Consider the following 47,628-nt stretch of genomic DNA (forward strand, 5'->3'; position numbering starts at 1 on the left):
TAGGTGTCGCAATATTATTTGCAATTCATCATAATCAAAAGAATCTGCTATATCGTCTACTATAAATAGGATTTCATTGCTTTCTTTTCTTATTTTTTCTATGTCAAATATTATATTTAACAAATATAAAGATCTTTTTTCTCCTTGACTTAACACGTCTAATTTTTCTAAATTTGATCTATCTAAGCTTGCTTGATTTTCACCCTTCTCAAATATAAACTCCACACGTGGGAGATTTTCTCCTATTATCGCTCCCTTTAAATTTGATATTTTCATCTTATATGGAACAGTAAACCTATCTTCAAATATTTCTAAAGAACGATTCCACAATGTATTGTCTATATTGAGATTTTTAACATTCTCCTCTAATTCTTTATATATCTCTAATAAATCATCAAAAGATTTCTTTTCTTTCTTTATATAGGAAGTCCATAATTCTTTTTTTAAATTGTCTAAATTTTCTATTTTTAAAAACTCTATTAGCTCAGGATTATTTTCTATTGTATCTCTTAATAATATGCCTTTTGTATCACTTAGTAACTTTTCTATCTGTTGAAACTCTGGAATATCTTTAATTTTCCCTTCTATTTCATATAATTTCTCTTGTAGTTCATCATTATTACCAATTACTATGCTATTATTTAAATTAAGTTTATTATCTCTTACAAAAAAATTATCTGAATCTAAATTTTTTGCAACGTTTTTCAATTTTGGAAATGTGAACTTACCTTTTTCAAAAAAAAGTATAACTACTGTATATAGTTTCAGCAGCTTCACAAAACTCTTTTATTTTATTTTGAAAACTACTGTCCTTTATTTTTTTAATTACACTATTATCAAAAATTGTCGAGTATTTAACATTAGGTAAATACGTTTTATTTTCAACTTCACCTAATTCTTTCAAGCTTAATAAAAAGCTTTTTTCACTTAAATTCATGTCAGAAACTATTGTAGGCTCTAATTCATAAATTTTTCTTCCTTGTTGTGTTTTTTCAATTTTTAGTCCTGAATATTGCACTAACTTTTTTAAAAAATTATTTTTTTGCTTTAATAAAGTTGTGATAGATTTTTTTGTTTTTTCGTCTACTAATAAATCCGCTACACTACTAGATTCATAATAATTTTCAAAGCTTTTTATTACAAACACTTGCTCTTTTCTTATATCTTGTCCATCTACGCTAACATTAACTTCTGCTTTTATATCGAATATTTCATCACGTATTTCGTCAGCTTTACCATCTTGAATTTTCTTAAAAGTTTTTGCAAAAGAAGTTTTCATTAATCCATTTTTTGCATATACTGTAATCACATTTGTATTTGTAAAATCGAATTCATGGTTAAACTCATCTATTCCATAACAATTCTTTAATTTACATTCTAGAATATCCATATCATGCCCTCCAGTCTTTTATTTTATTATATCATTTACAATAATAAGTTTACACTAACATGCATTATTGAACTAATAATGCACATTAAAATATCAACCACAATAGAATTGCCGGCCTGCTTATATAGCTTGCTTGAAGTACAATTTTTTCTTCTTGGATGCACTTTTTCTAGTTTGTCAATATCACTATCATCAAAACCCATGAGTCTTAAACATTCTCTTTCTGTTAAATACCTATACCTACCATTTCCAATATCTATTATTCCAGAATTAGGTACTCTCATCTGTTTTGTAGAAATAGTATAAGAAAAATCTTTAATCACTTTTAGTCGCCCTCTAAAACTATTATCTATGCCTTTATTTAAAAATTTCAGCATATAAGGTTGAGTCATGGTATAAAGTTCACTTACATTCTTTTCTAAAAATTCACTTAGTGGTCTAGTTTCTTTCCTCTCCAATTTATTAAAAGAAAAATTATTTGCTCCAAAACATGAAACAACAAATATCCTTTCCCTTTTTTGAGGTATCCCAAAGTCCATTGCATTTAAGATTTCATATTTGCTTTCATATCCAAGGTTTTCTAGTTCTTTTAGATAAATAAAAAAGGAGTCCCTCATATTTCTATCAAGGACTCCCTTTACATTCTCCCAAATTATCCATTTAGGTTTATCTTTCAATTCTTTAATTATTCTAATTGTTTCAAATAGTAAGCTTGATCTAGTTCCTGAGTTTTTTACACCTCCCTGCTTTTTGCCTATTCTTGAAAAGTCTTGGCAAGGACTTCCATGCATAACTAAGTCTATCTTCTCATTAGGTGCTTTATATCCTACTACTGATTTTGGTTTATAATTTTCTCCATAAAGTTCATTGTATGATTTAACACAAGCCTTATCTATTTCTACATAATCAACTACTTCATAAGGTATCTTTAAATTAATAAAAGCCTTTCTAATAGCACCTATGCCACCGAAAAGCTCTAATATTTTTACCTTATTCATTTAGATTATTCTTGTACCTATCTACAAGCTCCCTTATACTATCTTCTATTTCTCTTAAAAAATCTTCTTTATCTACTTCACCAGAGCTAATCTTTGCAAGTTTCATTTCCCATTCAGAAGTTGTTTCTGCTGATTTAAACTTATCCTCTACAATCGATACAAGTCTATTGCCTTTTTCTGTTACAAGTAGATTTTTCTTATCTCTTCTTATAAGATCCTTATGGATAAGATTTTCAATAATTCCTGCTCTTGTAGCTGGTGTTCCTAAGCCTTTTCTTTCTACTTCTATGTTTTTATCCAGTGATTCAATCCCTGCATTCTCCATAGCCTTTAAAAGTGTATCTTCATTATAATGGCTTGGAGCTTTGGTGAATTTCTCAGATATATTTTTAGAAGTTAGCTTAATTTTATCTCCAGTCTTTACATCTGGTAATTCATTTTCTTGTCTTTCCTTCCCATAAGCCTTTAGATACTTGGTATAACCTTCATCGATTATAGTCTTGCCACTTGCATTAAAGTTAAACTTGTCATATTCATATCTGATTTTTCTGCTAGATTCCTTTAAGTTATCCGAACATGAAGCAAGTAATTTATTCTTAATTAGATTATAGATTTTGCTTTCTTTATCAGATAAATCTTTGGCTTTTCCAATACCTGATATAGTAGGAATAATCGCATAGTGGTCTGTAACCTTAGATGAATTAAAAATAGACTTAAAGTTTGACTCATTTATCTTGAAATCTTCTTCAAGTCCTTTTAATAATTCTTTCATAGTAGTAACCATGTCATCGGTTAAATACCTGCTATCTGTTCTTGGATATGTGATTAGCTTTTTTTCATACAAACCTTGTGCTATATTTAAAGTATCATTTGCTGAATATCCAAAATATTTATTTGCTTTTCTTTGTAAGGTAGTAAGATCATAAGGCTTATCTGGTTTTGTGCTTATTTCTTTATCTTCTACCTCTGTAATAACTATTTCATCTTCTAATAGATTTAATAGTTGCTCTGCAACTTCAATTCTATCAATCCTATCTGATACAAGTTTCAATTCTTTATAAGATAGGTCAACTGTATAATATTTTTGCTTCTTAAATAGGTTTATTTCACTATCCCTTTTAGCTATTAAATATAGAGTTGGTGTTTGTACTCTACCAACTGAATATGTTTCCTTGTAAATGCAAGAATAAAGCCTACTTAGATTCATTCCTACAAGCCAATCAGAGGTGGCTCTTGCACTTGCTGATCTATATAAGTCTTCATAGTTTTCCCCGTCTTTAAGATTTCTAAAGCCATCTTCAATAGCTTTATTTTCCATTGAAGATATCCAAAGCCTTTGAATCTTCTTCTTACATTTAGCTTGATTATATACAAGTCTAAAAATAAGTTCTCCCTCTCTTCCAGCATCACAAGCATTTATAACTGTGTCGATGTTCTTATCGTTTAAAAGTTTTTTCAAAACTCCATATTGTTTCTTAGTGCTTTTAGATACTTCATAAATATATTCTTCTGGGATTATAGGAAGATTTTCTATTGTCCACTTCTTCTGTTTTTCATCGTGTCTTTCTGGACTTGCCATTTGAATTAAATGACCTACACACCAAGAAACAATGTATCCATTCCCCTCATAATATCCGTTTTTTCTTGTTCTTGCTCCAATTACTTTTGCAATTGTAACTGCTACACTTGGCTTTTCTGCTATTACTAACTTCATTAATACCTCCATAAATAAAAAAAGAGCGAAAGATTTCTCTCTCGCTCAAAGTATTTCTCTCGAATATTATATTATTTTCGGGAGAATTCTACTTACTTATTAATTTCTTTTTCTAGTTCTTGAAGAACTTTTATAATCTCTTCAAAGTTTGGATAGTCTCCATAAATCATTTCTGCCATAGCCTTATAATCTCTTTCTATTTCAGAAAATCGAAACTCTCTTGGAACTAACTTCAATCTACCACTTAATGCATCTTCATACCTTGCCCACTTTCTAGGGTAGAATTTCATTTTAAATTCAGTCACTTTCTTTAGTAATTCTTTATCCTCTAAGGCTTTGTTTTTAAAATTTGAATTCGCTATTTTATATAGGTCATAAAAGTGTCTTGCATACCTATGTGGCATAGAAGAAGATTCCGGTCTATTCGCTTCATGATGAAGTATAGTTGCTTTTTCCCAAAAGGTTCTCTCTGCCGATACTGTTCTTATATTAGTTTTCTCTTTAAATACATTTGGATAGGCTTCGCTAATTATCGGCAAAACTTCAACATCAATTGCAGGTGTCCATGCTGCAAGGCTTCCTATTTCAAGTCTTATATTTTGTGTCAAATAATTAGATTCAAAGATTTTAGGATATTTACATAGAATTGTTTGTGGATCTATTGTATCTATTGAAAATTCAAAGTCTACACTCTTTAAATCTTCTTCTAAAACTTTCAAAAATTTATCACTTAAAAAGAGTTCTGTTTTTTCGTTAACTTCTTTATTGAATTTATCCTGTTTGGTATTTGACCTTTCAATCCATGGTTCTTTTTCTTCATAGCCTAATACTCGCCAATCTAAGATTAAATCTATATCTTCAGAAAATCTTTCTATAAGTCCAAAACACTTTGAAAGTGATGTGCCACCTTTAAAAGTAAAATATTCTTTCCATTTATTTTCATTAAATAGATAGTCTAAGATAAAAGTAACCCAATAGTCTTTTTCAATGACTGCTTCAGATATATTTTTCTTTCTTGCAGTATTGACTATTAAAACTCTTAAGTCTTCTTTGTCTTCTATATAAAACTTATTCATTTTCACCCTCAGAAATTTCTCTTATTACTTCATATATCCATGATGGAACTGATTTTGATTCGTTCATTAAGTCTACTCTTTCTTTTTCACTTAAATTTTTTCTTATCTTTTGTATAACTTCGCTGGTTATATCTTCTTTACCTAAAGACTTAATTGCTTGAATAACTGTTGCAGTCTTTAGTGACATATTGGCAATTTCTCCTGGATTTACTTTTTTAAATTCTAAAACCGTATCCCCAATTTTATATTTCTTATATCTGCCACTAGATATATATTTATAGTGAGTTGGAACTTGTGTGGATAGTCCTAATAAGTTTAAGGCTGTGCTACTATATGGTGCAATATTCCAATTGTATTTTCTTGCTATGGCAAGTGCTAATTCGTGAATTGATACTTCTTCGTACTCTCCAATTAATTCACTGTATCTTGGATTGTAATAAAATCCATCAATTACACGTTTAATTTTTTTTTCATTTACCATCCTATTTAATGTTTTCCTAGCAGTATCATAAGATGTAATATCTAAAAAGTCGTTTGCAAAAAATACTTTATGTGAGTCAAAATCATTTATTTTATCTGATATTTTTTCTGTATATGAAATCATTACAATCCTCCTTTGTCCCAAATATCATATCATATCTGGGACAAAAGTTCAATTGTACTTAAATTTAATATCCTTATAATAGTTCATCGTCTTCATCTAAAGATTCTTCATGACTTTCTTCATTGTCAGACTCATCTTCTGACTCACTAATATAATCCTCATCATCTTCTTCAAAGTCTTCCAACATTTTATCTTCTTTTGCTTTAACTACCTTAAAATAGTATCCTGCTCCTACAACTCCTCCAATTACAAGTGCAACAATTAGAAATGAACCTATCCCGCTTTTCTTTTCTTATTTTACTGGAACAGTCTTAGGCTCTTCTTTTTTTACTTCTTCTTTCTTAGCTTCTTCAACCTTTATAGTATTTTTATCCTCTGATTCAATCATATTAAGTAGGTCTTGCTCTCCTACTTCTGTTAATAATCTTACATTATCTTGATTTGATGAGTGATCCACTATTAGGTGCATAGTTTTTCCACTTTTGGTTTGAAATGTTAAAAATTGTCTTACATCTACTGGATTTTCTTTATCTTTTTCTGTATCTCCACTTGGTGTAATATCTTTTCCATTCCTATCTACATTCTCAATTACTGAACCTCTTGCCTTATTTTCTTGTGTCGCAAGATTATTTACTGCCTTAGTATTACCACCTTTTACGAGTGGTGTTTTCTTAGGAAGATTATTTGAAGGCTTATTTGATTCACTTGTATTTCCTGGTATTCTTGGAACATCTTGATAAGGAATCTCTTCTTTTGATGGTGTAAAAACATCATCTTTCAACATTTTTTCAAATTCTTCTTTTTGTGGTTCATAGATTGATTCGTTTTGACTTTCTATTTGCCCTTCATTTGTCATTGCAAATGTAGTTGCTGGTACTGTAAATGTAAAAAGGAGTAACGCTATGGCTACTCCTCGTTTAATACTCTTATTCATTTTTCTATCCTTTCTTATTTTACATTTTTAAATACATAGACTGCTTTTTTAGCATTGTCCCATTCTATTGTTTGGTTTTTACCATCTTTAATATCTCCATGACTTGCTCCAAAAGCTTTAGCAATGTTTGAAATTGAAGCATGGATTCTTCCATTTATAATAACTGGCTTAACATCTGAATTGTAGACTTTACCATCTGAATCTTTCATAACACCAGTATCAATATTTAGTCTTAATGTCTTTTTAGCTAGGATATTATTCTCTTTATTGGAGAAAATAGCTTCACGAGTAGAGTTGTCATACTCAACATTAAAACCTAGAGTATAAGCGATATATCTTACTGGAATCATAGTTCTTCCTTGATCCACATAAGTTTTTACATCCATATAGACTGTTGTCTTACCATCTTTGTTGATAATGTTATAAAAGTTTTTGTCAACTTGGAAAACTGCAAATTCTTTTTCATCTTTAACTTGTTTTTTGTATTGTTGTTCCTCTTGCTTTTTCATCTTGTTAAGATCAAATTGATTTAGGATGTTCTTGTCATCAGCTTTCAAAAGTTCATCCCACTTCTTATCTTGAGATTTCTTATCTTCTTTCTTTTCTTTGTTTTCTTTTTGGAGTTTTAGAAGTTCATCTAATTTTTTAGATAGGTCTTGGTTTAGATTTTTATCTTTTTCATCTTTAGCTTGTTTCTCAAGTTCTTCTTTTGCTTTTTTATTTGCTTCCTCGATTAACTTCTTTGCTTCTTCGATTTTCTTATCTAATTCTTCTTTTAGCTTTTTAATTTCTTCTTCAGAAGCTTTTTGTTTTTCTTCTAGTACTTTAATCTTATCTTCTAATTCTTTTTTTGTATTTTCAGAAGATACTTTTAAACTATCAATAGCCTTTTGAAGCTCTTCAATTTTCTTACAGCATTCTGACTTAGAATTTTCTGTCTCTTTCTTTTTAGACTCTAAGTCTCTTATCTTAGCATCTTTTTCATCAAGAGCTTTTTCTAAGTCCTTAATTCTATTATCTTTATCTTCAATTTCTTTAGTCTTCTTTGCAAGTTCCCCTTCTAAAGACTCAAGCTTTTCTTGCATTTCTTTGATTTTATTTTCGTTTTTATCTGTCTTTTCTTTCTCAGCTTCTAACTCCCATTTTGTAGATGAATAATCTTCTTTTAGTTTTGCATTTTCATCTTGTAATCTTTTTAATTCATCTTTAAGCTGAGTAATTTCTGCTATTAGTTCATCATTGTTAGAATTTTTAAGTTCCTCAATTTCTTTATTCAATTGAGCAATCTTATTATCTTTATCTCTAATTTCTTCTTCTAGCTTAGCTTTTTCTTGTTTTAGTTTCTCTCCATTATCTTTGCAAGATTCTAACTTTTCCTTTAATTCATCTATCTTTGTTTGGTCTTCTTGTTTCTTATCATTTAAGTCTTTGATCTGATTTTCCAAGTCCTTAATATTTTTAGTTAAATCATCAATCTTATTGTCCTTTTCATCAATATCTTGCCCTGTTAAATCTGTTTGAGTATCAATGGAATATTTATTTGGATTGTATATAGTCATCTTTCCTTGATACAAATCATTGTTATAATCAAATTCAAGTTCTACACTATCTACGTTCTTATCAAAGACAAACTCTCCATTTTCAAACCTTAATCCATTAGGAATAGATTTGAATCCTTGATTTCCGTTGAAACCAAAATGATTTTCGTAAAATGGATTTTGTTTTGGTCTATACTCAACTTCTTGATTATGGAATACTCCCTTACTGTTAATGTTTGGATTGCCTAAAACTTTTACAGTGTGCAGTTTATTTCTTGAAAAAGCATACTGTTCAATTGTCTTCACAGACTTCGGTATAGTTATTTCTTGAAGGTTATTTCTTTCAAAAGCATTATGTTCAATATTTACCAAAGTATTAGGTAAAGTTACTTCTCTAAGTCCACAATTGAAAAATGCTAAACCACCAAGATAAGTTAGACTATTTGATAGTTTTACTTCATCTATACTTGCTTCGTAAAAGGCAGCATAACCTAAATGCTTAACAGAATCAGGAATAATTACTTTATCCCAATGTTTGCCACGCCCAAATTCTCTTTTATATCTAAGTTCATCGTTTGAATGACTTAAAGAATAATTTCCATTTATAGACTTCGTTCCTTCAGGAAATACTAGAATATTTGTCTTTTCTTTCTTTTCTAAGCCCTTATCACTAAAAGCGATTATATTTCCCTCAGAGGAATACATAAAATCATCTTCCGTCCAAGTAACATCAGACTTTGCAAATGCACTTGTATGCACAGTTGATGTTAAAACTAATAAAAGAGCCATAAAAAAGGCTCTTAGTCTGTTCGTATTAAATTTCTTCATTATGAATGTTCTCCTTTTCTTTTAATTTCTCTTCTCTTTTTCTATCATTGATTTTCTCCATTAATTCTTCCAAGCTAATATTGTTCCTCCTAAGAGTTACAATTATTTCTTCATTTTCAACCTGTATTTCTTCATCGCAAATTTCCTTGTATTTTGCATTTAAATCTTTCAATTTCTCTTCTATTTTTTTCTTTTTGTTTCTAATACTTATAAGCTTCCTGTTCACATAATATCTCCCTTCTATCTAGGTCTTCCAAAACCATAAAAGTGTGATTTCCAATATTTTGAATTTATTGATGTGTATTGAATTGGATCTCCTGCGTGAATCATCATTCCATTACCTGCGTATATTCCTACGTGAGATATTGGTGTTCCACTGTTATATGTTGAATGGAAAAATATAATATCTCCAGGTTGAGCTTCACTTGGACTGACTGGGTTACAATAGTCTTTGTATATTCTCCATGCAGTTGTTCTTGGCATTCTCTTTACACCAGACTTTGTAAATGACCAACATACAAAACCTGAGCAGTCAAAGTTAGATGGTCCACTTGCTCCAAACACATATCTTTTGCCTATATGTTTTTCTGCTTCATTAAATAAGGCTTTGGCAGTAGCTGAATCAAAAGCAAGACCAGGATTTCCAAAGTTTGGATTATCTACTATTTCTCCTAAGTCCCCATTACCTGATCCAAAAACATCTCCCATATTTCCCTTAGCTTCAAGAAGAGCTTCATAATGAACTACATTGTCTGGATAATCTTTAAATATTTCCCTAACAACTTCATCCATTTCTCTTTTCTTTAAAGTTACAATTAACTTTTTATATTCGTACTCTTCTTTTTCATAGCTAGTATAGGGATTACCACGACTATCATATCTAGTTCTTTCTACTGTTCTTGTTCTAATTTCGATTTCTTCCTTAAAATCAAGCTTATACATTTTATCGAAAAGCTCTTTTAAAATTCCTTTTACTTCAGATGCTGATTTTACTTCACCACATCTTGAAGTTATATAGGATAAAAGTTCATGGGTATTATGACCAATTTCTCCATCTTTATTTATAATATATTCGTCATATCCAGGATGACTTGTTTTTACACTTTCGATTTGTGATTGTAGGTCATACTCCATTGATGAAAATTCTTGATTAACTTCACTTAGAACTGTATCTTGTGATAGGTATGTTGTTGTCATTACTGAGTTAACAGAGTTACTTAATCCACTCATACCAACACTTCCACCACCAATCATGATTGATAGCATAAGACCTAGTCCTATTACTAGAAATAGAACCATCTTACTTTTTCTTACGATTAGCTCTTTAGAAGCCTTACCTAAACTTAAAATAGCTTTTTTAACTCTATCTACCAGTCTTGTTTCGTGCTTTTTAGCTATCATGCTTTTCATTTGTTTTCTTTGGTAAAACTTCTTAAATCTATTTTTCTTTATATAGGAGTCTGACTTTTTTAAATCTTCCAAGCCACTTTTAAACTCCAACTTGCTTTTTCTATTTCTTATTTTCTTATCAAGTGTAGATAGCTTTTTTAATGACTTTTTCTTTTTGTCTAACTTATACTTCCTTATTCCATGCTGAAGTTTAGAGCTTACATTAGCGGCCTTTTCTCCAGATTCTACACCAGTATTATCAGATCCTGAACTTAAATAATCTCTCACTAACTCTGATGACTTAGCTCCAGATAATAAAACCCCAGAAGATAGACTTCCTTTAGTTTTATTCTTTAAAATATTATCCTTTAGCTTGCTTTTAGACTTTTCAAGCTCTCCAATCTTTTTATCTGATATAAAGTCTTTAACATCTTGTGCCTTCTTAGAATCTTTCGGTGTAACTTTCTTAGATTCATTTTTTAAGTCATCGATTTTCTTTCGAGTAAATTTATCACTTTCATAATTTTTTCTCTTGTAGTAAGTCTTCTTTTTATTAACTTTCTTTTGTTCTGAAGGTTTAAGGCTTGTTTCTTTTTCATCTTTTATAAATTCTTGATTATTGTCTTTAAACTCAGGATTATCAAAAGTTTTATCTGTATCAACTTCGTTTAGCTTATTTTCTTTATCTTTTTCTTTAGAAATTTTCTCCTTATCTCTAAACTTCTTTTCTTGATAAAGTTTCTGTTTTCGCTTTTTATCGATATTAGCATTACTTTCGTTCTTGCTCACTTCATCTTTAACAAGCTTATCTTTTCTATATATTCTCTTGCTTTTCTCTGCTTCGATAGGTTTATCTTCACTTGTCTGGATTCGCTTAGACTCTTTCTCGTTGATTTTGTCTTGGAATTTATCCTTACTATGGATAAGTTTATCCTCATAATTTTTAAGAACTTTTCTTTTACTTGATGCCTTCTTATTGCTTATTGGTTGAGCGTTAGCTGAAATATCATCTGTTGTTAATTTATTAGAATTAATATTTCTACTATTTTCACTTTCAAAATTTACCTTTTTGAAGTCTACATCTAACTCTTCATCAAGTTTAAAGCTTTCATCTGTCCTTATTTCAAGATTAGTTTGTTTTGTTTCTTCAACCTTATCCTTATTATCTAAAAATTCTTTTCTAATTCTTTCCTTGTTTTTAGACTTCTGAAAATCTTTTAGTTTATCTTGTTTTTGATCTTTAGCTAATACATTCTCATGAATAAGTTTAGATTCTTTTTCTGAAATTTTATCTCCGAACCTATCCTTATTCTTAATAATCTTATTGGTATAATCATCTGAATGAACAAGTTTACTATCCATATTCTTTTCAGGAGCGTCCCTATTTCGTATAATTTTCTTTTGAAAATCTTTTTTTAGTTTTTTATCCATATCACACCTACTTAGCTTCTTCTGGTTTTGTTGTCATTAGCTTATATAGCATGGTGTCTTTAGGGAATTTATCTATAAAGGGAACAATGGTATTTCCAAAGAATAATAGTCCCTCACCTGCGTTTGAATTAGTAATATAGTTTAACTGATAAGGCGATATTTTTAATTTCTTAGCAAGAATATCCCTATCTCCAGATGCTTGATTTAACATTAGAACAAAGTCTGTATTATCAAAGATATTTTCAATTTCCTGACTTGTTAAAAGGTCTTTTACGTTTTGAGTTATACCTGTTGGAATACCGCCCCATTTTCTAAATCTTTTCCAGATTTCTACTGAATATGAAGCAGTTTGTGGGTCTTTTAATAAAAGATGGAACTCATCTATATAGTATCTAGTAGACTTGCTTCCTCTGTTTAGGGAAACCTTGTTCCAAACTTGGTCTTGAATTACAAGCATACCTATTTTTTTAAGTTGTGTTCCTAGCTCTTTTATATCAAAGCAAAGCAGTTGCCTATTTAGGTCAACATTTGACCTATTATTAAAGACATTAAGACTTCCCTTAACATAAATTTCCATTTCTGTTGCGAGCTTCCTACCAACTCCCTCTTCTTGAGATAGGAGCATATCGTATAAATCTCCTAATATAGGCATATTTTCTGGTTTTGGGTCTTCAAAATACTTTTGGTATATCTTTGGTAAGCACCTATCTATAACAGATTTTTCTGCAGCAGTAAGACCAGATCCTCCTACTACAAGTTCAAGCATAGACATTATGAAGTTTGCCTTATCCTTTAAAGGTGCGTCCCCATCTCCATAGTTCATATTTATATCTAGTGGATTAAGATAGTCCTTTGACTTTGCCGAAACTTTAATAACTTCTCCATTAAATTGTTTTACAAGGTTTGAATACTCGCCTTCAGGATCACAAATAATTACATCATCGTCTGTTACAAGAATTGCATTTGCCATCTCTCTCTTTGCTGAGAAAGATTTACCAGAACCTGGTGTACCTAATATTAATCCATTAGGGTTCTTGAGTTTCTTCCTATCTGCCATAATCAAGTTTTGGCTAAGGGCATTTAAGCCATAGTACAAAGAATTTGCCGAATCAATAAATAGCTCTTCTGTTGTAAAAGGCATAAATACTGCCGTTGATGATGAAGTTAAAAATCTTTTTATCTCGACTTGATTAACTCCTAGAGGTAAGACAGAAACAAGTCCTTGCTCTTGTTGGTGAGATAATCTTTTTACCTGACAATTATGTCTATTTGCAATTGATGATATTTGAGCAATAGTATTTTCTAATTTTTGATTAGTCCTTGCAAAATTCATCATTACTATGGATACTACAAAGAGCCTTTCATCTCTATTTTGTAAGTCAGATAACATGGACTTAACATCAGCCCCAAAAGTATTTATATCTGATGGAATAATATCCATATCATATCCAGCACGAACTGCTTTCTTTTGTTCTTCGATTTTCATTCTATCCAGGTCTGTGTTTTTTCTCTTAATGAGTTTAATGGCTTCTGCTTGTTCAACTACATCTATATGAAAAGCTACATAAATATTGTCATCAATATCTAAAAACTCAGATAACATTCTGTCTGATATCTCACTTGCAAGTATTTGAAAATGACTTACTGCTCCAATGAATTTCCCAAATTTAAAATTATTTGCTGGTGCAAAATTAAAGATATTGGGAGTTATATGTGATTTTGTAGACTCTTTCTTCTTCAAATCTTTATATGAAAAATCAAAGTTTTTGTCTGGATTTAACATATCGTGAACAAGTCTTAGTCTTTCTTCGCCATCAAGGCTCTCTGCTCTTACTCCCATAGATTTAAAGTTAGATAAAATATCTACTTCAAGTCTATTTAACTTTGCTCTTGCTTGTTCTAGGTTATCGGCTTCTGTTGTAAAGGTTATATACTTCATCTTTTTAAGTCCGTTATTGCCCTTTGCAAGTTGAAGCTTTAGCATCTCCCTAAACTCTTTTCTTACATCGTCATAGAAATCTCCCTTATCAGCAATTTTATTTGCATCTTGTAAGTCCTTATTTCTTCCTAATTGATTTACATACGAAAGTTCAATGTGGACACTTGGATCGAAAGAATTTAAAAAGTTGGCAAATTGGTTAAAGATTAAATCTCTATCTTCTTCCAATGCCAACTGGTAATTTATATCTTGAAATGAAATTGTCTTTGAATAATTTTTTTCATCTAACTGGCAAATGCCCTCTGGTAATATTCTTATATATGGAATTGTATCCTCAACTGTAAATCTCTTTTTCTCTTTCTTTAAAAGTACACTTAGAAGACTATTTGTTGGATCTTTCTTTGTTTTTAGCCTTCTTACTTCCTTTCGGTCTTTTTTTAATTGTTTTTCCCTTAGATTTAAGTCGCTGATTTGCTTTTTTCTTTGCTTCAAGGTATTCCTCCTTTCTTATTCTCTTAGTTGGTTGATAAAACTTGTGAAGATAGAAAAATTTAAAATATTTTTCAAAAGTTAAGGTGTCTTTTTCATATAAGGTTATAAAAAAGATTGGCAGGGTTACTGTTAGCATTACAATGATTGAAACATCATTAGGTAGATATTTCTTCATAAATAGATAGGTTGGTATGCCAATTAGTCCTGCCACAGAAAAACCTATAAGTTGTCTTTTGGTTAAGTTAAAGGCAACCTTTGTTTTAATCTTGTCCAAATCTTTTGGTATTGGTACATATGCCATTTTAATCTCCCTCTACTTCTTTTTTGGAAAGTTCAAGTATATGGTCATAATTAGATGTTGTTTCCTCTTCTAGGTAGCTAATTCTTTCTTCTAATTCTTCTTGTTTTTCTTCATTTCTATCATTGTATTCTCCTTGATACATAACAAATTCATTGTGACATCTTCCGAGTCTGTTTATTTTTTTCTTTAAGTTTCTAATCTCTTCATTTCTTTTTTTCTCTTTTAAGATTTCATAAGTTCCTCCCAATAAAATTCCAAGTCCTAATAAAGCACAATTTTTCTTTTTTAACATTTATTCCTCCTAGTGCGTATTCATAATACTTTTTGCAACTGTTCCACTCTTAAACATCATAAGTCCAAGTAGTAGAGCATATCCTAATATACTAAACAAGCTTGCGTGAATATCTGTAATCTGTACCGTTCTAATTAAAACGGTGTAGATACCTAAACATACCATCAAAAACAAACCTTGTAGTCCCAAGGCAAAAAGTCCCTTGATATAATTTGTTCCAATCTGACCCCATTCTTTATTTCCCATAGTCGCAAATGGTATGGATGATACTGATGAATAGACATATATTTCAAACATACGCCCATATACTATTAAGGTAATAGTTAAAGATATACATTGAATTGCAATCCTCACTAGGCTTGTTTCAACTAATATCATTAAAAGCTCACCTATTTCTTTTTCTTTTAATGTATCAACCATTGCAACTATCTGATCTCCTGAAACAGTGGCAGAAGTAGTGATTACCCCTGCCGCTTTGTTTACAAGATTTTGTGCCACATCAAAGACTGCCATTGAAAATTCAAAGGCATGGCTTGCAAGGTAGACTGCTATAAACATCTTTATAATGTATTTGAAAAACTCAAAAGTATCTGTATCGTGCATATTATTCTTTTGCATAACCATATTTATGAGTTCAATACATAATACTGCTGTTATGATAAGACCTGCTATTGGAACTATCACATTATCATTAATGTTTTTTATGAAGTTATATACTTCTCCATTCCAACCCATTGGTGTCTTACCAACATCAGTTGCAATAACTCCTACCTTGTCATTTATATCTAAGAACATGGACTCAAGATTTGCTTTGATACCTCCAAGTAGCATATCCTTAAAAAATTCAGTTAGCTTGTCAAAGATACCAAACATAGACTTTCTCCTAATTTAAAGCATTTGCAAGTAGTGGAATTAATTTAATACCGATTAGTACAATTCCCCCACCAGCCATAAGCTGCTTAATACCTTGAGATTTAGCACCAGGGTTATCATTACCATAACCTTCCATTAAGTTAATAACTCCCCATGCTCCTAAACCTGCACCAATTGCAGTTACAAGTGTCTTTAAAACTCCAACTCCAGCTGTAAAAAATTCCATATTATTCCTCCTCGTTTTCTTTCTCTTTATTTTCTATTTTGTTTAGTGATTTAACTATAAAATTCTTGTAGACCTTATCTCCTTTTTTGTTTTCTTTGAAATATCCAAAGACATGGATTAGATCTCCTTTATCTAATTCTTTTGCACGTTCGCTTTTTTCTCCGTAGACTGAACAATTTATATATTCTTTTCCTTTACCATATTTTTTAATGAGAGTAAAATTTGCTACATCTACTTTTTCTCCATCTCTTTCAAATTCTGATAATTCCACTTCTTTAACTAAATTTGCATTAATATTTATCATTTCTCTATCCATTAATTTCTTCTCCTTAATCTATAAATTTCAATTAAAAAAGCGACTGAAGTTATATTTCAATCGCTAAATGTCTAATATATTAAATTGTTTTAAGTGGGACTTCTTATCCTTACCATTTTAACCTCCTAATTTTGAGTATAAAAAAACGATAGAATTTTTAATTTCTATCGCTCATTAATACCTTATTTCTAGTCTTCTAAAATTGATACTTCAAGGTCTATCGCTTTAAATGTAACAGTTATTCCTACTTGGTCCTTTACTGTTTTTTCAAATAGCTCAGCTATATCATATGGGGACATATCGTATATATCTTCATACCATTCATTACTTTCATCGTACATTGTCTCACATATTGCTTCAATATAATTTTTCTTATCCCTTGTGAGTTCTGTATCACTTTCCAAAATAAACTGCTCACTATTTATATTTAATATAATTAAAGATGATTTTTTATTTTCACACATTTTGCTTTCTCCGTAAAATCAAATGTTTAACCTATTTATTTTATAACTAGATTTTAGCTTTACCTTATCTCTATTTGTTAAATACTCTTCCACATCAAACAAGTTCTTCTTATCATAATCTTCCAATAACTTATAATTCTTATGTTTTGTAATATCGAATTTATCAGATAAGAAAGGTCTTACGCCTCTTAGCTGGTATATACACTTACCACCATCCATTACAGTTATTTCATCTTGACTCATAAGTTCCTTACCAGTCTTTTGATAATTTAGTCCAAAAGATTTTTGATTTGATCTTGTTTCTGATGTGTTATATAGGTCTATGGTTTCTTTTCCTAAGGTTTCTGATAACTCTTTTACTGTTGTTTTTTCTTTTCCTCCTAAAAAGAGTGTAGAGTCGCAGTTACCAACTATTGTATCTGCATGGTCTTTATAGATTGCTTTTAATTGAGATTGTGCTTGTAATATTATGCTTGCAGATATTTCTCTTGAACGAATTGTTGCAATTAATTTTTCAAATTTAGGAATTAAACCGATATTTGCAAACTCATCAAGTAGACACCTAACATGAACTGGAAGTCTACCACCATACACATCATCTGCCTTATCACATAGTAGATTAAATAATTGAGAATACATTATTGAGACTACAAAGTTAAAGGTATCATCTGTATCTGATATTATTACAAACAAGGCAGTTTTTCTATCTCCAATTTTATCAAGCTCTAGTTCATCTTCGCTCATTAACTCTCTAAGCTCTCTTATATCAAAAGGTGCAAGCCTTGCTCCACAAGAAATTAGAATTGACTTGGCAGTTTTTCCTGTAACAACTTGTCAAGGACTTTCTAATCATTTTTATCTCCTTTTTGATGTTTTTTCATCTCCATTTCTCTAAGCATTATCCTTTTCAATTTATCTTGCATAGTTTCAGTCGCATTTTCATTAAAATGGACAATAACCTCATAAGTTACTTTTCCAATCTTTTTTATAGTCTTTGTTCCTGTATTATGTTCATTTTTATTTTCGTGCATATTAGTTTCCCTCCTGTTAGTTGCAATCAAAAAAAGACGATAGAGTTTTATTTCTACCGCCTTTCACAAGTCTTATAGCTATTCATTTAATAACGCTTTACCATTTACATATTAAATTTTCAAATCCTTATTGTTCAGCATTCCGCCAAACATCGTATGATACATATCCTTGGAAGATTCCTCTATCTTTGTAATACTTGATATTTTATTTCCTGCATCTTTTGATGAAGCTCCGCAAAGATAAAAGGCTTCACTGTCTGTTCCATAGTCAATGGCAATATATCTATCGTGATACTTTTTACCTGCAATTTTCATCTTCAGATTGATATTAGGGTAATCTTTTCTAAAATCGTTTAGGATATTTTTTGTCAGCATATCCTTGTTTTTCACATTGTCGCTAAAGACTATAATTTCAACATTGTCTTTTGCAGCCCTTAATAATTCTAAGGTTTTCAAGCCTATATAGTTGTCTATCACATAAATACTTTTCTTTGCAGACTTATATATTTTGGTATAGGCAACATCTGCTTCAATCTTATCTCCGTTCATTAAAAGGAAATGCTTGTATGTGTCCGGATCTATAAAATTATCCATAACCTTTTTCAAATCTTCTTTTGTAGCCATTTGCGACTTTATTTCAGCTATATCCTTTGTGTTTTGATTTGTCTGTACTGCTATTTGTACCAATTCTTTTGAGCTAATAAAATCTTGATTTTCGATTATAAAGTCTTTCATCTGCTTAAATGTTCTAATTAAGGCTCTACTTTGCCTAATCGCAAGTTCACCTCTTAATACCGTCATAAGCATATAAATACCTTGTTCTGTAAAGGCATTTGGTAAGTATCTTGAACCGCCCCAACTTGAGGTGAAATTTTTGCACCTCAAGTTTTCAAATTCATTCTCGGTCAGTTGAAACATAAAATCTTCGCCTTCAAACTTCTCAATATTGTTTTTCACCTGTCTATTAAAGTTTTTTGTTTCATAACCATATATTTCAGCTAAATCTGCATCAAGCATTACTCTTTGCCCACGAATAAGATATATTTTTTCTTGTATAGTTTTATCATCTACAATAACTATCTCTTTATTCTCTTCTGCCATGAAATGCACCTCCAACATTATCTAAATTCTTTTATATTTTTCTACTCCGCCTTCAGCTTTTCCGATGTGTTCCACATTTTTTACAAGTCTCTTATTTACATTTTCATAAAACCATCTGCCAATCAATGCCGGCGGTGTTGCGATTAACTCTCTCAAAACAAATTCTTTGCCCTTCGGTAAAGAGCTAATTTTGTTTAATAAGGTAGTATATAGGTCAGCATAGCTTGTATTTTCTTGTAAACTGCTACACTTACAATATTCAGTAACGCTTGGGAAACCTCCCTCTATTGCTTTTTTAGTTAAAATTTCAAGTTCTTCATCGGTTACAGTAAATTGAATTCGCATTTATATATCCTCTCCTTATAACTGAGTTTATTACCATATCACTATCATTTTATCATAAATACGATATTTTTTCATACTGCAATTTTAAGCCCTATTTTACACTTAGCTATAGTCTGATACCTATTTTATCATTAACGCTCTAAAAACACCTTTCCACCGTCTTATACGAGGTCTACAAGTGTTCCCCCTTGTCATAATCTTCAAAGGTATATACTTTTGATTTATGGCTTTCTTTTAATTTACCTTTATCTTGCTCATACCAATGAACTAAGGTCGCATAATGATCTTTATAGTTTCTTCCCGTGCTTTGCATATAGGTTGACAGCTTCTCTATCATTTCTTCCCTATGACCTTGCATTTTATCCTTTAACTTCCCATATTCTTCATCGGTTAAGGAAACATTTTTATATTCTCCATAAAGGTTGGGGGATATTTTTTCTATCTCCCCCTCTTTTTCTAACTCTATATCTATCTCTTTATCTATCTCTATATCTCCGTTGCAGTTTTGTTGCAAAAGGTTGCAAGGTGTTGCACCAGTGTTGCATTGCAACGCTTTTTGTCCTCTCGATTTTCTTGAACGCCTTGTAGAAGCTGTTTCTGAACCTATAAGACTTGGAATTTCTGTTAAAAAATACTCGTCATTTTCTGTAATTATCTCCATCAATCCTTGTGCTACAAGATAATTTACTATAACCATTACATCATCTTCCGTTTCATCAATCGTTAAGGCAAGCTCTTTGATAAAGTCTGTTTCTACTCCATCATAATACAGCTTCCCACTATCTTTTAAGCTAAGTAAAAGCAATTTAAGATAAATGATTGTATAGGTATCTCCTCCTGATATTTTTCTTAGCCTTTTGATTCTCTTATCTGTAAAAAAATCTTCTTTCAATTTTAACCAATAGTATCTTCTGTTGTCTGCCATTTTTATCTTTCCTCCCCTTTATTTTTATAATTTTCTTTAGCCTTTTCTTTTACTTTTTGTTTGTACTGACCCTTTCTTTCCTCTTGCTCTTGAAATTTTTTCAGTTGTGCAATTACACTTGGTTTATCTCCCCTCTTAATTGCCTTGTCTATCTCTATAGATAAATCTATTCCATACTCGTCACCCACAATCTTTACTGCATATTTGATATGATCTATCTGCTTAAATTCGTCTTGAACTTTAGCTTTATCTTCAGTTAAGTCTTGTATCTCTTTTTCAAGGCTTGATATTTCTTTCTGCCAATCACTCGACTTTATAGCTGATGTTCCAGTAGATTTTTCTATACTCTTTCTTGCTTTTTTGTAGTTTTCAATTTCATCTTTATGTGAATTGTAAAATTTATCTTTAAGAAAAGTTTTATCTTTATATTCCTGATATACCGCCTTATTTTCTTTGATGATGTCTGCACAAATAAAGCAACGATTTAACTCCTTTATTCTTTGGGTTTTGCTTTGAATATCTTCACTTATCTTTTTACTTTGCTTTGCCAGTTCAAAAACTTTTTCTTGTAGGTCTGCTATGGTTTGAAGATGATTATCTTTTAGATAGTAGATTGCTTTTACAAATCTCTTTAGGTCTGCATTTCCCTTTTTTATCTGTCCATAGTAGGATAGATTTTTTGTTTTTTCTCCCTGTATTTCGTTGTAGATAGAAATATATTCATAAAGGTTAAAGAGTTCTGCTTTGTTCTCCAGTTCATCTTTCTTGGTCTGTTTATACCCATCGTATTTTGCTTGCAGATTTCCAAGTAAAGAGTCTATCCAAGAAGTGATTTCTTTTATCTTGTTCTTGATAGCTTTTACTAAAGAGTTATGTTTTTTTATTTCTCTGTTGATGTTTCCTTTGTCGGTTTCGATTCCTTTTTTCTCTAAGGCACTTGCACTTGCTCCTAAATGTATGGTTGGGATTTCTTCTATCCCTTGTCTTTTGTAGGAGCGATGATCCACTCTCTTTTCCTGATGATTTTTTTCTAAATACTGATTACAAAGGCTTGCAAAATTCTCTCGCCATTTCTCTGCATTTCCTTTATCGTTCCAATCCGTCAGTTCTATTTTCCTTGTTTTGTAGTTTCCACTTTTTAGTTTTATCTTTTCTCCGTTTTCATCAAGAACATATTCTTTTTTGCTTTTTGCCTGCCACTCTCCTTTTTCATTGATTGGTCTAAGGGTAGTCATAATATGTGCATGGATATTATTATTTTCTTCATCACTTTCATCATGAATGGCAAGATCTGCTATCATTCCTTTTGATACAAAATTTTCTTGTATGAAGTCGGTAATGAGTTTCTTGTTTTCTTCAAAGGATAATTCTTTTGGTAGAGCAATAATAAAGTTTCTTGCAAGCTGTGCGTTACTTGCTTTCTCATTTAGTTCAACGCTATTCCATAAAGTAGTTCTATCTTTTAATGCTATGGGAACATTCTCCGGCAAGAAGATTTCTGAATGTAAAAGTCCTTTTTTATTATGATAGTCATGAACTTCTCCGTCCCATTCATTTTTGATTTTCTCACAAGAGATATATGCTGCACTTGCAACTGCTGATTTACTCTTACCTCTGCTTATCATGGAAATATTAAAGTGAAATGTTTCTGCCATCGGTATAAGCTCCTTTCATTTTTTGTTTATTTTTCATATAAAGAAAAAAACAGACAGGTTATTTTTTGTATCTTTTCCTATCTGCTTTATCCGTATATTTTTATTAAGTTTTGTGTGTTTAAAGACTTGCTAAAATCCCTTAGTTTACTAAGGGCGCAATTATACACCCTAAAGAGTGCTTTGCGTTCTGCGAAGCTTTTTGCCCTTGCAGGGAGCTTCTGAAAAAACTAAAGTTTTTTTATGCTGTTCACTCAATATCTGTTTCATCTTCCATATCTTTTCCATTTATCATTTCTTCATAGGCTTGTCTGTATTCTTCTGTGTGAGTAGAGATATTTAACAGTTTTTCTATCTCCTCATTGGTAAATATTAGAGGATTTTTAATGACCCTTTCTACTATCAATCCCCTTTGTATGAGCCTGTGATTTCTTCTTTTTCGTTCCTTTTCATTTGCCAGTTTTTCTAATTTTTTGCCTTGATTTTGTAATTGTTTCAGCTTTACATCGCACTTTTCTCTTTCTTCCTGAAGTTCAGAAATTTGTTCCTGTACTTCCTGTAATGTTTTTTCTTTCTTCATTTTTAATTCCTCCGTTTTGGTATCTGCTTGTTTCCATAAAGAAAGGTTAAGCACCTTTTTTGACACTTAACCTTTCCAAGTTTTTAGATTTTATCTTCTAAAATCTTTCTCAGTTTTTCTAAAATCCTATCCCTCCTCCCACTGATTGCTTGATGTGTAACTTTCTCTCTTCTGCTGATTGACCTTAGACTTTCTTCTTTGTAGAAGATGGCTTCCATTAGTTCTCGTTCTTCTTTTGTAAGAGTATTTAATGCTTTATGAAGTTCTTCAATTCGCATTTTTACTTCTACAATTTTTTCTAAGTCTATCTTTTCATCTATGATGTTATCTACAAAGTGTCCATCATGATCCAGTGCCGAAAATGGTATTACATTATGCTTCCAATCTTTTCTTTGGAGATACTTTTCATGCTCTGTTATCTTCCAATAGGCTTTGTAGACTTCTTCACTTACAGGTACGGCTTTGCCTTTTACATAAAGGTAATATTCTTTCTTTGCCACTTAGTCATCCTCCTTTTTAAGTTCTCTGTTTTGGTTTTGAGAATAAAAAAGGAGGACTTCTACACTTTGGCGTAAAAAGTCCTCTCGGCTTAAAAACTAATGTTTTATATAATTTTCTATTTGGTCGTTTCTGGTAAAGTATTATTGCTATGTGTAAGCAATTCCAAGAATAAAAAAGGATAATTATATCGTTCTGTGAAAACCGAAACTATAAGTTTTGACATAATTATCCCTCCATTATTTTCCCTCCTAAGTAAATTTATTATTAAATCACTCCTGCTTTTTCAAAATGCTTTTTGAGTATCTTTGTTGCAACGAATGCTCCTATGCAAGCAAGAACAAATGTTATCAAGGCAAAGCCTACTGCCCATGAAACTTTGAAATAAGATAATGCTTCATTTATTTGTGCTTCACTCATTTTCCATTTTGATGCTCTTTCCACAAAAGAAGCTGTTCCGAATAAAATCACAGGAATTACTGTCCCTAAAAAATCCGCTAATGCAAATATCCCATATCCAATAATCATTCGTCCCTTGCTCTCATAATTTCCTATAATCAAATCACATATAATTCCACCGATTACAGCAAAGACTGCATGAGGCAAATGTCCTCCTGACAATGCAATTAAACCAAGAAGCGTTCCTGATATTGTAAATACGCCCTTCTTTTTAACTTTCAAAGCCATAAGGATATAAACGGTAGCAGCTACCATAAAGCTAACTCCTGAAGCAATAAATCCTCCAATCACTGTTGTTGCCATAGCAAATGCAACCGCCATGTATATGACAATTCCAATTGCATTAAAGATTCCGATTGTAATAAAATCACGACCATTTAATTTGTTTTTCATAAAAGTCCTCCTAATAAATTTTCTGTATTACTATCACAAGAGCAATCATCAAAGCTCCTAATAGTCCAATCAACAAATCCGTTGTTCTAAACCTCAATTTTGTTAATGTAACCCTGTTCTCATCACTATCAAGTCCTCTAATGAGTGCTGAAGCTGACAGTTCATCTGAAATCTTAATCATTCTCATTAAAAGCGGAACAAGCGTATATTCAATATATTTAATTGGATGTAGCAAGGGGAAAAATCTACTTGTTACGATTCCTCGAATCTTCATATTCTCTTTTAATGCCTTGAGTTCTATTTTTATAGTTGGTACAAACCTAAGCAAAACACTAAAAGGTATACCAATGCTTCTTGGTACTTTCATTCTATTTAATGCTTCAAGCATTTCACTTACACTTGTAGTCTTTGTTATATATCCACCAAACATAGCAATTAAGGTCATCCTTGATGCAAAGTAAATAAACATATATATTGCAAATACGATACTTGCTTCACAAAACTTTCCAAGCCATAACTCTATGCAGTATAAAATCACAAAAAACAAAATAAAGCGTAATGCTCTTTTCCACATACTGCTGTATACATACAGAAAAAAGGCAAAGAGAATCAGTCCGAAAAGTAGAATTGTATCGCTTATAAAAAAGCTCGTAAATCCAACAATTGGAAGTAGAGTAAGTTTTATTCTCGGATCGACTGTTTTTCTATCCATCAAGTTATCTACCTCCTCTCATCTTGTCCAATATGAGAATTTTATTACTTTCACTCATATTCAAAACACTTTCTATTTTTCCATCTCCCATTACCCAGAGCTTACTCACTGTGTTCGCTAAAAACTCAAAATCATGACTTATCACCAAAACTGTTGTTCCATTTTTTAATTGTTCTTCAATTAATTTTGCCACTGAAAGCATTGAGTCTTTATCACAACCTGATGTTGGTTCATCATAGATAAAAACTTTTGCCTGTTTCATCATTCCACAAGCTATTGTGAGTCTTTGTTTTTCTCCTCTTGATAAAGCAAACGGATGCTTATCAATGTATTTATCTAAGCCAAGTACATTCAAAATAGACTTTGCCTTTTGAGTATTTTCTTTTTTATCTTTACTTGAAATACCAAGCAGCATTTCATCAAGTACACTTTCCGAAAACAACTGATAGTCTGAATCTTGAAAGACAAAATATGACATATCCATTAAATCTTTATGATTAAGCGAATTATCTTTCCCCGTCCATATCTTCCCCTCTTTTATCTTCTCAAGTCCTGAAATCACTCTTGCAAAGGTAGTTTTTCCGGTACCATTTAAGCCGATAAGACCAATGGCTATTCCGCACTCCATATTAAAATCAAGATGATTTAAAATGTACTGTTTTTGCTTCTTTCCATCCTTAGCTACATTCGGATAGCAAAATCTCAAGCCTTTTCCGTTTATACTTTCATCATTTAATTGATATGAGTCTTTCTTCTCACTTATCCTATATTCTTCTAATTCAAGAGTTCTTAGTCCATTCTCATCCCAAAACTCCCCTTCAAGATGAATAACTTCTTCCCGACTCAAGTCCAGTGCAATTTCTCCATCTTTCACCAAAAGAAAACGGTCAAATAAAGATTTTACATAGTACAAACGATGTTCAATTAGAACAACTGTTGTTCCTTTTTTCTTTAATTTTTCCAAAATTAAAAATAGGTCAAATGTTGCTTTCATATCCAAATTTGCTGAAGGTTCATCTAAAATTAAAACTTTCGGATTCATCGCATAGATACTTGCAATAGCTATCTTTTGTTTCTGTCCGCTTGATAATTCAAAAACAGATTTTCCTTTCAGTTCCTCAATATCCAGTTCTGCATATACTTCTTCTACTCTCTGTTTTATTTCATCTCTTGATTTGCAAATGGTTTGAAGCCCAAAAGCTATTTCTTCATCTGTCGTTGTCGTAAAAAATTGACTTCTTGGATCTTGAAATACAGTCCCTACAATATGCCCTATTTCATGAAGCGATAATTTGCTTATATCTTTTCCGGACGCAAAGGCTTCCCCTTTCATTTTGCCTTTGTAATAATGTGGAATAAGACCATTCATCACACTTCCAAGAGTACTTTTACCACTTCCACTTTTCCCTGAAATTAAAACAAATTCACCTTTTCTAATTTCAAGATTGACATTTTTTAAAGCAGTTCGTCCATCTTCCCATTCATAATAAACATTTTTTAGCAAAATCATGGTTATACCTCATACTGAGCTTTCCATAATTTTGTGTAGTAACCATTTTTTGCAAGAAGTTCGCCATGCTTTCCTTTTTCAAGTAAATTTCCTTTTTGAAATACGAGAATTTGGTCAGCTTTTTGAATTGTTTTTAAATGATGAGCCACTACAAGTACAGTTCTATTCTTTGCAAGTTCTGTAATAGCATCCTGTATCAAAGATTCGTTTACAGGATCAACATTACTTGTCATTTCATCAAGAATTAAAATCGGTGCATCTTTTAGAAAAGCTCTTGCAATAGATATTCTTTGTCTTTGTCCACCTGATAAAATTCCTCCATTTTCGCCAATATCAGTTTCATAACCTTTTGGTAAGCTCATAATGAAATCATGTATCCTTGCCTTCTTTGCAGCTTTAATGATTTCCTCTTTTGTAGCTCCTTTTTTACCTACTCTAATATTTTCTTCAATCGTGTTATCGAATAGTTGAACATTTTGCATGACAATACTGATACGATCCAAAAGCTCATCATAAGGAATATCCCTTATATCAGTTCCTCCGAGTGTAATTTTCCCTTTATGCACATCATAAAATCTTAGAAGTAAGTTTGTTATAGTAGTCTTTCCACTACCTGATTCTCCAACTAAGGCTGTCATTGTTTTTTCAGCAATAGAAAAACTCAATTTTTCCATTTTAAATTCATCTTTTTCATAGGAAAAATCTATGTTTTCAAAAGCTATATCATTATCTTTCGGAACAATTCCATTCACTTTATCCGGGATTACATCTGCATATAAAATTCTTGAAAGTCTTTCGTAACTATCTACCGCCGAAACATAGTACATATAGTGTTGTTCCATAGAAGCGAACGGCTTATAAAACTCTTTTGAAATTACCGCAAAGATAATAAAATTAAGCACATCGAGATTTCCCTTTATAACAAGTATTGCTCCTGCAATTAAAAGAACTAAATATCCAATATCCAGTAAAAAACCAAATATAGATAACTGTTTTGCCTTGAATCTTGAAGCTGCTTTACTTGTTTCTCCGAACTTTTTCGTTTTGTTCATAAGCTCATTATCTAAGCTCTTATTGTTTGAAAAACTCTTTAGTACAGGTATTCCTCTAACATATTCAACAAATAAGCTAACCATATCAAGAAGTGCTGAGTTGTTCTGATTTTCTATTTTTTCAGATTGCTTAATTGTCAGATATAGAAAGATAAGTGCAATCGGAACAGATACAGCCATAATAATAGCAAGTTTGAAATCAATACTTGCAAGACCAACAAATACGACTGCACCTATCAAAAAATCACCAAACATTCTTGACCACATGTGTCCTACAACAAGGGACATATTATCAACATCTTTGTGTAAAATTGTATTGATCTCGCCCAGTCTTTCGTTGGTATAAAATCCTAAGCTGAATTTTTTTAATTTGATAATCATGCGTTCTCTTATTTGCTGAACAATATCAAAACCTGCACTATGCTTTTTCATATCTGCAACCATATTACAAATACCTTTGAACACTACAAGTAATCCAATCGCAATAAAATATTTATATAGACTTGCTAAGCTCGTTCCATCGAATATTTGGAACAGTATAGAAAATACGATCACAATCATAGCTATGGAGCTTAGTCCATAAAGGGCAAAGAATACACTCGATATAATCAAATCTCTCTTGCCAGTTTTTGTAAGTAGTTTTAACATTTCTCTAAACATTTTCTGTTACCACCTCTTTCAAATTCCATCTATCTACCTTGTTCTGTGCTTCAACCATATCCTTATAAAAATCACATCTTTTCATCAGCTCTTCATGGCTTCCTGCATCAAGAACAAGGCCTTTATCCATAACAATAATTTGATCTGAATCTCTAATCGTATTTAGATGATGAGCAATTGTAATGATGGTTTTATCCTTGCTTAAATCGTCAATTGCTTCGCCGATAAGTCTTTCATTTTCACTATCAACAGCCGCCATTGCTTCATCTAATATTAAAATCGGTGCATTTTTCAGTATCATTCTTGCTATAGAGATTCTTTGTTTTTCTCCACCGGATAACTTAACTCCCATTTCACCTACTCGTGTTTCATATCCATTTGGCAATGCTGAAATAAAATTATGGCATCTTGCTTTTTTAGCAGCTTCTATGACTTCTTCTTTTGTTGCATTTAGTTTTCCAATTGCTATATTTTCAAAAATACTTAAGTCAAAAAGGATAACTTCTTGTTGCACACTACCAATCAGCATTGAGATATTTTCTTGACTATATTCTTTTATATCTTTTCCATTTATCAGTATTTGTCCTTCATCTGCATCCCAAAATCCCATAAGCAAATTAGATACCGTACTCTTTCCACAACCGCTTGCTCCTACAAAGGCGTTCAAACTATTTTTCTTAAAATTCAAATTGATATTTTTAAGCTCAAAGCTATCTTTTCCGTATGCAAAATTCACATCTTTAAATTCTATGTTTCCAAATTCTAAACCTTGTTCTGTCTTTTTGTTTGGAAGTGGAACTGTTAATACTTTCCCTATCGCCTTTAACGCTTCCTTAAACACAATAGAAAAATGTTGCAATGTAGCTGTCTTACTTATAGAAGCAGTAAAAGCAGACGATAAAATAATGGCAAGGATAAAATTAGGCGTTGTAATATTTCCATGATAAAGAAATATGCTTCCCAAAATCATGACAATAACCACTCCAATTTCCATAAATATGTCAATGAGTCCCATTGGAATTGTAACCATCCCCATGCTCTTTTTAACCCAGTAAATATATTCTCTTGCCGTTTTTAATGTTCTTTCACTAATTTCCTCTTCTTTAGCAAAAGCCTTAATCACAGAAATATTTTTTACATATTCCATTAGCTCTTCTCTCATTCTGTTTTCATGATTGAAGTAAATCGCAAAGTTTTTATCCATTGTTTTCTGTGAAAGAACTTTTACCAAATACATGAGTGGAACTCCGGCAATCATCCCAAGAGCAAGACGCCAATCCACAAAAATCATAGCTACAAAAATAATGGTAGGCAGAAGTGTAACTGACATTATTTCAGGGAGACCATGAGCAAGATATACTTCCACTTGTTCTACATCATGTTGGACAATGTTGGTAAGCTCTCCTGTATTATGTTCTTTAAAGAATCCCAAACTTAGTTTTTTCAGATGACCGATAATATCTAACCTAAGTTCTGTTAATTTTTCGTATGCTTTCTCATGGGCAACCTTTGTTGCAAAATAATAAAACATTCCTTTTAATACAAACGATATAAAGATTCCCAAAAATATATACTTTAAATTACCTTCGTTAATATTGTTTGTAATTAAAGAACTAATCAAATATACGAGTAAGATTTGTGGTATCAAATCAAATACTATTTTTAAAGCAAGAAGTGAATTGGATAAACCGTTTTTCCCAATCACTTTTTTTCTTAATTCTTTTTCCGGCATGAACAACTCTCCTTTCAAAATTGAATAATATTGAATTTTAATTCAGTATTATGGTTTAAAGTAAGACTTTGCTGATTACGCAAAGTCTATTTTTTATGCTGATTATAGGGATTCCACTCCCTTGTAATAACACCTTGCAATAAGTTTTAGCATATCTTTTGCCCACTTTTCACTTTGATAATGCCTTGCTATTTCAAGAAGTCCCTCTGTAAAGTTACTGGCTAAAATATGGGCAAGCATTGGATCATATTCCTGTTTCGATTGTCTTTTTAAACTTACTTCAATATGAACCTGCATTTGTGATATGAGTTTTTGTTTTGCTTCTGTATGCTTTGTACCTGAGCTTTTATCCATTAAAATAATTAACTTCTTACGATCTTTTAAAAGTTCATGAATATAATTTTCTCCAACCTCATCAAACCTTTCAGAAGCAGAACCTTTTTCCAAAGATTCTTCCTCATTAAAAGCTGACTCGAAGTTTATATAAACAGAACTTACTACTGCATCAAACAAAACTTCCTTATTTTTGAAATAGGTATAAATGAGTGCCACAGGAATATCTGCTTCTTTTGCAATTTCTGTTAATTTGGCACCTCTATAATCCTTTTTATAAAATACTTTTTCTGCTGCTTCGAGTATTCTATTTCTAACTTCTTCTTTTAACACTTGTGCCATAGCACACCTCTTTCTATTACAATACTGAATATATATTTAATAATAAATCAAAATTCAATATTTGTCAAGATAGGTTTAAATATTTGTTTTTATATACTCACTCACCGGTATCCCCACTCTTTTCAAAACCTTTATTTTCTCCTGTTTCTTCTGTTCTCTCCTTGCCTTATATTTATCTTCATACTCTTTCTGTTTTCCGCTTGCTTTTCGTTTCAGGTAATTTTGATGTAGCTTGTCTTTTCTTTTCTTTATTTTTCTTTCTTCTTCCTCAAGTTTTTGTTTTTCTTCATCACTTAACTCCGCCTGTGGCAGTTCATAATTGCCTATGAAATTAAAGTAAATTTCTATCTTTTGCTTTGATGTCTGACTTCCTTTTCTATCTCTTTCATGTACGACAATCTTTTCTACAAACTCATTTATCATTGTGGTTGTAAGTTCATCAAAGTTTTCATAACGACTGATAAGAGATATAAATTTTTTAGCTCTGTCTGTTTCTTTTTCATATCTTGATACCTGCTGCTCCAAATCCTTAATTTCTTTACTTAAAGTTATCTGCTCCGTTTCATATTGGTTATTTAGTATTTCATATCTGCTATTTGGTATTTTGTTAAGGATCATATCTTCATAGATACGACACATCAGTCTTTCTAATTCCTGTAATCTTCCTTTGCTGTCAATAAGCCTTGTGCGTTTCTTTTCTATCTCTATTTTTTCCTTTTCTTCCATTTCATTTTGAATGGAACGGATAAAGGCTTCATTATCTTCATTAAGGTATTTTTTAATATCTTTTAGTGTTTCCCTAATAAGGTTTAAGACTGCTTCTGCTTTTATTCTGTGTGCTGATGGACAAAGTGTGCCGCAAGGGGTTTTGGTATAGGCACTGCAAGTGTAATAGGGAATATTCTTATAGTTGCTTGTTCTATGAACATACATCTTGCTCCCACAATCTGCACAATACATCAGTCCTGTGAGTGGGTGATATTCGCCCCAACCGTCAGGATACCTTTTTACATTTCCTCTTATCCTTTGCACATTATCAAAGGTTTCTTGGTCTATGATTGGCTCGTGTGTATTTTCAAAAATAAGCCAGTTATCCTCGGATACATATTTGCTTTTTTTGTCCTTGAAGTGCTTTCTTGTTTTGAAATTGACTGTATGTCCTAAGTATTCCTGTTTCTTTAAAATGCTTGCTATGGTTGAGCTGCACCAACGATAGGGATGTTCAAAGTTTTTGCTTTGATATAGTCCATAACCTAATTTCTGTTGATGATAGGCGGGTATATCTACTTTTTCACTCTCCAATATCTTTGCTATTCGATACGGACCATTGCCTTGCATGGTCATATTGAATATTCGTCTTACTACTTCGGCTGCTTTTTCATCTACTATCCACTTATTTTTATCTTTTTCATCTTTGATATAGCCATAAGGCGGTGTGCTTGCCGTATGTTTCCCACTTTCGCCTTTTGACCTGAAAGTCGATTGTATTTTTCTTGATGTATCTCTTGCATACCATTCATTCATGATATTTCTAAATGGAGTAAAATCATCTTCTCTGTAAAAACTATCTACATTATCATTGATAGCGATTAGTCTTACGCCCTTTTGTCTTAGTATCTCCATACATTGACCGACTTTGAGATAATCTCTGCCAAGTCTGCTCATATCTTTTACAATGATACAACCAATATTTCCTTGATTGACTCCGTTCATCATTGCCATAAATCCCGGTCTGTCAAACTGTGTTCCGCTGATTCCGTCATCTGTAAAGTGAATAATGTTTGACAGGTTATTTTTGCTTGCGTATTCTTCCAATATTTTTTTCTGATTGATGATAGAGTTACTTTCTCCTTGCAGTTCATCATCACGACTTAATCTTTCATAGAGTGCTGTTATCTTTTCAAAATTCCTCATTTTTACCCCCTTTCTCTTAATTTTTCAATAAAAAAAGAATTAAGAAGTACATATTTCACTAAAATAGTGATTAAGTGTTCTCCTTAATTCTATTACTCCAGCTGCAAGCTTATATTTCTTATATTGCTTAACCGCAAAATGAGTAGGGTCTTTCTTTTCAAGAGCTTCAAAGAGCCTATCAATTGGGTTCATATAGGTTTCGTCATCTTCTCTAACCTCACTTGCGTCAATCATATCCAAAAGTGTCTTAAAGTTCTTTTCTTCTTCTGGTGCTTCATAATAGATATAACCGATGAGGGCAGTGTAATATAACTTTTCAGCCTTTACCCAAAAATCTTCTCCTGCCTTTTCTCCATCTCCCTTGGTGTTAGCAATAATTGTTTGGACAAGCTTTAAAATATCTTTTTCACTTCTCAAATATGCAAATGGATTGTATTTCATAGATTTTTTAAAGTTTATTGTGTTTAATATCTTTATGTCATATCCATTTTCATAAAGCATTTTTCCACACTCTAACACAAGTGTGCCTTTAGGGTCTGTTACTACATAGGAAGAGTGCATTTGCATTAGATTGGGCTTTACATAAAATCTTGTCTTACCTGATCCAGAACCACCTATTACTAATACATTTTTATTTCTAGCATATTTAGGGTCTTTAGGTCTTGAGTTCATTGTAAGTCTTTCAGTATTAGTTATTAGTACATTATTTTCAAACTTAGGGTCAATATATGGAGCAATATCCTTGCTTTCTCCCCATCTTGCAGATCCATATTCCTTACCTTGCCTATATTTCTTTTTATTTTTTCCTTTGCCATAAACAATTAACCTAACAAGAGTAGCAACTGAAATACCTACTAACAAGTCCCTTGGATTAAGGCTTGGTATATAAGATAAAGTTCCTATATCAGAAATTCCCACCATTATTCTATCAATAATATCTCCTCCTACATAAGAATTGATGTGCTTAGAAATGATATTTCCAATGTAGAAAAATGATAAATAAGGAATGTTTGATAATATAAATTTCTTTGGGTTGTCTATTTTAATTAGGTTTTTAATATCAGAAAGAATGGCTTCTAATATCTTATTCATCGTAGAAACCTTCACTATCTAATAAAATTAGTAGATAGTGTCTTCCCTTTGGTGTTATAAATGTTTGTATTCCTACAAGTGTACCTAGTGGATCAACCCATTCTTTTACTTCAAAATATCCCTTGTTCTTTTCTGCATAAGGTAAGAGTTTCTTTTTCTTATCTCTATAAATTAATCCCTTATCCATTAAAAAACTTATAAATTGATTTTGTGGTATTCCTAACTCTATGGCAGTATTTCTAAAGTTTGTAAGTAGGTTATAATCTACTAATTTGTCATAATAATCTGCCTTTGGTCTTAATTCTTCAATCTCTTCTTCTCTTTCGGCAATAATTCTATTGGCTACTAGAATTGCATCTGCAAGTAGATCTTCATTAGTTTTCTTTTCTTGCCCCGCTATATATCCTCCATTTTTTCTAATACTCGGTAAGACTTCTCTCGTTACCCAAGCTTTGAATATTTTTGCTTGTGGTAGTTTTGATGAAAGGATAAGTGAATACAATCCTGATTCGTTAATTATTGAAATATTCTGTATACCTCCAGGGGTGTTCCATTTCGTTACACCCTTATCTTCCTCATCTACATGGTCATAAACAGCTTTCCTCGGATTGACATATCCTAACATAGTTGCTACTTCATTAGCTATAAAGAAAAACTCACCGTCTTTTTCTATAACAGTGAGTTTCCCAAAATTCTTATTTTCAAATGTTTTTAAATTACTTATCATAAGCTTTGCTCCTTATGCTTATTTTTAACTTTATCTTTGCTGATGGTGTCTTTAGCCATATCTTTAAACTTATTTATTGTCTTCGTTATTGAATCTTTTCTATCGGCCTTTCTTTCAGAAGCCTTAACTGCTTTTTTAAAGGCGTGTTCCATTACCTTTATATCCTTAGATTGAAAAAACACAGAGTGGTTACCAGTTTCCTTATCTTTCATAACAGAAAACTTCACTCCGTGTTTATTTAAAATCTTCTTTAGTTCTTTTAACTCAGGATCTTTTAGATTAATTTCTTCTAACTGTCCCTTTTTAACCATATCCTTTAGCCTTACTTCTTCTCCGTTATTTTTTATTACATTTTTCAAGCCTCCTTGTTCTTCTATTTGCTTGTGTACTTTCTTTAAGGCATCAAGAACTGCTTTACTTGTTGCTTTTGCAAGTCTTACTTCAAGATTAAGACTTGACCTTGATACTTCTTCATTAATCATCTATTCCACCTCCATATAAAAGTAACTCTTTGTATTTTCTTAACTTCTCCTGATGGATTTTTCTTCTAAAATCTTCTCCTGTAACTTTAACTGGTATTGTCATTTCAAGTATTCTTGAATATATCCTCTGATACTCAAGGTCAATATTAGGATTTTGAATAATTTCCAATGATAAGTTTGTAGTAAAAATTGTCGGCCTACCCTTTAAGTATCTTGAGTTTATAATGTTATATACTTGTTCTCTTGCATAAGATGTATCTCTTTCAATTCCAAGGTCATCTAATATTAATAAAGGAATATTAGATAGGTTATCTATAATTTCATTTGAATCTAGCTTAAATGCTGATTTTTGTATTTGATTTATAACCTGAGATAAATTCATAATTTTAACTCTAACTTGTTTTCGTTCGATTAGTTCATTTGCAATTGAACAAGCAAGATAAGTCTTTCCACTACCAACATCTCCATAAAATAAAAGTCCAACATTGTCTTCCTTCATTTGTTCAAAGCTTTTGGCGTAATTGTAAGCAACTTTATAAGCTTGACCTTTTTCATTTAAGTATTTCTCAAAATAATATTGGTGTTGAATAGGCGATGAGAAGCAATCTCTTTTTAGCGACGATATTCTCATTAATCTTTCTCTTTCTTCGTTTTCCTTATCTCTCTTTATTTCACATTCACATTTAATTCTTGGAATAAACTTTGTAAATCCAAGGTCAAGTAATTCTCCATCGACTCTTTTACCACATACCTTGCAATAGATATGTCCATTTCTTTCAATATCATTTTCTCTTAATACAAAATTTTTTAAGTTTTTCATAAACTCTCTCCTACATCGTAATTCATTTTTCTTGTTGAATTGTCATTAATATTTTTTGCCTGATCATTAAGATACCAATTAATTATCGTTGCCTTGTGATCTTGATAAACTCTGTTATTTGCTTTCATATAAGACGAGAGCCTATCAATGTATTCACTAATTCTGCTTCCTAACTCATTTGTTAAGTCCTTATATTCTTCATCAGTCAAAAATATATTTTTATATATTCCATAAGGCTTTTGCCCTTTATTAAAATCATTCTTTCTTAACTCATTATTACTAATATTGTTATAGTTACCTTCCGATTTTCGAAAATCTTGACTTTCGATAATCGAATCTCTTGAATTTCGATTATCGAAAGTCTGGAATTTTGTTTTTCGAACTTCTTGATTTTTTAATTCCATATTATTAAATATGCTCATAAAGTCTTTAACATAAATTCTGTTAGGCTTTCCAAGTCCTTGTCTTTTCTTTTCAATCAATCCTATTCCTGATTTAATATCAAGTTCAGCTATTAATTTATTTGCTTTTTCACTTGCACAATTAAATTGATCTTTTATACTTTCAATTGTGTAGTAAATAAAGACTTTTCCATCTTCATCTATCCAGCCGTTTTTATATGAAAGACCCATTCGATTAAGCATATATGAATACAAAACTTTAGCTTCAATAGAAATGCTCTCAAAAACTTCATCTTCCATTAATACCATAGGTAACCTAATGAAGTTATACATCTCAGATTGCCTATTATAAAAATAATCAAAATTCATCTTTACCTCCTTTCTGTGAAATAAAAAAAGACGACAGAATTATTACTTTCTATCGTCTAAAATTTACATATTAAATTTTTACTAAAACCATTCTTTGTGCATTTTTTCTAACGACTCTTTTGTTAGTGGATATCCAATAGATTCTCCTATCACAGAGTCAATCCCACAATATGGACAAATAGCTGTCCAATCTGGTTCATCTTCACACCAATCTTCTATTTCACTTGGAGAAAAGATTTTACAACAGTAAAAACAACCACACTTCATTTCATTTTTAAGCATAGTTTTATTTGCAAAAGAATACTTATGAGCTTCTATACAATCCATACATCCTCCTTATAAAATTTATAATCCTTATTTATATTGGTATGCTATTTACAATACCCATTATTAAAATGGATACTCTAAGCAGCACACCAACTATTTATTTTTTGAGTTTTAAACTTTGGTAGAAGTCTTGAACTCCTTATATTTACATAACTATTTGCCTCTATCACTATTATGACACGAAACCCGGATGTTAAGTCTTATAGCAATATCAACACTTACAGATACTAAATTTTCTATATATTCAGGTGGACTATTAGTCTTTCTCCATAAGAATATGCCATAAAACTTTATCTTCGAAGCCACAACTTTCATATAGTTTTTCTGGCTTTGTTTTATTATTTATCCTTCCTGAAACTGTTACAAAGCTAGTCTTCTCTTTAAATCTTCTCAACAGTTAATAAACAATAGCCTTGCCCAGACATTGCCTTCTATATTGTTCAGATACTTGAATCCAATCTATGTAACCTTCTTTAATCTCATCATCAAATTCAGCAATACCTGTAGCAACTATAGCATCATTTTTCTTATCATATAAACAGATCCGTAGCTCTTCATCATAAACTGGTTTCTTTTTATAGAATTCTAATTCACTAACTGTTAATACCTCGTCCTCATGGCATGAATTTATGTGATTTACAAAATCCTCAGTGCTAGATTTAGCAAATATAAATTTATCAGAAATAATCTGTTTTTCTACATCATATAGATAATGAACTAACTTAAAATAGACTTCATCAGTATATGTTTCAAGTAAAATCTGATTAAACTCATTTTCATTAAGAACTTTTATATGAGCAGGAGTTTTAAAGTTACATGTTTTCCAAAATTATAAAGCAAAAGCATCTGTTGGATTCTTTAAATATTCTTTTTTCTCCATTTTCACCTCACTAATTGATTTCTCCGGATAAAAAATTATAAAACGCATCTAATTCATCAGTAGCCAACTGAGTAATTTTGTGCTTAAAGAAGTTTTTCTCATTAATTTTATACTTAGCGATAGCATTAAACAGCTTATCGTTAAAATTATATATCTTATTTTTTTCAAGAAAATCCTCCAAACAAACACTATCAAGTTTACTCTTATCACAAAGTTTATAAACAACAAAACCAACATTCATCCTAAAGCGAAGCATTATGACATGTTCAATGTCAAGCATACTCTGAGACAGCATGGATATATAATGCAAAGAAACAGGATATCTAATATATGGGATACATTCGTATTCCACACATGATACAATGATATCTAGTGCTTGTTGTATAAATCCAAATACAAGCATAAAAAAGTTATATGAGTCTGGCCTATTAGGATCTACCATATATTTTGTATCTCTCAAAGCAATCCTAAATCTTTCTTTAAAATCTAACATTACATCATCATCCTCAGAAAACATTACTAATCTTTCAATATCGTCACGAGCGAAATGAATAATATCATCAATACTGTTACATTTTTCAAAATATTCATTCAAACTATAAATGCCATTAAAAAGACTAACGAATGCTTGTTCTCCAGTTTTCTCAAAAACTTTTTGGTCATTCGATTGATTAAGAAGTCTCAATGGCAATATAAGAATTTCATTATGAATATTTTCTAGCACCTTTAGATTATCTTCTGCAGTCACACTTATTTGTTTGTATAAAAAATCAGCATCCTTCCCTTCTGACATTTCACTTCGTATTAATGAATATTTGCTCAGTGGATCATCTAGAATATGCTTATTCCCCATCAGAAGAAATGGTAAGTGCTCATTATCATCAAAATCCATGAACGTAGCAGCTGTGAAGACATAACTGTTTTTACCTGGGAACCAATTCTTTAGATACAGCTTTACCTCCTCTATACGTCGTATCCAAAACAAATTTATTTCATCTAGTGCTTCTGGAGCATAGCCACTTTTCAATTTTGGTAAAAGTGATACAAGTAATTTCTTATATTCTATTTGAATTAAATGAATTTTATTTAATAATAGGTTTGAGTTCATAGTTTATAACCTCATTTAGTAGCTGTTCTGGTATACCATAAAGTTCATTTAGAAATAATATCGTTTTATTCATAATCATCACGCAATCTGGTAAAACAGTCTTTAGCACTATCTCATCTTCAATATCTGGAACACAATGATATTTATGAGCAGGATTATTACACTTTAAAAGCGATGATTCACGAATTGCTCCCCATAAGCCATGTTCAAAAGAAGAGTCATAATCATAATATAGACCAAAAAGGCTCTTCTCATTAACACTTTCAGCCTTATACCTTATATTTTGTTTATCAAAGTATCTTGTATCCATATTAATAAATTCCTCTCCCTTAAATTCATTAACTAGTGCCTCAATATATTTTTCATCAAAGTGAGATTCTTCCAAGCAGTCACTTTCTCTGTGTCTGGCCAAAACTAACTTGTACAATCCCATACCATATAACTGATAATCACGCCAGAGATTTTCATGAAAGGCTTCATTTTTAATTAGATATTTCATCATAATATAATCTTCTATTAAAACACGTACACAACTTCTTCCAGAGATGGAATTAAATAATTGATGTCTATATATTTCTTTTAAACGCTTATAAGAATATGTTGCTAGTCCAAGCAAAACCTTCATTTTTTCATCAAGCATATTAGATGCAATAAGCAATTCTGAAAGATAAACAAATACTTCATGCAAACTCTCCATGTATGCTGTTATACTTCTATTTTCCTCTGGAAAATTAATAACAAATATATCACATTCTGTCATTTCACTTACACACCTCCAAAAACCTGTTAAATACTCAGAATCGGTATTTTCAAAAGTTAAAATCATCATTTCTAAAGAACGAACTGTTGGGCGAGCCATCCGCATTATTTCATCAATGTGCTTTGATGCTGGATATGATATCAGTAGATTTACTTGTTCTTTCAATAGATGCATTTTCCCCGAAAGTAGATTGAAATATAATGCTACAAATCTTATATCAGTTGCTTCATTAGACTGATGATCCATTATTTCACTCATAGTTTCAACTATTGCTTTACATCTATCTCCAATACCTTGTTTAGAATTATAAAAGTATTTAGCAAAAACTGGGGCTTGACTATCTGTAAGAAAAATAGTTAACGGTGAAATTGCATCCTTAACTCCTAAGGAAATAATATATTCATAGATCTCCTCTTGTATATTCATATCTAGCTTTAATATCTGTGACAATCTTACTGTGTATAAATCTGGAGCTACATTATGAATTTTAGAAATGATATAATATGATTTTTTCAACCCTTCTTCTCTACCAAAATATTTCAAAATCAGACCAATCCAAATATACTCAGGCATTCTACCATATGTCCATGATTTTTCATCCTCTAATTCTTGCATCAACGGCAAAGAATTTAATGGTGTTATAAATCTTCCCTTGCTAAAAGTATGTTCAGATAATTTACTATTTCTCATCAATATGCTCTCTCCCTCCTTTCCAAATTTCAAATACTTTAATCAAAGATTATATGCATAATTAACCTAAAAATACATCAATTCATGTTTTATTTCTCTAGTAGAGGGCTTAAAACCCCGTGTTCATTGCTACTATTTGCCACTGTCATAATTATTACACTATACCCAGGTCGAAAGTCGTATAGCAATATCAACACTTATAAATCATAATTTATCTATTAATTACTTAAAATAATTATTTCTTTCCCTCTAATTTTTTAATACCACTATTACCAAGTTTTTCAAGTGATATCAATTGTGTTCTTGCAAGTTTTCTAACTTCTATCATCCTTTCCTTTTGTTCCATACCTTTACCGATAAGAATTGCATTATAGCTTTCCATATTGGCAAGCACCAGTAACTCATTCAGACTTGCATAGTCCCTCATATTACCTTTCAAATCTGGATTTTCTTCACGCCACTGTTTTGCCCGCTTATTAAATAAGGCAACATTGAGCATATCTGCTTCACTTGCATATTTATATGATAACTGTTCGTTGGTAAGATCTTTTAATAGATATTCTTTGATTGCATCTGTATGGATTTTATAGTTAATCTTAGAAATTTCTCTATTCAAATTCCAACCTAATGATAGCTTAGAATTTTCATCTGACTTAAGCCTTTTGTAGTCTTGGATTAAATAGAGCTTAAACTCTGCTGAAATCCATGAAGCAAATTCCATTGCTATATCAGGATGAGCGAACGTTCCTCCGCCTCTCCCAGATTTAGAAACAATACCGATCGCATTTGTATTTTCAATCCATCTTTGAGGTGATAATGTAAATGCATTTGTTCCTGCTTCCTTTCTAAAGGAGTCGAATTCGACCCCTTTAAAATTAGGATTGTGAATAGTCTCCCAGAGACCAAGGAATTCAATTGTATCTCTTACTCTTAGCCAGTTTTTAACAACATCTTTAGGTTCATGCACATTTTTGTATCTTGCAATATCCGTTAGACTTATATAGTCATTTTTAAAGTCTTCAGTATAAATTTGAATAGCAAAACCTTTTGCTTGGATCGTGTCTTTTTTCACCTTAGACATGTGAGTTCCTCCTTTATGCTGATGTACTGTTTACAACATTTATTTTCGTAATAACTGCTCTAAACAGCACACCAACAATTCATTTTTTTGATTTTAAACTTTGGTAGAAGCTCTAAAACCCTTGTATTTACTTGACTATTTGCCTGTGTCATTATTATGACACGAAACCCGCATGTAGGATCATAGACCTTGTTGATCTTTGTCTTGCCTTCCATTACAAGCCTTGCCAAGAGTTTTGATACTGTTTGTGGTGTGAAGAATTCTCCACCTGACTTACCTGCATTGCTTGCGTAGTTAGAAATTAAATATTCGTAGGCATCTCCAAAAGCATCTATGTCGTTATCTTTGAAGTCTCCAAAGTTTATCTTATCAATCCCTGTTAATATGTCACATAGTCTTTTGTTTTTCTCTGCTACTGTTCCGCCTAGTTTGTTGCTTCTTGTGTCTACGTCTTCGAAGAGTCCTTTGATATCATCTTCTGATTGAAAACCTACAGCACTTCCCTCAATGTCTTTAAATATATTTGCTAGGTCTGTATTCAAGTTTTCATTATTTTTTGCTGTCTTTACTACATTTTTAAATAGTTGACTTGGCAAGATAAAGAAACCCTTATCTTCTACTGTGTTTGGTCTAAAGTCTTGCTCTGCTTCTTCATCTGAAATTTCTGCGTAGTCAAATTCCAAATCTCCTGCTTCACGTTCTGCTTCGTTAAAAAATTCTGTAATGTTTTCTGAAATGAATCTGTAAAATAAAATTCCTAATATGTATTGTTTGAAGTCCCAGCCGTCTACTGCTCCTCTAACATCGTCAGCTATTGCCCATATTTTTCTATGGAGCTCTGCTCTTTGTACTGTCTCTAAGTTTTCTTTTATCTTATCAGCCATTTATCTTACCTCTCTTATTTATTTTTCATCTTTTATTATTTTGTTTTGTGTGACTTCTTATAAAAGTATTTAAAAGTCCTTATACATAAATAGGATATCATTTTTAGGTCTTTCTTACAAAGAAAATGTTTGCTATCTAATAATTTCTTTCTAACTTATTAGTCTTTACTCTTTAACTTTTTGCTTCTTACTCCTTACTTAATTGTTTCTTTCTCTTTACTTCTTGCTTCATTGCTTCTTGCTCCTTCCTTTATTATTACTTCTTGCTTCTCTCTTATCTCTTTATTCCTCTCTCTTCATTCCTCTTTCTTCTTCGCTTCTTACTTACAAAAAAATTTTGATTTTTTCAATTTATAAAATTGAACACAAAAAAACTGCCGCTTTCACACGACAGTTTTGATTTGAAGTTGAAATTTGAATTTTAAAGTTTAAGCATTAACTTTTTCTTTTTCTGCTTCAGCTTTTTTTGCTTGGGCTTCTGCAAGTTTTGCTTGTCTTTCTTTTTCTTTCTTTTCTTTTTCCTTTTGTTTCATCTTTTCCACTCTTTCAGGATATTCGCAATAGATTGCTCCTGTTGGACATTTTGAAACACAAATTCCACAGTTGATACACTTGCTATAGTCTATTGATGCTAGGTTGTTTTCTACATGGATTGCATCCTTAGGACAGTTCTTTTCACAGATGCCACATCCTATACAACCAATGCTACAATTTGTCCTTACAACTTTACCTGAGTCAAGTGACTTACATTCTACAACTGTTTTTGATTTGTAAGGTCTTAGAGAAATAATTTTCTTTGGACAAATGTTGATACACTTCATACAAGCTACACATTTTTCCTTGTCAACTACTGCTACTCCGTTAACCATATGGATGGCGTCGAATTCACATACGCTTACGCAAGTTCCTCCACCACAGCAACCAAAGTTACAAGCTTTTGCACCTTGTTGGTAGTCGGCTATAAGTCTACAGTCAACTAGGTCATTGTAGTCGTATTTATTTTTTGCCTTATTGCAGCTACCTTGACAGTGAACTACGGCAACATTTCTATCAACATTTCCTGCATTGACACCCATTATGTGGCTGACTTTTTCTGCTGTGTCTGCACCACCAATTACGCAACCATTTACTGGTGCTTTGCCAGAGGCGATTGCTTCTGCAAGTCCATCACAACCTGGGAAACCACAGGCTCCACAGTTTGCTCCTGGAAGGGCTTCTCTAACTTCTGCTACCTTGGGATCAACTTCTACATAAAATACCTTTGATGCAATGGAGAGCACTACTCCAAAGAAGGCTCCCGCAATTCCTAAAAAGACTACTGGGGTAAGTATTGTACTTAGTTCCATAATTACCTCCTATACCAATCCGCCGAAACCTGAGAATGCTATCGCCATAAGACCAGCACTCACAAGTGCAATAGGAACACCTTGAAGTGCTTTAGGTACATCTGCTAGCATAAGTTTTTCTCTTAGGGCTGCTATTAATACTAAAGCTAGTGTGAAGCCTATAGAAGCTCCAAATCCGCTAAAGATTGTTTCTATTAAGTTATATCCGTTTTGTACGTTTAATACTGTTACACCAAGTACAACGCAGTTTGTAGTAATTAGTGGAAGGTAAACACCCATGGCTTGATAAAGTGAAGGTGATGACTTCTTAATAAACATTTCTACAAATTGTACTAGGGATGCAATTACAAGTATAAATGCAATTGTTTGTAAATACTCAAGTCCAAATTTATCTAATACAAAAATTTGAATTAGCCATGTTATTGCAGATGCAAGTACAACTACAAAGGTTACGGCTATTCCCATTCCAAGGGCAGTCTCTGTCTTGGAAGATACACCTAAGAAGGGACATATTCCTAAGAACTGAGCAAAAACATAGTTATTTACAAGTATTGTTGAGATTAAAATAGTTAAAATACTTTCTAACATCAGTCTGCCCTCCTATTTAATAATATTTTAAATCCTGCTATTAAGAATCCAAGAAGTATGAAGGCACCTGCTGGAGCTCCCATAATTCCAATTCCTGGATAGGCTTCTGGAAGAATATTCTTTCCAAATAGTGTTCCGTAACCGAAGAATTCACGTACAAGTCCCATTGAAAGAACTGCTATTGTGTAGCCTACTCCTGTTCCTATTCCGTCAACTATTGATGGGATAAGTTTATTCTTGTAGGCGAAACCTTCTGCTTCACCAAGTATACAGCAGTTTACTACGATTAATGGTAGGAAGATACCAAGTGCTGCATAAATTGATTGGGCGTATGCTTGAAGGATCATTTGTACTAATGTTACGAAAGTTGCAATTACTACGATAAAGCAAGGAATTCTTATTTTATCAGGAATTACTTTTCTAAGGGCAGATACTACACCGTTACTCATTATAAGTACGAAGGTAACCGCTATACCCATTGCTAGTGAGTTTGTTAAACTGTTTGTAATAGCCAGTGTTGAACAAAGTCCTATAAGTTGTATGAATACAGGATTGTTTTTGAAAGCACCGTCTAAAAATACTTTAGATAATTTCATTTTAAACCTCCTTATTCATTCTTTAAAACTTCGTCATAAACTTTTATGGCATAGTTGGAACCTGCAAGGGCTCCCTTAGAAGAAATTGTTGCTGATGTAAGCCACATAACTTCATCATCAGCCTTTGGATCCTTAGAAAGTTTTAATGGACCTGTAGCAGACTTGCCTTCGTAGGATGGATAGTATTCATCAGTTGTGATTCTGGAACCAAATCCACTTGTTTCTCCATTGGATATATTTCTAAATCCAGCGATTTTGTCGCCGTCTAGTAGAAATCCGATGGCGTTAACCATGGCTCCACCATAACCATTTGATTTTACGTTTACACCATATCCAACAACATCTTGTCCCTTTTTGGCAACAAAGATTTTTTCGATGTTTGGATATTTTTCTTTTATTGCATTTAATTTAGCTTGATCGTATTCTTCGAAACTATCTGCATTATCACCAAAAATAACTTCATAGGATGCAAGTGTATTTTTAAGTTCAGTTTCTGCAATTACTGGAGCCGTAAAACTATTTACAGCTGCAAGTAGGCCTGCTGATAGGGCACAGAATACTAAAAGTATTATTCCAAATTTTACTGGTTCTTTCATTTACTTCGCCTCCCCATATGCACTTGATACTGTAAGTTTGTCAATTAATGGTGTTGCGAGGTTCATAAGACATATTGCGTATGAAACACCTTCAGGAAGTGATGCCTTAACCCTAATTACTGCCGTTAAGATACCGCAACCAAGGGCAAATATAATTCTTCCCTTTCTGTTTATTGGGTTTGTAGTGTAGTCAGTCGCCATAAAGATGGCACCAAGTAATAAACCACCTGCAAGTAGTTCATAAGGTACAAGTTCCATTGGGATTCCAAGAACAAATAGACATATTGCAGTTGTAGCAACATAAATAACTGGAATTTCCCAAGAGATTACCTTTCTTGCTACTAGGTAAACAAAACCAATTAGAAGTGCAATTGCAGAAGTTTCTCCTATTACACCACCAATATTTCCCATAAACATATCTCCCATTGATGGAAGATTTGAAAAATCGCCAGAAGCAATTATTTGAAGAGGTGTTGCATAGGACATACCATCCATTGTTGCAGATGATGTTGTAAGACCTTGCTTCAATAATTCTGGTGAAATATAATCTGTAATTTGTTTTGGCCAAGATGTCATAAGTACAAGTCTTGCTGCAAGGGCTGGATTCATAAAGTTAAATCCAATACCACCAAAACATTCCTTAACTACTAATATTGAAAAAACTGATCCGAAAGCTGCCATCCATAGCGGGAAAGACTGAGGCATATTAAGTGCAATCAGTATCCCTGTAACAACAGCAGATAAATCAGCGATTTGTACAGTTTTCTTTAGGCATTTTTGTGTAATAAGTTCAGTAAATACACAAGAGCCAACACATACTGCCAAAAGAGCTATAGCCCTTGTTCCAAAGAAATAAACAGAAGCAATCATCGCTGGAACAAGTGCAATAATAACATCAAGCATAATCTTTCTAACAGTGTCATTTGATCTAATATGAGGAGCAAGTGAAACGAAGCGTGCCTCATTTACTGTCATTGGATCCTTATTAATTTTATTATTTTCCAAATTGATCCCTCCTATCTCTTTTGATTAGCTCTGATTTCTCGTTTAGCTAATTTAATAGATGCTGTAAGATGTCTCTTAGCTGGACATACAAAGGAACATATACCACATTCCATACATTGGTCAGCGTGAAGAGCCATACATATATCCACATCGCCCTTTAATATCGCATGATTAATATCAGTTGGATTTATATGAGCTGGACAGTGGTCAACACATCTTGAACATCTAATGCAAGGAGACTCAATTCTTTCTGTGACTTCTTCTTCAGTGAAAACCAAGATACCAGAAGTAGTCTTTGTAACTGGAGAGTCAAGATTAAATACTGACTTACCAGTCATAGGACCGCCACAGATGATTTCCTTGAAGTTGTCCTTAACTCCTCCACAGAAGTCTAGGATATCTCCCACAGGAGTACCAATTTTAACGAGAATATTCTTAGGTTCCTTAATACCAGAACCAGAAACAGTTATAACTCTTTCATAGGAAGGCTTACCTTCGATCATAGCTTCGTAGAAGGCTAGAGTAGTACCAACATTTGTTAGGAATACTCCAACATCATTTGTTACACCATTTTGTGGAACAATTCTGCCAACTACAGCTTCAGAAAGTCTCTTTGAATCACCTTGTGGATACTTAGTTTGGCATCCAACAACCTTTAAGTGATTCCAATTAGGATTTTCTTTAATAACTTCTTCCATCTTAGCAATTGCATCAGGTTTATTTTCTTCAATTGCCATATAAGAAGCTTCCTTGTTGTAGTAGTATGAGAAGATATCAAGACCTTCTAATATTTCCTTAGTTTTTTCTAGCATAATTCTATGGTCACATGTAAGGAAAGGCTCACATTCTGCTCCATTGATTATACATTCATCTAAAGCTGGATCTTCACTCTTTAGCTTTGCGTGAAGTGGGAAACCAGCTCCCCCCATTCCTACGATTCCCTTTTCTTTAATAAAAGGAATTAAATCGTCAATTGGATGATCTTTATAATCCTTAAAAGATTTAAGGTCATCAGTCATTTCATCCTTGCCATCGTTTTCGATAACGACGCAATCACAATACCTTCCATCAGCTGTATACATTTTTTTAATCTCTTTAACTGTACCTGATACAGAAGAGTGTATAGCTGCTGAAATAAAAGCATCAGAATTCCCAACAATTTGACCAACCTTAACAGAATCGCCCTTAGACACAAGAGGTGAGCATGGCGCTCCAATGTGTTGTGACATAGGTATGTAGGCAATCTTTGGACTTGGCATCCTTTCAATTGCTATTTTTTCTGTCAAAGTTTTGTGTTCGTCCATGTGAACTCCACCTACGGAAAAAGTGAGATTTCTTGAACTCATAAAACTTCACCCCTTAATTGGCATAAGCCTATTTTTTTACCATTTGTTATAATTATAACACCAAATTTTATTAAAGTACATTATTATACTTAAAAAACTCAATTTAGGAAATCTTTATCATCATTTAAAAATGGTCATTCTTAATGCTCAATTTTTGATATTCCTTATCAAAAATAAATTTATAAAAAACTTTATTTTATTTCACTATTAGACTTTTTCAAGTAGCTTAAATCCTTATAATTCAAGTAAAATTAATTATTTATTGCAAGAGAAATCTTGATAAAAAATACTTTTTTCATTTCATTAACTTAAGAAATCAAAAAATTTTTTTTATTTTGTGTCTATTGTAAAATATATATAAGAAAGCGACCTCACAAGTAGGAGGTCGCTTACATTATAAATTTAAAGAGACCAGACCTAAGTCTAGCCTCAATAAATTTTTTCATCTTATATTTTTTAATTAATAAGTTGTAAAATTAAATGCGA

Annotated in this window: 45 protein-coding genes and 5 pseudogenes; all 50 read right to left on the reverse strand. The window is 31.8% G+C overall.

Translation table 11 applies throughout. The features are described 5' to 3' along the window. Positions 1-777, reverse strand: a pseudogene (locus HMPREF1864_RS08680) (hypothetical protein); the annotation flags it as partial. Continuing rightward, positions 734-1,390, reverse strand: coding sequence for a hypothetical protein (locus tag HMPREF1864_RS08685; protein ID WP_231723482.1), 657 nt, complete (start codon positions 1,388-1,390; stop codon positions 734-736). The gene HMPREF1864_RS08685 and the pseudogene HMPREF1864_RS08680, both read right to left, overlap by 44 nt. A gap of 35 nt (positions 1,391-1,425) precedes the next feature. Beyond that, positions 1,426-2,388: a DNA cytosine methyltransferase gene (locus tag HMPREF1864_RS00310; protein ID WP_062570868.1), complete on the reverse strand. Its 963-nt coding sequence runs from the start codon at positions 2,386-2,388 to the stop codon at positions 1,426-1,428. Further along, positions 2,381-4,102, reverse strand: coding sequence for a DNA topoisomerase 3 (locus HMPREF1864_RS00315; protein ID WP_062570869.1), 1,722 nt, complete (start codon positions 4,100-4,102; stop codon positions 2,381-2,383). Before HMPREF1864_RS00315 ends, HMPREF1864_RS00310 begins: the two co-directional genes overlap by 8 nt. A gap of 92 nt (positions 4,103-4,194) precedes the next feature. Further along, on the reverse strand, positions 4,195-5,178 hold the full coding sequence (locus HMPREF1864_RS00320; protein WP_062570870.1) for a nucleotidyl transferase AbiEii/AbiGii toxin family protein: 984 nt from the start codon (positions 5,176-5,178) through the stop codon (positions 4,195-4,197). After that, on the reverse strand, positions 5,171-5,782 hold the full coding sequence (locus tag HMPREF1864_RS00325) for a DUF6088 family protein (protein WP_062570871.1): 612 nt from the start codon (positions 5,780-5,782) through the stop codon (positions 5,171-5,173). The genes HMPREF1864_RS00320 and HMPREF1864_RS00325 overlap by 8 nt, the downstream gene beginning before the upstream one ends. Positions 5,783-5,855: 73 nt before the next feature. Then, a pseudogene (locus tag HMPREF1864_RS00330) lies at positions 5,856-6,716 on the reverse strand (CD1107 family mobile element protein). 14 nt (positions 6,717-6,730) lie between these two features. Then, on the reverse strand, positions 6,731-9,082 hold the full coding sequence (locus HMPREF1864_RS00335) for a leucine-rich repeat protein (RefSeq protein WP_062570872.1): 2,352 nt from the start codon (positions 9,080-9,082) through the stop codon (positions 6,731-6,733). Continuing rightward, entirely contained in the window at positions 9,069-9,308 is a 240-nt protein-coding gene (locus HMPREF1864_RS00340) for a hypothetical protein (RefSeq protein ID WP_001080402.1), read from the reverse strand. The genes HMPREF1864_RS00335 and HMPREF1864_RS00340 overlap by 14 nt, the downstream gene beginning before the upstream one ends. A 14-nt stretch (positions 9,309-9,322) precedes the next feature. Beyond that, positions 9,323-11,902 (reverse strand): CD1108 family mobile element protein, encoded by a 2,580-nt coding sequence (locus HMPREF1864_RS00345; protein WP_062570873.1) that lies wholly within the window; start codon positions 11,900-11,902, stop codon positions 9,323-9,325. A gap of 7 nt (positions 11,903-11,909) precedes the next feature. After that, entirely contained in the window at positions 11,910-14,333 is a 2,424-nt protein-coding gene (locus HMPREF1864_RS00350; RefSeq protein WP_082718886.1) for a VirB4-like conjugal transfer ATPase, CD1110 family, read from the reverse strand. Next, positions 14,224-14,634: a PrgI family protein gene (locus HMPREF1864_RS00355; RefSeq protein WP_062570874.1), complete on the reverse strand. Its 411-nt coding sequence runs from the start codon at positions 14,632-14,634 to the stop codon at positions 14,224-14,226. Before HMPREF1864_RS00355 ends, HMPREF1864_RS00350 begins: the two co-directional genes overlap by 110 nt. A gap of 1 nt (position 14,635) precedes the next feature. Beyond that, positions 14,636-14,926, reverse strand: coding sequence for a hypothetical protein (locus tag HMPREF1864_RS00360; protein WP_062570875.1), 291 nt, complete (start codon positions 14,924-14,926; stop codon positions 14,636-14,638). 9 nt (positions 14,927-14,935) lie between these two features. After that, on the reverse strand, positions 14,936-15,799 hold the full coding sequence (locus tag HMPREF1864_RS00365) for a VirB6/TrbL-like conjugal transfer protein, CD1112 family (protein WP_000466919.1): 864 nt from the start codon (positions 15,797-15,799) through the stop codon (positions 14,936-14,938). A gap of 10 nt (positions 15,800-15,809) precedes the next feature. After that, positions 15,810-16,025 carry a Maff2 family mobile element protein gene (locus HMPREF1864_RS00370; protein ID WP_000394204.1) on the reverse strand — a complete coding sequence of 72 codons (216 nt, stop codon included), beginning with the start codon at positions 16,023-16,025 and terminating at the stop codon, positions 15,810-15,812. A gap of 1 nt (position 16,026) precedes the next feature. Further along, positions 16,027-16,341: a single stranded DNA-binding domain-containing protein gene (locus HMPREF1864_RS00375; RefSeq protein ID WP_000373444.1), complete on the reverse strand. Its 315-nt coding sequence runs from the start codon at positions 16,339-16,341 to the stop codon at positions 16,027-16,029. Positions 16,342-16,529: 188 nt separating this feature from the next. Then, positions 16,530-16,805, reverse strand: coding sequence for a hypothetical protein (locus HMPREF1864_RS00380; protein WP_062570876.1), 276 nt, complete (start codon positions 16,803-16,805; stop codon positions 16,530-16,532). Between the two features lie 18 nt (positions 16,806-16,823). Beyond that, positions 16,824-17,639: pseudogene (locus HMPREF1864_RS00385) on the reverse strand (VirD4-like conjugal transfer protein, CD1115 family); the annotation flags it as partial. 11 nt (positions 17,640-17,650) lie between these two features. Beyond that, positions 17,651-17,836, reverse strand: coding sequence for a transposon-encoded TnpW family protein (locus HMPREF1864_RS00390; RefSeq protein ID WP_062570877.1), 186 nt, complete (start codon positions 17,834-17,836; stop codon positions 17,651-17,653). A 111-nt stretch (positions 17,837-17,947) separates the two neighbouring features. Beyond that, positions 17,948-18,937: an ORF6N domain-containing protein gene (locus HMPREF1864_RS00395; protein ID WP_000797008.1), complete on the reverse strand. Its 990-nt coding sequence runs from the start codon at positions 18,935-18,937 to the stop codon at positions 17,948-17,950. A gap of 21 nt (positions 18,938-18,958) precedes the next feature. Next, complete coding sequence (locus HMPREF1864_RS00400) at positions 18,959-19,282, reverse strand: hypothetical protein (protein WP_001222545.1); 324 nt, start codon at positions 19,280-19,282, stop codon at positions 18,959-18,961. Positions 19,283-19,454: 172 nt separating this feature from the next. Further along, positions 19,455-20,207: a phage replisome organizer N-terminal domain-containing protein gene (locus HMPREF1864_RS00405; RefSeq protein WP_000774839.1), complete on the reverse strand. Its 753-nt coding sequence runs from the start codon at positions 20,205-20,207 to the stop codon at positions 19,455-19,457. A 2-nt stretch (positions 20,208-20,209) separates the two neighbouring features. Beyond that, the gene (gene mobQ, locus HMPREF1864_RS00410) at positions 20,210-21,862 is read right to left on the reverse strand and encodes a MobQ family relaxase (protein WP_062570878.1); all 1,653 of its coding nucleotides are present in this window, start codon (positions 21,860-21,862) and stop codon (positions 20,210-20,212) included. 247 nt (positions 21,863-22,109) lie between these two features. Beyond that, positions 22,110-22,439: a DUF3847 domain-containing protein gene (locus HMPREF1864_RS00415; RefSeq protein WP_009346081.1), complete on the reverse strand. Its 330-nt coding sequence runs from the start codon at positions 22,437-22,439 to the stop codon at positions 22,110-22,112. An 83-nt stretch (positions 22,440-22,522) separates the two neighbouring features. Next, positions 22,523-22,939, reverse strand: a complete 417-nt coding sequence (locus HMPREF1864_RS00420; RefSeq protein ID WP_001074477.1) for a sigma-70 RNA polymerase sigma factor region 4 domain-containing protein — start codon at positions 22,937-22,939, stop codon at positions 22,523-22,525. Positions 22,940-23,204: 265 nt separating this feature from the next. Beyond that, complete coding sequence (locus HMPREF1864_RS00425; RefSeq protein ID WP_000791747.1) at positions 23,205-23,789, reverse strand: MptD family putative ECF transporter S component; 585 nt, start codon at positions 23,787-23,789, stop codon at positions 23,205-23,207. 10 nt (positions 23,790-23,799) lie between these two features. Continuing rightward, positions 23,800-24,504 carry an energy-coupling factor transporter transmembrane component T gene (locus tag HMPREF1864_RS00430; RefSeq protein ID WP_025194627.1) on the reverse strand — a complete coding sequence of 235 codons (705 nt, stop codon included), beginning with the start codon at positions 24,502-24,504 and terminating at the stop codon, positions 23,800-23,802. 1 nt (position 24,505) lies between these two features. Further along, a complete protein-coding gene (locus HMPREF1864_RS00435) occupies positions 24,506-26,011 on the reverse strand; it encodes an ABC transporter ATP-binding protein (protein WP_000601969.1) in 1,506 nt (501 codons plus the stop codon). A 2-nt stretch (positions 26,012-26,013) separates the two neighbouring features. Continuing rightward, positions 26,014-27,723 carry an ABC transporter ATP-binding protein gene (locus HMPREF1864_RS00440; protein ID WP_000488165.1) on the reverse strand — a complete coding sequence of 570 codons (1,710 nt, stop codon included), beginning with the start codon at positions 27,721-27,723 and terminating at the stop codon, positions 26,014-26,016. After that, positions 27,716-29,455, reverse strand: coding sequence for an ABC transporter ATP-binding protein (locus tag HMPREF1864_RS00445; protein ID WP_062570879.1), 1,740 nt, complete (start codon positions 29,453-29,455; stop codon positions 27,716-27,718). The genes HMPREF1864_RS00440 and HMPREF1864_RS00445 overlap by 8 nt, the downstream gene beginning before the upstream one ends. Before the next feature lie 102 nt (positions 29,456-29,557). Continuing rightward, a complete protein-coding gene (locus HMPREF1864_RS00450; RefSeq protein ID WP_000079886.1) occupies positions 29,558-30,130 on the reverse strand; it encodes a TetR/AcrR family transcriptional regulator in 573 nt (190 codons plus the stop codon). Positions 30,131-30,205: 75 nt separating this feature from the next. Continuing rightward, entirely contained in the window at positions 30,206-32,044 is a 1,839-nt protein-coding gene (locus HMPREF1864_RS00455) for a recombinase family protein (RefSeq protein ID WP_062570880.1), read from the reverse strand. Between the two features lie 96 nt (positions 32,045-32,140). Continuing rightward, positions 32,141-33,136: pseudogene (locus HMPREF1864_RS00460) on the reverse strand (type IV secretory system conjugative DNA transfer family protein); the annotation flags it as partial. Then, positions 33,129-33,863 (reverse strand): BRO family protein, encoded by a 735-nt coding sequence (locus tag HMPREF1864_RS00465; protein ID WP_062570881.1) that lies wholly within the window; start codon positions 33,861-33,863, stop codon positions 33,129-33,131. The pseudogene HMPREF1864_RS00460 and the gene HMPREF1864_RS00465, both read right to left, overlap by 8 nt. Next, entirely contained in the window at positions 33,860-34,345 is a 486-nt protein-coding gene (locus HMPREF1864_RS00470) for a PcfB family protein (protein WP_062570882.1), read from the reverse strand. Before HMPREF1864_RS00470 ends, HMPREF1864_RS00465 begins: the two co-directional genes overlap by 4 nt. Continuing rightward, complete coding sequence (locus HMPREF1864_RS00475; RefSeq protein ID WP_062570883.1) at positions 34,338-35,165, reverse strand: ATP-binding protein; 828 nt, start codon at positions 35,163-35,165, stop codon at positions 34,338-34,340. Before HMPREF1864_RS00475 ends, HMPREF1864_RS00470 begins: the two co-directional genes overlap by 8 nt. After that, positions 35,162-35,935 carry a replication initiator protein A gene (locus tag HMPREF1864_RS00480; RefSeq protein ID WP_062570884.1) on the reverse strand — a complete coding sequence of 258 codons (774 nt, stop codon included), beginning with the start codon at positions 35,933-35,935 and terminating at the stop codon, positions 35,162-35,164. The genes HMPREF1864_RS00475 and HMPREF1864_RS00480 overlap by 4 nt, the downstream gene beginning before the upstream one ends. Positions 35,936-36,016: 81 nt before the next feature. Then, entirely contained in the window at positions 36,017-36,262 is a 246-nt protein-coding gene (locus HMPREF1864_RS00485) for a hypothetical protein (RefSeq protein ID WP_062570885.1), read from the reverse strand. 256 nt (positions 36,263-36,518) lie between these two features. Beyond that, entirely contained in the window at positions 36,519-36,656 is a 138-nt protein-coding gene (locus HMPREF1864_RS08465) for a hypothetical protein (RefSeq protein WP_156435942.1), read from the reverse strand. Positions 36,657-36,659: 3 nt separating this feature from the next. Next, positions 36,660-37,055 carry a GNAT family N-acetyltransferase gene (locus tag HMPREF1864_RS08790; protein ID WP_369817823.1) on the reverse strand — a complete coding sequence of 132 codons (396 nt, stop codon included), beginning with the start codon at positions 37,053-37,055 and terminating at the stop codon, positions 36,660-36,662. Between the two features lie 97 nt (positions 37,056-37,152). Beyond that, on the reverse strand, positions 37,153-38,250 hold the full coding sequence (locus tag HMPREF1864_RS00490) for a hypothetical protein (RefSeq protein ID WP_062570886.1): 1,098 nt from the start codon (positions 38,248-38,250) through the stop codon (positions 37,153-37,155). Continuing rightward, positions 38,225-39,700, reverse strand: coding sequence for a DUF5677 domain-containing protein (locus tag HMPREF1864_RS00495; RefSeq protein ID WP_062570887.1), 1,476 nt, complete (start codon positions 39,698-39,700; stop codon positions 38,225-38,227). The genes HMPREF1864_RS00490 and HMPREF1864_RS00495 overlap by 26 nt, the downstream gene beginning before the upstream one ends. Before the next feature lie 235 nt (positions 39,701-39,935). After that, complete coding sequence (locus HMPREF1864_RS00500) at positions 39,936-40,781, reverse strand: KilA-N domain-containing protein (RefSeq protein WP_062570888.1); 846 nt, start codon at positions 40,779-40,781, stop codon at positions 39,936-39,938. A gap of 110 nt (positions 40,782-40,891) precedes the next feature. Further along, positions 40,892-41,665, reverse strand: a pseudogene (locus HMPREF1864_RS00505) (type I restriction-modification system subunit M); the annotation flags it as partial. Positions 41,666-42,093: 428 nt separating this feature from the next. Beyond that, positions 42,094-43,011, reverse strand: a complete 918-nt coding sequence (locus HMPREF1864_RS00510; protein ID WP_062570889.1) for an RnfABCDGE type electron transport complex subunit B — start codon at positions 43,009-43,011, stop codon at positions 42,094-42,096. 9 nt (positions 43,012-43,020) lie between these two features. Then, positions 43,021-43,599, reverse strand: coding sequence for an electron transport complex subunit RsxA (gene rsxA, locus HMPREF1864_RS00515; protein WP_060799671.1), 579 nt, complete (start codon positions 43,597-43,599; stop codon positions 43,021-43,023). Beyond that, positions 43,599-44,195: an electron transport complex subunit RsxE gene (gene rsxE / locus HMPREF1864_RS00520; protein WP_062570890.1), complete on the reverse strand. Its 597-nt coding sequence runs from the start codon at positions 44,193-44,195 to the stop codon at positions 43,599-43,601. Before rsxE ends, rsxA begins: the two co-directional genes overlap by 1 nt. An 11-nt stretch (positions 44,196-44,206) precedes the next feature. Beyond that, the gene (locus tag HMPREF1864_RS00525) at positions 44,207-44,791 is read right to left on the reverse strand and encodes an FMN-binding protein (RefSeq protein WP_062570891.1); all 585 of its coding nucleotides are present in this window, start codon (positions 44,789-44,791) and stop codon (positions 44,207-44,209) included. Further along, positions 44,792-45,796 carry an RnfABCDGE type electron transport complex subunit D gene (locus HMPREF1864_RS00530; protein WP_062570892.1) on the reverse strand — a complete coding sequence of 335 codons (1,005 nt, stop codon included), beginning with the start codon at positions 45,794-45,796 and terminating at the stop codon, positions 44,792-44,794. Positions 45,797-45,807: 11 nt separating this feature from the next. After that, complete coding sequence (gene rsxC / locus HMPREF1864_RS00535; RefSeq protein WP_062570893.1) at positions 45,808-47,142, reverse strand: electron transport complex subunit RsxC; 1,335 nt, start codon at positions 47,140-47,142, stop codon at positions 45,808-45,810. Positions 47,143-47,628 lie beyond the last annotated feature (486 nt).

It is taken from the genome of Peptoniphilus sp. DNF00840, assembly GCF_001553125.1.
Classification (GTDB): domain Bacteria; phylum Bacillota; class Clostridia; order Tissierellales; family Peptoniphilaceae; genus Peptoniphilus_A; species Peptoniphilus_A vaginalis.

Coding starts and splice junctions, on each gene's coding strand:
- HMPREF1864_RS08685 (WP_231723482.1), bottom strand. CDS start 1,390: ATGGATATTCTAGAATGTAAATTAAAGAATTGTTATGGAATAGATGAG.
- HMPREF1864_RS00310 (WP_062570868.1), bottom strand. CDS start 2,388: ATGAATAAGGTAAAAATATTAGAGCTTTTCGGTGGCATAGGTGCTATT.
- HMPREF1864_RS00315 (WP_062570869.1), bottom strand. CDS start 4,102: ATGAAGTTAGTAATAGCAGAAAAGCCAAGTGTAGCAGTTACAATTGCA.
- HMPREF1864_RS00320 (WP_062570870.1), bottom strand. CDS start 5,178: ATGAATAAGTTTTATATAGAAGACAAAGAAGACTTAAGAGTTTTAATA.
- HMPREF1864_RS00325 (WP_062570871.1), bottom strand. CDS start 5,782: ATGATTTCATATACAGAAAAAATATCAGATAAAATAAATGATTTTGAC.
- HMPREF1864_RS00335 (WP_062570872.1), bottom strand. CDS start 9,082: ATGAAGAAATTTAATACGAACAGACTAAGAGCCTTTTTTATGGCTCTT.
- HMPREF1864_RS00345 (WP_062570873.1), bottom strand. CDS start 11,902: ATGGATAAAAAACTAAAAAAAGATTTTCAAAAGAAAATTATACGAAAT.
- HMPREF1864_RS00355 (WP_062570874.1), bottom strand. CDS start 14,634: ATGGCATATGTACCAATACCAAAAGATTTGGACAAGATTAAAACAAAG.
- HMPREF1864_RS00360 (WP_062570875.1), bottom strand. CDS start 14,926: ATGTTAAAAAAGAAAAATTGTGCTTTATTAGGACTTGGAATTTTATTG.
- HMPREF1864_RS00365 (WP_000466919.1), bottom strand. CDS start 15,799: ATGTTTGGTATCTTTGACAAGCTAACTGAATTTTTTAAGGATATGCTA.
- HMPREF1864_RS00370 (WP_000394204.1), bottom strand. CDS start 16,025: ATGGAATTTTTTACAGCTGGAGTTGGAGTTTTAAAGACACTTGTAACT.
- HMPREF1864_RS00375 (WP_000373444.1), bottom strand. CDS start 16,341: ATGGATAGAGAAATGATAAATATTAATGCAAATTTAGTTAAAGAAGTG.
- HMPREF1864_RS00380 (WP_062570876.1), bottom strand. CDS start 16,805: ATGTGTGAAAATAAAAAATCATCTTTAATTATATTAAATATAAATAGT.
- HMPREF1864_RS00390 (WP_062570877.1), bottom strand. CDS start 17,836: ATGCACGAAAATAAAAATGAACATAATACAGGAACAAAGACTATAAAA.
- HMPREF1864_RS00395 (WP_000797008.1), bottom strand. CDS start 18,937: ATGGCAGAAGAGAATAAAGAGATAGTTATTGTAGATGATAAAACTATA.
- HMPREF1864_RS00400 (WP_001222545.1), bottom strand. CDS start 19,282: ATGCGAATTCAATTTACTGTAACCGATGAAGAACTTGAAATTTTAACT.
- HMPREF1864_RS00405 (WP_000774839.1), bottom strand. CDS start 20,207: ATGGCAGACAACAGAAGATACTATTGGTTAAAATTGAAAGAAGATTTT.
- mobQ (WP_062570878.1), bottom strand. CDS start 21,862: ATGGCAGAAACATTTCACTTTAATATTTCCATGATAAGCAGAGGTAAG.
- HMPREF1864_RS00415 (WP_009346081.1), bottom strand. CDS start 22,439: ATGAAGAAAGAAAAAACATTACAGGAAGTACAGGAACAAATTTCTGAA.
- HMPREF1864_RS00425 (WP_000791747.1), bottom strand. CDS start 23,789: ATGAAAAACAAATTAAATGGTCGTGATTTTATTACAATCGGAATCTTT.
- HMPREF1864_RS00435 (WP_000601969.1), bottom strand. CDS start 26,011: ATGATTTTGCTAAAAAATGTTTATTATGAATGGGAAGATGGACGAACT.
- HMPREF1864_RS00440 (WP_000488165.1), bottom strand. CDS start 27,723: ATGTTTAGAGAAATGTTAAAACTACTTACAAAAACTGGCAAGAGAGAT.
- HMPREF1864_RS00445 (WP_062570879.1), bottom strand. CDS start 29,455: ATGCCGGAAAAAGAATTAAGAAAAAAAGTGATTGGGAAAAACGGTTTA.
- HMPREF1864_RS00450 (WP_000079886.1), bottom strand. CDS start 30,130: ATGGCACAAGTGTTAAAAGAAGAAGTTAGAAATAGAATACTCGAAGCA.
- HMPREF1864_RS00455 (WP_062570880.1), bottom strand. CDS start 32,044: ATGAGGAATTTTGAAAAGATAACAGCACTCTATGAAAGATTAAGTCGT.
- HMPREF1864_RS00465 (WP_062570881.1), bottom strand. CDS start 33,863: ATGATAAGTAATTTAAAAACATTTGAAAATAAGAATTTTGGGAAACTC.
- HMPREF1864_RS00470 (WP_062570882.1), bottom strand. CDS start 34,345: ATGATTAATGAAGAAGTATCAAGGTCAAGTCTTAATCTTGAAGTAAGA.
- HMPREF1864_RS00475 (WP_062570883.1), bottom strand. CDS start 35,165: ATGAAAAACTTAAAAAATTTTGTATTAAGAGAAAATGATATTGAAAGA.
- HMPREF1864_RS00480 (WP_062570884.1), bottom strand. CDS start 35,935: ATGAATTTTGATTATTTTTATAATAGGCAATCTGAGATGTATAACTTC.
- HMPREF1864_RS00485 (WP_062570885.1), bottom strand. CDS start 36,262: ATGGATTGTATAGAAGCTCATAAGTATTCTTTTGCAAATAAAACTATG.
- HMPREF1864_RS00490 (WP_062570886.1), bottom strand. CDS start 38,250: ATGAACTCAAACCTATTATTAAATAAAATTCATTTAATTCAAATAGAA.
- HMPREF1864_RS00495 (WP_062570887.1), bottom strand. CDS start 39,700: ATGAGAAATAGTAAATTATCTGAACATACTTTTAGCAAGGGAAGATTT.
- HMPREF1864_RS00500 (WP_062570888.1), bottom strand. CDS start 40,781: ATGTCTAAGGTGAAAAAAGACACGATCCAAGCAAAAGGTTTTGCTATT.
- HMPREF1864_RS00510 (WP_062570889.1), bottom strand. CDS start 43,011: ATGGAACTAAGTACAATACTTACCCCAGTAGTCTTTTTAGGAATTGCG.
- rsxA (WP_060799671.1), bottom strand. CDS start 43,599: ATGTTAGAAAGTATTTTAACTATTTTAATCTCAACAATACTTGTAAAT.
- rsxE (WP_062570890.1), bottom strand. CDS start 44,195: ATGAAATTATCTAAAGTATTTTTAGACGGTGCTTTCAAAAACAATCCT.
- HMPREF1864_RS00525 (WP_062570891.1), bottom strand. CDS start 44,791: ATGAAAGAACCAGTAAAATTTGGAATAATACTTTTAGTATTCTGTGCC.
- rsxC (WP_062570893.1), bottom strand. CDS start 47,142: ATGAGTTCAAGAAATCTCACTTTTTCCGTAGGTGGAGTTCACATGGAC.